Annotated in this window: 55 protein-coding genes and 1 pseudogene (2 of these 56 only partly in view); 32 read left to right on the forward strand and 24 right to left on the reverse strand. The window is 63.2% G+C overall.

What is annotated here, in order from left to right; translation table 11 throughout:
• From ACWTU8_RS27480 to ACWTU8_RS27500, 5 genes are all read right to left on the reverse strand, one after another.
• Positions 1-1,242, reverse strand: the 5' portion of a protein-coding gene (locus ACWTU8_RS27480) for a copper resistance CopC/CopD family protein (RefSeq protein ID WP_455850611.1). Its footprint begins 396 nt before the window's first position; 1,242 of the gene's 1,638 nt are visible here — the first part of the coding sequence; the start codon lies at positions 1,240-1,242; its stop codon lies off the left edge, out of view.
• 57 nt (positions 1,243-1,299) lie between these two features.
• Entirely contained in the window at positions 1,300-1,818 is a 519-nt protein-coding gene (locus ACWTU8_RS27485; RefSeq protein WP_455850612.1) for a YcnI family copper-binding membrane protein, read from the reverse strand.
• A gap of 39 nt (positions 1,819-1,857) precedes the next feature.
• The gene (locus ACWTU8_RS27490) at positions 1,858-2,397 is read right to left on the reverse strand and encodes a copper chaperone PCu(A)C (protein ID WP_455850613.1); all 540 of its coding nucleotides are present in this window, start codon (positions 2,395-2,397) and stop codon (positions 1,858-1,860) included.
• 105 nt (positions 2,398-2,502) lie between these two features.
• On the reverse strand, positions 2,503-2,856 hold the full coding sequence (locus ACWTU8_RS27495) for a DUF2946 family protein (RefSeq protein WP_455850614.1): 354 nt from the start codon (positions 2,854-2,856) through the stop codon (positions 2,503-2,505).
• Between the two features lie 127 nt (positions 2,857-2,983).
• Positions 2,984-3,877 carry a GntR family transcriptional regulator gene (locus ACWTU8_RS27500; protein WP_287092605.1) on the reverse strand — a complete coding sequence of 298 codons (894 nt, stop codon included), beginning with the start codon at positions 3,875-3,877 and terminating at the stop codon, positions 2,984-2,986.
• Positions 3,878-4,148: 271 nt separating this feature from the next.
• Here ACWTU8_RS27500 and ACWTU8_RS27505 point away from each other — a divergent pair, with 271 nt between their 5' ends.
• The 6 genes from ACWTU8_RS27505 (at position 4,149) to ACWTU8_RS27530 (ending at position 11,782) form a co-directional block, all read left to right on the forward strand.
• Positions 4,149-5,654 carry a UxaA family hydrolase gene (locus tag ACWTU8_RS27505; RefSeq protein ID WP_455840680.1) on the forward strand — a complete coding sequence of 502 codons (1,506 nt, stop codon included), beginning with the start codon at positions 4,149-4,151 and terminating at the stop codon, positions 5,652-5,654.
• Positions 5,655-5,715: 61 nt separating this feature from the next.
• Entirely contained in the window at positions 5,716-6,714 is a 999-nt protein-coding gene (locus ACWTU8_RS27510; protein ID WP_455850615.1) for an aldo/keto reductase, read from the forward strand.
• Between the two features lie 321 nt (positions 6,715-7,035).
• Entirely contained in the window at positions 7,036-8,031 is a 996-nt protein-coding gene (locus ACWTU8_RS27515) for an ABC transporter substrate-binding protein (RefSeq protein WP_065009741.1), read from the forward strand.
• 150 nt (positions 8,032-8,181) lie between these two features.
• Positions 8,182-9,735 carry a sugar ABC transporter ATP-binding protein gene (locus ACWTU8_RS27520; RefSeq protein ID WP_455840682.1) on the forward strand — a complete coding sequence of 518 codons (1,554 nt, stop codon included), beginning with the start codon at positions 8,182-8,184 and terminating at the stop codon, positions 9,733-9,735.
• Positions 9,732-10,697: an ABC transporter permease gene (locus tag ACWTU8_RS27525; protein WP_095520284.1), complete on the forward strand. Its 966-nt coding sequence runs from the start codon at positions 9,732-9,734 to the stop codon at positions 10,695-10,697. Before ACWTU8_RS27520 ends, ACWTU8_RS27525 begins: the two co-directional genes overlap by 4 nt.
• Positions 10,698-10,765: 68 nt before the next feature.
• Positions 10,766-11,782, forward strand: coding sequence for a zinc-binding alcohol dehydrogenase family protein (locus ACWTU8_RS27530; RefSeq protein WP_455850616.1), 1,017 nt, complete (start codon positions 10,766-10,768; stop codon positions 11,780-11,782).
• Positions 11,783-11,805: 23 nt separating this feature from the next.
• Here the strand turns inward: ACWTU8_RS27530 and phnF are convergent, their stop codons facing one another.
• Complete coding sequence (gene phnF / locus ACWTU8_RS27535; protein WP_455850617.1) at positions 11,806-12,555, reverse strand: phosphonate metabolism transcriptional regulator PhnF; 750 nt, start codon at positions 12,553-12,555, stop codon at positions 11,806-11,808.
• 122 nt (positions 12,556-12,677) lie between these two features.
• Between phnF and phnG the strand changes: the two genes are divergently transcribed.
• From phnG to phnE (ACWTU8_RS27590), 11 genes and pseudogenes are all read left to right on the forward strand, one after another.
• Positions 12,678-13,139, forward strand: a complete 462-nt coding sequence (gene phnG / locus ACWTU8_RS27540; RefSeq protein WP_455850656.1) for a phosphonate C-P lyase system protein PhnG — start codon at positions 12,678-12,680, stop codon at positions 13,137-13,139.
• Positions 13,139-13,750 carry a phosphonate C-P lyase system protein PhnH gene (gene phnH, locus ACWTU8_RS27545; RefSeq protein WP_455850618.1) on the forward strand — a complete coding sequence of 204 codons (612 nt, stop codon included), beginning with the start codon at positions 13,139-13,141 and terminating at the stop codon, positions 13,748-13,750. The genes phnG and phnH overlap by 1 nt, the downstream gene beginning before the upstream one ends.
• Position 13,751: 1 nt before the next feature.
• Positions 13,752-14,864, forward strand: a complete 1,113-nt coding sequence (locus tag ACWTU8_RS27550; protein WP_455850619.1) for a carbon-phosphorus lyase complex subunit PhnI — start codon at positions 13,752-13,754, stop codon at positions 14,862-14,864.
• A 268-nt stretch (positions 14,865-15,132) separates the two neighbouring features.
• On the forward strand, positions 15,133-16,014 hold the full coding sequence (locus ACWTU8_RS27555; protein ID WP_128343832.1) for an alpha-D-ribose 1-methylphosphonate 5-phosphate C-P-lyase PhnJ: 882 nt from the start codon (positions 15,133-15,135) through the stop codon (positions 16,012-16,014).
• Entirely contained in the window at positions 16,011-16,787 is a 777-nt protein-coding gene (gene phnK / locus ACWTU8_RS27560) for a phosphonate C-P lyase system protein PhnK (protein ID WP_065009749.1), read from the forward strand. Before ACWTU8_RS27555 ends, phnK begins: the two co-directional genes overlap by 4 nt.
• Before the next feature lie 2 nt (positions 16,788-16,789).
• A complete protein-coding gene (phnL, locus tag ACWTU8_RS27565; RefSeq protein WP_455850620.1) occupies positions 16,790-17,497 on the forward strand; it encodes a phosphonate C-P lyase system protein PhnL in 708 nt (235 codons plus the stop codon).
• Complete coding sequence (locus ACWTU8_RS27570; RefSeq protein ID WP_455850621.1) at positions 17,494-18,111, forward strand: DapH/DapD/GlmU-related protein; 618 nt, start codon at positions 17,494-17,496, stop codon at positions 18,109-18,111. The genes phnL and ACWTU8_RS27570 overlap by 4 nt, the downstream gene beginning before the upstream one ends.
• Positions 18,112-18,305: 194 nt before the next feature.
• Positions 18,306-19,163 carry a phosphonate ABC transporter ATP-binding protein gene (gene phnC, locus ACWTU8_RS27575; RefSeq protein ID WP_455850622.1) on the forward strand — a complete coding sequence of 286 codons (858 nt, stop codon included), beginning with the start codon at positions 18,306-18,308 and terminating at the stop codon, positions 19,161-19,163.
• Between the two features lie 146 nt (positions 19,164-19,309).
• Positions 19,310-20,218 (forward strand): phosphonate ABC transporter substrate-binding protein, encoded by a 909-nt coding sequence (phnD, locus tag ACWTU8_RS27580; protein ID WP_455850623.1) that lies wholly within the window; start codon positions 19,310-19,312, stop codon positions 20,216-20,218.
• A 73-nt stretch (positions 20,219-20,291) separates the two neighbouring features.
• Entirely contained in the window at positions 20,292-21,266 is a 975-nt protein-coding gene (gene phnE / locus ACWTU8_RS27585) for a phosphonate ABC transporter, permease protein PhnE (RefSeq protein ID WP_455850624.1), read from the forward strand.
• 4 nt (positions 21,267-21,270) lie between these two features.
• Positions 21,271-22,831: pseudogene (phnE, locus tag ACWTU8_RS27590) on the forward strand (phosphonate ABC transporter, permease protein PhnE).
• A 19-nt stretch (positions 22,832-22,850) separates the two neighbouring features.
• Here the strand turns inward: phnE (ACWTU8_RS27590) and ACWTU8_RS27595 are convergent.
• From ACWTU8_RS27595 to ACWTU8_RS27610, 4 genes are all read right to left on the reverse strand, one after another.
• On the reverse strand, positions 22,851-23,705 hold the full coding sequence (locus ACWTU8_RS27595) for a sugar phosphate isomerase/epimerase family protein (protein WP_455850625.1): 855 nt from the start codon (positions 23,703-23,705) through the stop codon (positions 22,851-22,853).
• A gap of 173 nt (positions 23,706-23,878) precedes the next feature.
• Positions 23,879-25,066, reverse strand: coding sequence for a Gfo/Idh/MocA family protein (locus ACWTU8_RS27600; RefSeq protein WP_455840694.1), 1,188 nt, complete (start codon positions 25,064-25,066; stop codon positions 23,879-23,881).
• 154 nt (positions 25,067-25,220) lie between these two features.
• Complete coding sequence (locus tag ACWTU8_RS27605; RefSeq protein ID WP_455850626.1) at positions 25,221-26,276, reverse strand: sugar phosphate isomerase/epimerase family protein; 1,056 nt, start codon at positions 26,274-26,276, stop codon at positions 25,221-25,223.
• Positions 26,277-26,404: 128 nt separating this feature from the next.
• A complete protein-coding gene (locus ACWTU8_RS27610) occupies positions 26,405-26,608 on the reverse strand; it encodes a hypothetical protein (protein WP_455850627.1) in 204 nt (67 codons plus the stop codon).
• Positions 26,609-26,674: 66 nt separating this feature from the next.
• Here ACWTU8_RS27610 and ACWTU8_RS27615 point away from each other — a divergent pair, with 66 nt between their 5' ends.
• Genes ACWTU8_RS27615 through ACWTU8_RS27630 form a run of 4 tightly spaced genes read left to right on the forward strand, consistent with a single transcriptional unit; the run spans position 26,675 to position 30,490 of the window.
• Positions 26,675-27,562, forward strand: coding sequence for a sugar phosphate isomerase/epimerase family protein (locus ACWTU8_RS27615; protein WP_065009756.1), 888 nt, complete (start codon positions 26,675-26,677; stop codon positions 27,560-27,562).
• A 57-nt stretch (positions 27,563-27,619) separates the two neighbouring features.
• Positions 27,620-28,789, forward strand: a complete 1,170-nt coding sequence (locus ACWTU8_RS27620; RefSeq protein ID WP_455850628.1) for a mandelate racemase/muconate lactonizing enzyme family protein — start codon at positions 27,620-27,622, stop codon at positions 28,787-28,789.
• 2 nt (positions 28,790-28,791) lie between these two features.
• Positions 28,792-29,508 (forward strand): FadR/GntR family transcriptional regulator, encoded by a 717-nt coding sequence (locus tag ACWTU8_RS27625; RefSeq protein ID WP_029348296.1) that lies wholly within the window; start codon positions 28,792-28,794, stop codon positions 29,506-29,508.
• A 1-nt stretch (position 29,509) separates the two neighbouring features.
• The gene (locus tag ACWTU8_RS27630; RefSeq protein ID WP_455850629.1) at positions 29,510-30,490 is read left to right on the forward strand and encodes a hydroxyacid dehydrogenase; all 981 of its coding nucleotides are present in this window, start codon (positions 29,510-29,512) and stop codon (positions 30,488-30,490) included.
• A gap of 100 nt (positions 30,491-30,590) precedes the next feature.
• Here the strand turns inward: ACWTU8_RS27630 and ACWTU8_RS27635 are convergent, their stop codons facing one another.
• Positions 30,591-31,895, reverse strand: a complete 1,305-nt coding sequence (locus ACWTU8_RS27635; RefSeq protein ID WP_455850630.1) for an amidase — start codon at positions 31,893-31,895, stop codon at positions 30,591-30,593.
• Positions 31,896-32,020: 125 nt separating this feature from the next.
• Between ACWTU8_RS27635 and ACWTU8_RS27640 the strand changes: the two genes are divergently transcribed.
• Positions 32,021-32,368 (forward strand): GFA family protein, encoded by a 348-nt coding sequence (locus ACWTU8_RS27640; protein ID WP_455850631.1) that lies wholly within the window; start codon positions 32,021-32,023, stop codon positions 32,366-32,368.
• A 7-nt stretch (positions 32,369-32,375) separates the two neighbouring features.
• On the opposite strand, the gene ACWTU8_RS27645 is transcribed toward ACWTU8_RS27640, so the two are convergent.
• Positions 32,376-33,590 (reverse strand): MFS transporter, encoded by a 1,215-nt coding sequence (locus tag ACWTU8_RS27645; protein WP_455850632.1) that lies wholly within the window; start codon positions 33,588-33,590, stop codon positions 32,376-32,378.
• 91 nt (positions 33,591-33,681) lie between these two features.
• On the opposite strand from ACWTU8_RS27645, the gene ACWTU8_RS27650 reads away from it, so the two are divergent.
• Positions 33,682-34,653, forward strand: a complete 972-nt coding sequence (locus tag ACWTU8_RS27650) for an AraC family transcriptional regulator (RefSeq protein ID WP_455850633.1) — start codon at positions 33,682-33,684, stop codon at positions 34,651-34,653.
• 52 nt (positions 34,654-34,705) lie between these two features.
• Here ACWTU8_RS27650 and ACWTU8_RS27655 read toward each other — a convergent pair whose 3' ends face one another.
• The 7 genes from ACWTU8_RS27655 to ACWTU8_RS27685 all read right to left on the reverse strand — a co-directional run bounded on the left by ACWTU8_RS27655 (position 34,706) and on the right by ACWTU8_RS27685 (position 41,399).
• Positions 34,706-35,791: an ABC transporter ATP-binding protein gene (locus tag ACWTU8_RS27655; RefSeq protein ID WP_029348302.1), complete on the reverse strand. Its 1,086-nt coding sequence runs from the start codon at positions 35,789-35,791 to the stop codon at positions 34,706-34,708.
• Positions 35,791-36,900: an ABC transporter ATP-binding protein gene (locus ACWTU8_RS27660; RefSeq protein WP_455850634.1), complete on the reverse strand. Its 1,110-nt coding sequence runs from the start codon at positions 36,898-36,900 to the stop codon at positions 35,791-35,793. Before ACWTU8_RS27660 ends, ACWTU8_RS27655 begins: the two co-directional genes overlap by 1 nt.
• A complete protein-coding gene (locus ACWTU8_RS27665) occupies positions 36,897-37,106 on the reverse strand; it encodes a hypothetical protein (RefSeq protein WP_065009763.1) in 210 nt (69 codons plus the stop codon). The genes ACWTU8_RS27660 and ACWTU8_RS27665 overlap by 4 nt, the downstream gene beginning before the upstream one ends.
• Positions 37,103-38,062, reverse strand: a complete 960-nt coding sequence (locus tag ACWTU8_RS27670; RefSeq protein WP_455850635.1) for a carbohydrate ABC transporter permease — start codon at positions 38,060-38,062, stop codon at positions 37,103-37,105. The genes ACWTU8_RS27665 and ACWTU8_RS27670 overlap by 4 nt, the downstream gene beginning before the upstream one ends.
• A 1-nt stretch (position 38,063) precedes the next feature.
• On the reverse strand, positions 38,064-38,969 hold the full coding sequence (locus ACWTU8_RS27675) for a carbohydrate ABC transporter permease (protein WP_455850636.1): 906 nt from the start codon (positions 38,967-38,969) through the stop codon (positions 38,064-38,066).
• 72 nt (positions 38,970-39,041) lie between these two features.
• The gene (locus ACWTU8_RS27680) at positions 39,042-40,358 is read right to left on the reverse strand and encodes an extracellular solute-binding protein (protein ID WP_455850637.1); all 1,317 of its coding nucleotides are present in this window, start codon (positions 40,356-40,358) and stop codon (positions 39,042-39,044) included.
• A 357-nt stretch (positions 40,359-40,715) separates the two neighbouring features.
• Positions 40,716-41,399: a TetR/AcrR family transcriptional regulator gene (locus ACWTU8_RS27685; protein ID WP_455850638.1), complete on the reverse strand. Its 684-nt coding sequence runs from the start codon at positions 41,397-41,399 to the stop codon at positions 40,716-40,718.
• Between the two features lie 110 nt (positions 41,400-41,509).
• Between ACWTU8_RS27685 and ACWTU8_RS27690 the strand changes: the two genes are divergently transcribed.
• The 3 genes from ACWTU8_RS27690 to ACWTU8_RS27700 are packed head-to-tail and all read left to right on the forward strand — an operon-like array spanning position 41,510 to position 44,005.
• Positions 41,510-42,706 carry a Tm-1-like ATP-binding domain-containing protein gene (locus ACWTU8_RS27690; protein ID WP_455850639.1) on the forward strand — a complete coding sequence of 399 codons (1,197 nt, stop codon included), beginning with the start codon at positions 41,510-41,512 and terminating at the stop codon, positions 42,704-42,706.
• A gap of 11 nt (positions 42,707-42,717) precedes the next feature.
• Positions 42,718-43,581, forward strand: a complete 864-nt coding sequence (locus ACWTU8_RS27695) for a phosphoenolpyruvate hydrolase family protein (protein ID WP_287095716.1) — start codon at positions 42,718-42,720, stop codon at positions 43,579-43,581.
• A gap of 4 nt (positions 43,582-43,585) precedes the next feature.
• Positions 43,586-44,005 (forward strand): cupin domain-containing protein, encoded by a 420-nt coding sequence (locus ACWTU8_RS27700; RefSeq protein WP_135934609.1) that lies wholly within the window; start codon positions 43,586-43,588, stop codon positions 44,003-44,005.
• On the opposite strand, the gene ACWTU8_RS27705 is transcribed toward ACWTU8_RS27700, so the two are convergent.
• The gene (locus ACWTU8_RS27705) at positions 44,002-45,192 is read right to left on the reverse strand and encodes a M24 family metallopeptidase (protein WP_455850640.1); all 1,191 of its coding nucleotides are present in this window, start codon (positions 45,190-45,192) and stop codon (positions 44,002-44,004) included. The two genes, ACWTU8_RS27700 and ACWTU8_RS27705, sit on opposite strands and share 4 nt — an antisense overlap.
• A gap of 364 nt (positions 45,193-45,556) precedes the next feature.
• Here ACWTU8_RS27705 and ACWTU8_RS27710 point away from each other — a divergent pair, with 364 nt between their 5' ends.
• The 5 genes from ACWTU8_RS27710 (at position 45,557) to ACWTU8_RS27730 (ending at position 50,818) form a co-directional block, all read left to right on the forward strand.
• Positions 45,557-47,167, forward strand: a complete 1,611-nt coding sequence (locus ACWTU8_RS27710; RefSeq protein WP_455850641.1) for an ABC transporter substrate-binding protein — start codon at positions 45,557-45,559, stop codon at positions 47,165-47,167.
• Positions 47,168-47,326: 159 nt separating this feature from the next.
• Positions 47,327-48,313 carry an ABC transporter permease gene (locus ACWTU8_RS27715; RefSeq protein ID WP_455850642.1) on the forward strand — a complete coding sequence of 329 codons (987 nt, stop codon included), beginning with the start codon at positions 47,327-47,329 and terminating at the stop codon, positions 48,311-48,313.
• Positions 48,310-49,140, forward strand: a complete 831-nt coding sequence (locus ACWTU8_RS27720; protein ID WP_455850643.1) for an ABC transporter permease — start codon at positions 48,310-48,312, stop codon at positions 49,138-49,140. Before ACWTU8_RS27715 ends, ACWTU8_RS27720 begins: the two co-directional genes overlap by 4 nt.
• Positions 49,137-50,018 carry an ABC transporter ATP-binding protein gene (locus ACWTU8_RS27725; RefSeq protein WP_455850644.1) on the forward strand — a complete coding sequence of 294 codons (882 nt, stop codon included), beginning with the start codon at positions 49,137-49,139 and terminating at the stop codon, positions 50,016-50,018. The genes ACWTU8_RS27720 and ACWTU8_RS27725 overlap by 4 nt, the downstream gene beginning before the upstream one ends.
• Positions 50,015-50,818, forward strand: coding sequence for an ABC transporter ATP-binding protein (locus tag ACWTU8_RS27730; RefSeq protein WP_455850645.1), 804 nt, complete (start codon positions 50,015-50,017; stop codon positions 50,816-50,818). Before ACWTU8_RS27725 ends, ACWTU8_RS27730 begins: the two co-directional genes overlap by 4 nt.
• Here the strand turns inward: ACWTU8_RS27730 and ggt are convergent.
• The 4 genes from ggt to ACWTU8_RS27750 form a co-directional block, all read right to left on the reverse strand.
• Positions 50,812-52,398, reverse strand: a complete 1,587-nt coding sequence (gene ggt / locus ACWTU8_RS27735; RefSeq protein WP_455850646.1) for a gamma-glutamyltransferase — start codon at positions 52,396-52,398, stop codon at positions 50,812-50,814. The genes ACWTU8_RS27730 and ggt overlap by 7 nt on opposite strands.
• Before the next feature lie 127 nt (positions 52,399-52,525).
• Complete coding sequence (locus ACWTU8_RS27740) at positions 52,526-53,380, reverse strand: TIGR01459 family HAD-type hydrolase (protein WP_127209088.1); 855 nt, start codon at positions 53,378-53,380, stop codon at positions 52,526-52,528.
• Positions 53,377-54,678: an FGGY-family carbohydrate kinase gene (locus tag ACWTU8_RS27745; protein WP_455850647.1), complete on the reverse strand. Its 1,302-nt coding sequence runs from the start codon at positions 54,676-54,678 to the stop codon at positions 53,377-53,379. Before ACWTU8_RS27745 ends, ACWTU8_RS27740 begins: the two co-directional genes overlap by 4 nt.
• A 1-nt stretch (position 54,679) precedes the next feature.
• Positions 54,680-55,723 carry a class II aldolase/adducin family protein gene (locus ACWTU8_RS27750; RefSeq protein WP_455850648.1) on the reverse strand — a complete coding sequence of 348 codons (1,044 nt, stop codon included), beginning with the start codon at positions 55,721-55,723 and terminating at the stop codon, positions 54,680-54,682.
• 199 nt (positions 55,724-55,922) lie between these two features.
• On the opposite strand from ACWTU8_RS27750, the gene ACWTU8_RS27755 reads away from it, so the two are divergent.
• Positions 55,923-56,489 carry the 5' portion of a DeoR/GlpR family DNA-binding transcription regulator gene (locus ACWTU8_RS27755; RefSeq protein ID WP_455850649.1) on the forward strand. It continues 216 nt past the right edge of the window, so only the first 567 of its 783 coding nucleotides appear in the window; it begins with the start codon at positions 55,923-55,925; the stop codon falls past the right edge of the window.

The raw sequence follows: 56,489 nt of genomic DNA on the forward strand, positions 1-56,489 counted from the left end.
CAGAACGATCAGCATTTCAATGCTAATCGAGCGGACCAGCCTCCTCTGTACTTCTGTCTCTCCCGCTTCTGCCGGACCGGTCAGCTTCCAGCGGTTGGTCGCGGCCAGCGTGAACAGAAAGAACAGCAGTGCCAGCTTGACCAGCAGCAGCCGGCCATAGGCAGTCTCGAGCAAAGCTGCGGGCGCCTGCACCTGGATGACAGCCAGCACGATGCCGGTGGCCGTAAGCACGGCCACGACGGGCAGTATCACTTGGGAAAACCGGCGCAGGAAAGGCGTGGCCTCGACCGGCTTCCGCCTGATGGCGAGACTGAGCGGCGCCAGCGCCCCGGCCCAGAAGGCAATGCCGGCACCGTGCAGAAACACCATCGGCCTTGTCAGCCATTGCGGTTCGGCGGCACTTGCATGCCCGCTGGCGGCGAGGGCGGCACCGACAGCGGCCAAGCCGGCAAGGGCAAACAGTTTTGCACCGCCGCGCGGCCCGACAAGCGACAGCAGCCCAAGCCCCAGCGCCACAAGCGCGACCAGGACCGTCCAGCCGAAGCTGGTGCCGAGCCCGGCCTGCCAGACGCCCGGCTGCGCCAGCCGGGCGAGCGGTGCACCGAGTGCGTCCCGTCCCTGGAAGACGAGCGACAAAGGCGCCGCGACAAGGCCGCATAGGATTGCGGCGATGGCGAAGCGCTGGCCGGAACGTCCGCCCTTCGCCAGCCAAGCGATGGCAAAGGCGCCGCCGACGCCGAGAAAGAGGCCGACATAGAGAAAGATCTTGCCGATCCAGATCGCCGACCTCAGACCCCGGTCGACGACTTCGGAGACGGCCGGCGCAGCACTCGGCGCGCCGATGGAAAACAGCACCGAGCCGCCGACCGGATGGCCATCGGCGGAAATCACCCGCCAGCTCAGCACATGTGTGCCGGACCCGAGCGTTTGCGGATTATCGATCTCGACCGTCTGGACACTGAGCCGAAAGGACGTCAGCGGAACCGGCGTCCCGTCAGGCCGCACCAAGGTCAGCACCAGCGGTGACACCGGTTCGCTGAAGGTCAGCGAAAATTGCGTAGGACTTTGTCCCAGCACCGCGCCATCAGCCGGCTCGGTCATGATCAGCGCCGCATGGGCAAAGACCTGAGTTGGCGCAGCAATTATGGCGAGCAGCACGATCGCAGCCAGCTGCCCGACCGCAAGCCGACCGGCGCGCTTGCTGGTTGTGCAGATCGTTCGCAGGAAGGGTGCCGCGCTCATGCCACTGCCATACAAACAGCGGCGCGCTCTTTCGGATAGAGCGCGCCGCCCTGGGGATCACTTCTTCGGCAACAGCTTGAGACCAGGCGCGGGATATTCCAGCGCATCCTCATCCTGGCCGGCCGACGGAATCTCGATCCAGCGTTCGGCAATGCCATCGCATTCCTGCACCACCGGGAAATAGAGCGTTTGGCCGGCCGGCAGATCCGCCGCCAGTGTCCCGCGGAAGACGAATTCGTCGTAGAATTCGTCCGGCAGGCTGCCGCCGCTCCAATCGACTTCCCTAGCGCCTGATGTCACCGCTTGACCATGGAGCTGGTAGGATTTCTCGTATCTGCCTTTCTTGACCTGCAGCGTCCAGTCCGGCTTCGGCATCGGCTTCACCGAAATCACCCCTTCCGGGATCTGCACGCGCACGGCCGTCGTCGCCTTGCCCTCACAGCCATGCGGCAGGCGCAGGACAGCCTTGTAGGTCGAACCGACCGCCGCCTCCTGCGTTTCGAGCGTGACGTGGGCGAAGGTCGCGCTTGTCCCCAAGACGAAAAACGCGCCGGCCAACAAAAGATACCTGTTCATGATGGTCCTCAAATTTCGACTTGTCCGGATCTGGCCGGGTCAGTTGGCGTGATTGTCCATGCCGCCCGTTTCGCCCATGCCTTCCACGACGAAGTCGACAGTGACGGTGCCGGCCTTCTCGAAGATCAGCGTGGCTGGAAACGTCTCGCCTTGCTTCGGTTGCCGTTTCAGCCCGGCGAACATCAGATGATAGCCGCCGGGTGCCAAAGCGACCTTACCGCCGGCCGGAACTTCAAGGCCACCGGTGACCGGCCGCATGGCCATGACGCCATCGCTCACGCCCATCTCATGCAGTTCGGCCTTGGCCGAAATTTCAGAGGAGATCGACAGCAGCCGGTCCGGCGAACTGCCGGTGTTGGTGACGGTGAAATAGCCGCCGGCCACTTTGGCGCCGGGCGGTGTGGCGCGCGACCAGGGATGCCCGATCTCGAGGTCACCGACCTTGAACTCATGCGCGGAAACGGCCTGGGCGCTGGCGAACAGAAGGGCGAGGAGCAACACGGTGATGCCGTGTCGCTCCTCGAAGCTGCGCAGGAAGCGGCTGTTGCGGCCGAACCGCGCGCGAAATGTGTGAGACATGATAGCTCCAAGAATTGAAAGATCGCGCCGGTGGCCAGTCGCGAACAGTTTCGATGTTGAATGAATGCGCTCGCGAAAGGTTTCCGCAAGGCGATCTGGGACGGATCAGGCCTTAGCCGGCGGCGCGCGCGGATTCGACGGAGAGCGGTCGCGGCTGAAATCGAGGTGCCGGAACGCCGGCAGCACAAACGCGACGGTTTCGACGGAAAAGTTGCCGGCCAACATGCCGGCAGCGGGCGGCGGCGCGTAAGCCGCCGAGGCCATGCCATAGCCGAGCACACAGCAAGCCGGCACGTGCTGCTGGTGCGGATCGCCGCCTGGAAGCTGGGCCGCGCCCTCCTGGGTGCAGATGACATTGCCGAAGGCGTCGAGTTGCGAAGCATCGGGGAAGCCGGAGGCGAATGCGCCAAACACCGACTGGAGCACGAGCAAATAGGCCGCGGCGAACGCGGCCGGCATGCTCCATCGTCTCCGCCGGATGTTCAAAAGCCTGCCTCTTCACGCAGCAACGGCAAATACCTAGCACGCGCTCGGCGGGCGGAAAATCGCCAAATTACTATTGCGGCAACGCAGCGCTTTAAGCCCGCTACGGTTGCTGGCCCTCGGGGATCGAGGTCAACAGGGTATTGCGCGCCGACTTCAGATGCTTGCGGCAGGCGGCGTCGACCTTGCCGAGATCGCGCGATTTGAGCGCCGCGATATAGGCCAGGTGTTCCGCGACCGCCACTTCGTTGCGCTCGCGCTCCTGCGCCTTGTTCCACTGGTAGTGGTAGTGGAAGATCATGGCGATGACGTCGTAGAAATCGACGATGAAGCGATTGTGCGACGCGCGGTGGATCAGCCGGTGAAAGCGCTCGTCGAGCTCCGAGAATTCGTTGAAGCGCGTGGCGATCTCGCGCGCCAGCCGGCGATGCTCGTCTTCCAGCCGGTCGAGGTCGGCCCAGACCGGGCTGTCGTCCGGCAGGGCTGCGAACGCGGCAGCCGAGCGCAATTCGAACATCTCGCGGATTTCGGTCAATTCCAGCGCGAAAGCGCGCGTAAAACCTTTCAGCACCCAATGGCTGTTGCGGCGTTTCTCGATCAGCCCGAAGCGGGAAAAGCGGATCAGGAACTCGCGCACGCTGGTGGTGCCGACGCCGATCTCGCGCGCCAACTCGAGTTCGTTGATCTGCATGCCGGGCTCGGCGCCGCCGGCAAGCAGCCGCCGCATGAAGGAGCGCTCGATGATCTGCGACAGCGTGTCGGTCTCTTCCTCGGGGAAAAAATCGTCCGGCCGCGGCACGCGCAAAACCGTCTTGCTGCGCTTGTTCCAGGCAATCAGCCCCGTCTCTTCCATGCGCGTAAGGATGGTGCGGATCGTCGTGCGGCTGACGCCGAGCAGCGTGCCAAGCTCGGGCTCGGACGGCAGGCTTTTCGTTTCGTCGAGCAGCCGCAAACCCCGATTGTAGGCGTCCTTGTAGACGTTGTTGCTCTTCGACATCCCCTGCCCCGTTACGCCGGCGCTTGCAGCGGCGGTTTGAAGCGCGATATGACAAATGTTCCAAACGCAAAGGCCCCAAAAAAGCGAGAATCGCTTTTCGAAAGTCAGCCCTGGTTCCAGTATCCGATCCTCTGCACATCCATAAGAACGCGCGGCGCTGTCACGAAAAAACAATTGACGCAAAACTGTTTTTTCACGATAAAAGACATTAACTGTTAACAGGCGCGTGTCAATCCGCTTGCCGATCCCAGGAACACCCAGGAAACTGCCCGTGAACGCCGCAAACAGCATTCTTCTGTCCCCCGCCGACAATGTCGCGGTCGCCAACGGCCGCATCGAGATCGGCGCGGTACTGCCGGGCGGTGCCGTCGCCACCGCGTTGATCGAACCCGGCCACAAGGTTGCGATCAAGCCGATCGCCGCCGGCGAGGCCGTGGTCAAATACGCTCAGGCGATCGGCCGCGCCACCCAGGACATCGCACCCGGCGAGCATGTCCATTCGCACAATCTGGTCTTCGAGTCCGGGCGTTTGCCGGTGGTGCCGCCGAGCGAAGCCGTGCACGCGACCGAGGCCGACCGCGCCCGCACCTTCATGGGCTACCGTCGCGCCGACGGCCGTGCCGGCACGCGCAACTTCGTCGGCATTCTCGCCAGCGTCAATTGCTCGGCCACCGTTTGCCATGCCATCGCCGACGAGGCGAACCGCACGCTCCTGCCCAGATATCCCGGCATCGACGGCTTCGTTCCGATCGTCCACGGCCAAGGCTGCGGGATGAGCGCCACCGGCGACGGCATGATGGTGCTGCACCGCACGCTGGCCGGCTACGCCCGCCATCCGAATTTCGGCGGCGTGCTGATGGTCGGGCTCGGCTGCGAGGTCAACCAGCTCACCCTCTATGGCCAGAAGGGTGTCGCTGCGGGAAAACGCCATTTCAACATCCAGGAAGCCGGCGGCTCGCGCAAATCGGTCGAGAAGGCGATGCTGGTGCTGGCCGAGATCGCCGAGGAGGTCGGCAAGCTTGAGCGTGAGCCGATCCCGGTCAGCGAGATCGTCGTCGGCCTGCAATGCGGCGGCTCGGACGGCATGTCCGGCATCACCGCCAATCCGGCGCTGGGCGCCGCCGTCGACATCCTGGCCGGCGTCGGCGGCATCGGCATCCTCTCCGAGACGACGGAAATCTACGGCGCCGAGCATCTGCTTGCCTACCGTGCGGCGACCCCGGAGATCGCAGCCAAGCTCGATGGCTATGTGAAGTGGTGGGAAGACCATGTCGCCAAGCATGGCGCCTCCATCGACAACAATCCGTCGCCCGGCAACAAGCGCGGCGGCCTGACCACCATCCTGGAGAAGTCGCTTGGCGCGGTCGCCAAGGGCGGACAGACGCCGCTCAACGGCGTCTTTGGCTATGCCGAAAAGGTCACCGGACACGGCTTGGTGTTCATGGACACGCCCGGCTACGACCCGGTTTCCGCCACCGGCCAGGTGGCAGGCGGCGCCAATGTCATCGTCTTCACCACCGGCCGCGGTTCCTGCTTCGGCTGCCGGCCGACGCCGTCGATCAAGGTCGCCAGCAACTCGACCATGTACCACACCATGGAAGAGGACATGGACGTGAATTGCGGCGTCATCGCCTCGGGCGAAAAGACCATCGCCGGCATGGGTCGCGAGATCTTCGAACTGATCGTCGAGACGGCTTCCGGCCGCAAGACAAAGAGCGAGGAGTTCGGCTACGGCGACAACGAGTTCGTGCCCTGGCACCTCGGCGCGACCCTCTAGACCATCCACTAACTGACTTAAGACATGGACGGGCCGGCAAATGGCCGGTGGGAGGCTTTGCATGAAGAAACGCTGTGTCGGCAGCACCGCGCTGGAAATAACCGAGGTCAGCTTCGGCGGCGCGGCGGTCGGCGGCCTCTATCGCGCCTGTTCGCGTGAAGCGGCGATGGAGACGCTACGGGTCGCCTGGGAAGCCGGCCTGCGCTATTTCGATACGGCGCCCTTCTACGGCTTCGGCCTCTCGGAACGCCGCTTCGGCGATTTCCTGCGCGACAAGCCGCGGGACTCCTACGTGCTGTCGACCAAGGTTGGGCGCCTGTTCCGGCCGGTGCCGGAAGACCAGATTCCGGACCATTCCTATGTCGATCCGCTGCCCTTTGCGCTCGACTACGACTATTCCTACGACGGCATCATGCGCTCGGTCGAGTTCAGCTATGCGCGGCTTGGCCTCAATCGGATCGACATCCTGTTCATCCACGACATCGGCGTCTACACACATGGGGCCGAGAAGACGAAGCTGCATTTCCGCCAGTTCATGGATGGCGGGCTGAAGGCGCTGGAAGAGCTGAAGTCGTCCAGGGTCATTTCCGCCTACGGCCTTGGCGTCAACGAGGTTCAGATCTGTCTCGATGTGCTGCGCCAGGCGCCGCTCGACTGCATCCTGCTCGCCAGCCGCTATTCGCTGCTCGACCGCACCGCCGAAGCCGAATTGCTGCCGCTTTGCCGGCAACGGCAGACCTCGCTGATCATCGGTGGCGTCTTCAATTCCGGTATCCTGGCAACGGGCCCGGTACCGGGCGCCCATTTCGATTATCGGCCGGCCACCGCGGACATTCTCGGCCGCGTCGGGGCGATGGAAAAAATCGCCGCCGAAGGCGGCTATCCGCTTGCAGCGGCGGCGTTTCAGTTCCCGCTGCACGAGCCTGTTGTCGCTTCTGTGCTGACGGGCACCGCCAAACCGACCAATCTGGCGCGAAATCTCCAACTGCTCGACATCCAGGTGCCCGAAACCGAATTCGCCAAATATGATCCTTACACGGTCGTACAGATACTCGGCTGACGCGCTGCGGCCTTCGCCCTCGGTTAAACGGGACGGCGCGATCAGGAGGCGTAACAATCGTACGCCCCAAAAAGAATGGATATTCCATCTTGACTGGTTAGTGGAATTAATATTCCATACCTTTCGGAGAGGATCTGTAGGGTTTGGCAATGAGATCGGTCTAGCCATAAGGAGACCGATGCGAAACACCGCTTGCGTCAACCCAACCTATGCACTATCAAAATGCGGTAAATGTTTTTTATTGATAAAGTTCTGTTTGGGCAGCGCCTACCCAAACCGAGCTTCCGTAACGTTCACCGGGCGACTTAGGGAGGAAGCCTTATGAAATTCGTGACCAGCATTCTCAACCGCCGCGCATTCGTGGCGCTCGCCGCCGCCTCGATGCTTGCCGGCGTGTTGCATTCGGCGCCAGCTTCGGCGGCGGACGTAACCATTCCGATCATCGTCAAGGACACCACCTCTTTCTACTGGCAGATCGTCCTGGCCGGCGCCCGCAAGGCCGGCAAGGACCTCGGCGTCAATGTGCCGGAACTCGGCGCCCAGGCAGAGACCGACGTCAACGGCCAGATCTCGATCCTTGAAAACGCCGTCGCCGGCACCCCGGCTGCCGTCGTCATCGCGCCGACCGAAGCCAAGGCGCTCGGCAAGCCGATCGATGAGGCAGCCACCAAGGTCAAGATCATCGGCATCGACTCCGGCGCCGACTCCAAGGCCTTCACCTCGTTCCTGACCACAGACAATATCCAGGGCGGCCGCGTCGCCGCCGACGGGCTGGCGGCCGCGATCGGCGAAGCCAATGGCGGCAAAATCGAGGGCGACGTCGCCCTGATCACCGCACTTCCGGGCGCTGGTTCGCTCGAACAGCGCGCCCAGGGCTTCAAGGAGCAGCTTGCCGCCAAATATCCCGGCCTGAAGCTTGTTGCCGACAAGTACGCCGACGGCCAAGCCACCACCGGCCTCAACATCGCGACCGACCTGATAACCGCCAATCCGAACCTCAAGGGCATCTTCGCCTCCAACCTGATCATGGCGCAGGGCGTCGGTCAGGCGATCGCCGAGAACAGCCTGGCCGGCAAGGTCGGACTCGTCGGCTTCGACAGCGACGAGAAGCTGATCAAGTTCCTCAACGACGGCGTCATTTCGGCTCTCGTCGTCCAGGATCCGTACCGGATGGGCTATGACGGCATCAAGACGGCGCTCGCGGCCTCGAAAGGCGAGAAGGTCGAGGCCAATGTCGACACCGGCGCCAACCTCGTCACCAAGGCCAATATGAAGGATCCGAAGATCGACGCGCTGCTCAATCCGAAGCTCGACTGAGCACCGGCATTGGCGCACCATTTCCGGGGCCTCGTTGCCCCGGAAACACCCTGAAAGTGGTTCGAAATCAGCCGGCTTCAATACCCTTGACGATGCGACCCGGCCAGCATCGCTACGTGCCAATCGTGAGGCCAATCTGGGAGGATTGTCATGACATCGACGGCGCAGGAACTGCATCCGGCCCCAACGCTGGAACCGGGCAGGACGATCCTCGAACTCAAGGGCTTGGAGAAGCGATATCCCGGCACGCACGCGCTGAAGCCGGTTAACCTCGCCTTCAAGGCCAGCGAAATCCACGCCATTGTCGGCGAGAACGGTGCCGGCAAATCCACCCTGATCAAGCTGCTGACCGGCGTCATGCCGCGCACCTCCGGCGACGTCATCTGGGAGGGCAAGCCGGCAGCGCTGGCGACGCCGCATGAGGCGATGGCGCTGGGCATCAATGCTGTGCATCAGGAGGTCGTTCTGTGCCGCCATCTCACTGTCGCAGCCAACATGTTCCTCGGCGAGGAGGATTCCCGCTTCGGCATCCTGCAGCAGCGGGCCATGGTCAGGGAAGCGCAGAAGATCATCGACGATCTCGGCTTTGATCTGCCGGCGCATGTCGTGCTGGGCGACCTGACCATAGGCCAGCAGCAGCTGATCGCCGCCGCCCGCGCCACCGTGCGCGGCACCAAGTTCCTAATCTTCGACGAGCCGACTGCCTATCTCACCCGGAAGGAAGCCGACCAGCTGTTCACGCTGATCCGCCGGCTGAAGGGCGAAGGCGTCACCATCATCTACATCAGCCACCGCATGGAAGAGGTGTTCGAGCTCGCCGACCGCGTCTCGGTGCTGCGCGACGGCACGCTTGTCGGCACCAGGAACATCGCCGAAACCAACGACGCCGAGCTGGTCAAGATGATGATCAACCGCTCGATCGAGCAAGTCTATCACAAGGAGCATTTTACCCCGGGCGCGACGCTGCTCGAAGCCAGAAATCTCTCCGGCAAGGGCTTCGAAAATGTCTCGATGACGGTCCGTGCCGGCGAAATCGTCGGGCTCTACGGCCTGATTGGTGCCGGGCGCAGCGAGTTCGTCACCACGCTTTACGGCCGTCATCGCAAGTCGGCCGGCCAGATCCTCTGGGAGGGCAAGGCGGTTCAGGTCAATTCCGAGCATGACGCTATCAGGCTCGGCATGGCGCTGGCGCCGGAAAGCCGCCGCGACCAGGGCCTCTGCCTCAACCTGCCGGTCGGCCTCAATCTCAATCTGCCGATCTACAAGCGCATCTCCAGCAATCTGCTGATCTCCGGCGCACAGGAGAAGACCGAGGCGGATCGCCAGATCGCCAATCTCAGGATCAAGACACCGACCCGCAGCGCGCTCGCCTCCAGCCTGTCCGGCGGCAACCAGCAGAAGATCGTCATCGGCAAGTGGCTGGCGCACGGCGCCAAGCTGTTCATCTTCGACGAGCCGACAGTTGGCGTCGATGTCGGCACCAAGGCCGAGATCTACCGCCTGTTCAGCGCGCTTTTGTCCAATGGCGCCGGCATCATCCTGATCTCGTCCTATCTGCCCGAGGTCTATGAACTGGCCGACACACTGCATGTGTTCCGGCGCGGCAAACTGGTGGCCACTCATGGATTCCGCACTGCCGACCATGAGGAGATCCTCACCCAAGCGCTGGCCGAGAAACAAGAAAAACCGGGAGGACAGATATGAGCACCGAGGCGATCCCGGCCGAAAGGCCGAAACGCAACTACAACGCCCTGTTCGGGCTGACACTGCTGGCGCTGCTGGTATTGTTGTGGGTCATCCTGTCGGTGGCGACGCCGAGCTTCGCCTCCGCCAACAACATCTCGAATCTGCTGCGGCAAGGTTCGATGATCGCCATCCTGGCAGTCGGCCAGACCTTTGTCATCATCACCGGAGGCATCGACCTTTCCGTCGGCGCCGTCGTCGGCTTCGCCACCGTCATCGTGGCGATGTTGATCAATGCCGGCGTGCCGATTTTCCTCGCCATCCTGATCACCTTGCTGGTCGGCGTCGCCATCGGCATGTTCCATGGCTTTGGCATCGTCAGAATGGGCCTGCCACCCTTCATCATCACGCTGGCGACGCTGACATCCTTGCGCGGCATCGGCCTCTTGATGACCAACGGCAACTCGATCTCGATCAACAACGATGCCTTCCAAATGTTTTCGCGCAGCTCGTTTCTCGGCGTCCCCAATCTGTTCTGGATGGTGATCCTCGTCGGCATCCCCGCCTACATCTTCCTGCATCACAGCCGCTGGGGCCGGTATCTGTTCTCGGTCGGCTCCAACGCCGAGGCATCGCGTCTGTCCGGTGTCAACGTCCAGCGCACCATCTACATGGCCTATACGCTGTCGGGCCTCTGTGCGGCTTTTGTCGGCGTGCTGCTTGCCTCGCGCATCGGCATCGGCAATCCGACGCAGGCCGAGGGCTGGGAGTTGCAGGCGATCGCCTCATCGGTGATCGGCGGCACCTCGCTGTTCGGCGCCGTCGGCTCGGTGCACGGACCGCTGCTCGGCGCCTTCATCCTCGCCACCATCAACAACGGCGCCAATCTCTTGAACGTCAATGCCTTCTGGCAGCGCATCATTACCGGCGTGCTGATTATCGTCATCGTCTATTTCGACGGCCTGCGCCGCCGCGGCAAGTAGACCATATTAACAACCGCCGGCCCGGCGCTAGCGGGGCCGGCGGTTTCATGAACAGACTGGATTGAAGTATGAAAGCCGTCGTCTGCCGCTCGCCCGGTGAGCTTGTTCTGGAAGACCGCCCGGCGCCAGGCACTCCGCCCTCTGGCTGGGCGCTGGTCGGGGTTAGTCATGTCGGCATCTGCGGCACCGATTATCATATCTTCGAGGGCAAGCATCCGTTCCTCGCTTATCCCCGCATCATGGGCCACGAGGTTTCCGGCACTGTGATCGAGGCCGGCGAAGGCGTCGATCTGGCCGTTGGCGAACCGGTGATCATCAATCCCTATCTCGCTTGCGGCAAATGCATCGCCTGCCGGCAAGGCAAGCCTAATTGCTGCGTCAGGATCGAGGTGCTCGGCGTCCACCGCGACGGCGCCATGTGCGAACGGATCCTGGTGCCGGCGCAGAATCTCTACCCGGCCAACGGCCTGTCGCTGGCCGAGGCCGCCGCCGTCGAATTCCTGGCGATCGGGGCGCATGCCGTTCGGCGCTCGCTGGCGCAGCCCGGCGCGCGCACGCTGGTCATCGGCGCCGGGCCGATCGGGCTCGGCACGGCGCTGTTTGCCCGCATCGCCGGTCTCGACGTGACGCTGCTCGACATGAGTGCCGAGAGGCTGGGTTTCGCCGCAAGCGAACTCGACTTTGCCACCCTCGACGGCTCGAAGGGATCGGCAACCGATCTGGCGCGGGAGGCGACTGACGGCGAAGGCTTTGACGTGGTTTTCGACGCCACTGGCAACACCCAGTCAGTCCAGTCGGCTTTTGCCCATGTCGCGCATGGTGGGACGCTGGTCCTGGTCAGCGTCGTCAAGGACGACATCGTCTTTTCCGACCCCGAATTCCACAAGCGCGAGATGACGCTGATCGGCAGCCGCAACGCGCTGCGCGCCGACTTCGACCATGTCGCCGCCTCGATCCGCGACGGCGCGGTGCCGCTGGCAAAGCTCGTCACCCATCGCACGACGCTTGGCGACACACCGCGCGACCTCGGCCGCTGGGCGCATGAGAAATCCGGCCTGATCAAGGCGGTCATTCAGGTCGGATGAGACCGGGATAGACGCGCACCTACCTACCGCGCCGACAATTTGAGCTCGACGCGCTCAGCCGGAAAGCGCGTTTCGGCGAACTGGATCGGCTGGCCGTCCGGCGTGACATTGACCGCGACCGTGACCAGCACGATGGCGCCGGACTGCAGATCGAGATCGGCGAGATCGGCGGCATCTGCGTGGCGCGCCGACAGCACTGTCGATTGCCTGAGATAGTCACTGATGCCGAAACGCTGGAGCGAGGCGGTCACCGATCCAGTTTCCGCGATAGCGGCCTCAATGCCTTCGAAGCGTTTCGCATCGAACCAGCCGGTGGCACGCGAGACCGGCTGTCCGTCGGCTTCGCCGCGCGTCTCAAGGCGTATGACATTCGAACCCTTGGCAAGCCCCAGCCCTTCGGCGACGCGCCGGCTGGCCGGCTCGACCGCCGATTCGAGCAGCACGCTGCGGCGCTCCGTCGCCTGCCCTTGCAAGCCCTCTGAAAAACGGGTGCGGGCGCCGATCGGATAGGACAGCCGCTTGCGCGAAAGCACGAAAGTGCCGCGCCCCTGTTCGGCCCTCAGCACGCCATCCTGCACCAGTGCTGCGATGGCGCTGCGCACCGTATGGCGGTTGACGGCATAACGCTCCGCCAGTGCAATCTCCGGTGGCAGCGCGGCATTCTCGGCAAAGTCGCCGATAGCGATCGAATGCAGGATCTGGTCGGCGATCTGCCGCCACAGCGAGACGCCGCTGCGCCGCTCTATGCTGCTGGCAATCTGTTGCCCGATCATCTCTTGCCCCGATCTTTTTCGCCCTGTCATCCATCCGTCATGGACACGCTTTAGAGAATAGGTATAATTTGTATAATTGTCTACATCATTATACAAATTCGGAACGAGAAGGAATGGCTGCCATGCGAGGACAGGAAGCGCGCGATCAGGCTGAGCGCAAGGCCGTCATGGCGACCCTGGCGCAATCGACCGGCGACGATATCGTCCGGCTTTGGAACGCAGCCGGCCTGCCTTCGGAAGCAGAACTCCTGCGCGGTCCCGAAACCGGCCTGGTCACCGTGCGGGGCCGCATCGGCGGCGGCGGCGCACCATTCAATGTCGGCGAGGCGACGGTCACCCGCGCCACCGTCCGGCTCGCATCCGGACAGCTCGGCCACTGCTACGCGCTCGGCCGTGACAAGCAGAAAGCAAAACTGGCGGCGATCGCCGACGCGCTCTGGCAGGATCCTGCCCTGCGCCGCGAGGTCGAGACAAAACTCATTGCGCCGCTGCAGGCCGCACTGGCCGGCGCACGTGAACGGCGGCGCGCCGAGACGGCGGCAACGAAGGTCGATTTCTTCACCATGGTACGCGGAGAAGACTGATGGACATCGCAACGCAAGCGATCGAGGGCGGCTTTGCCGATCCGGTGTTCGACGCCCAGACGGTGTTCCGCGCCGTGATGGATGCGATGGCGCGGCCGGGCACCCTGCAGCCCCTGCCGATCTTTGCCCGCCCTGCGGCGCCACTGTCGGCCACCGCGGGCGCCATCGCGCTGGCGCTGTGCGACAACGACACGCCGCTCTGGCTCGACCCCGTTTTGCAGGCCCCAGCAGCGGTGAAATCCTGGCTCGGCTTCCACACCGGCGCGCCGCTGGCCAATACGCCGGCCGACGCGCATTTCGCGCTGATCGCCACGCCGGCCGAGATGATGTCGCTCGATGGCTTTTCGCAGGGCACCCAGGACTATCCCGACCGCTCCACGACGCTGATCCTGCAGGTGAGCGATATCGTTTCAGGCGCCCCTCTGCTGCTCGAAGGTCCCGGCATCGAAATGACTGCAACCATCGCGCCGGCGCAGATGCCGCGCCATTTCGTCGAGCAATGGAAGCAGAACAACCAGCGCTTTCCGCGTGGCGTCGACATCATCATTGCCACACCCGACGGCGTTGCCTGCCTGCCGCGCACGACGCGCATCAAGACGATGGAGGCGTGATATGTATGTCGCGGTAAAAGGCGGCGAAGCGGCCATTGCCAACGCCCACTCCCTGCTCGCCGACCGCCGGCGCGGCGACCGTTCCGTGCCGGCGCTGCGCCTCGACCAGATCGTCGAGCAGTTGGCGCTCGGCGTCGACCGGGTGATGAGCGAAGGTTCGCTCTACGACCGCGAGCTGGCGGCCCTCGCCATCGTTCAGGCGCGCGGCGACATGATCGAGGCGATCTTCCTGGTTCGCGCCTATCGCACCACGCTGCCACGCTTCGGCTATACCAAGGCGATCGACACCGGCGCGATGCTGGTCGAGCGGCGCGTTTCGGCGACCTACAAGGATCTTCCTGGCGGCCAGCTGCTCGGCCCGACTTTCGACTACACTCACCGGCTGCTCGATCCCGAGCTCGCCGCGGGCGGCGATGTCGCCGAGCCGCTGCAGCGTGCCAGCGAGGCGGAAGCCATGCCGCGCGTCTCCGCGATCCTGGCCCGCGAAGGTCTGATCGAGCCTGATGGCGACATGCCGCAGGATCATGTCCCCGGCGACATCACCCGCGAGCCGCTGGAATTCCCGATGGCGCGCGACATCCGCCTGCAGGCGCTGTCCCGCGGCGACGAGGGCTTTCTGCTGGCGCTCGGCTATTCCACCCAGCGCGGCTACGCCCGCAACCATCCTTTCGTCGGCGAGGTTCGCATCGGTGAGGTCGAGCTGGAACTCGATGTGCCGGAGCTGCCCTTCGCGGTACCGCTCGGCTCCGTGCGCGTCACCGAGTGCCAGATGGTCAACCAGTTCAAGGGCTCGGCCAAGGCGCCGCCGCAATTCACCCGCGGCTACGGCCTCGTCTTCGGTCAGAGCGAGCGCAAGGCGATGGCCATGGCACTGTGCGACCGGGCGTTACGCGCTTCGGAATTCGGCGAAGACGTCGTCGCCGCTGCCCAGGACGAGGAGTTCGTCATCTCGCATTCCGACAATGTCCAGGCGACCGGCTTCGTCGAGCATCTGAAGCTGCCGCACTATGTCGATTTCCAGGCCGAGCTCGACCTCGTGCGCCGCATGCGCGCCGAGCACGACGCCCGCGAAAACGCAGGCAAAGTCGAAGCGAAGAGGCAGGCTGCGGAATGACTTCAGTTAGCTCCACCACCATGTTCTCGTGGGAATGGCCGCTACACCCCTCCGGATCCGCCGTAGCCGCTACTGCCGCCAACGGTTTCGCCATTCGCGCCTTCCTTCGGCGCAGGAAGAACCATTCTTCGAAGGACAAAGGCAACCACGCCGACAAACACCAGCAACAGGATTCCGATGTGCATCCATCCGGTTGGAGTCATCTGAGCCTGGCCCTTCTTCCGTGTCTTGGAAGTCAATTCGGTAGCACACAGCGGAAGCGATCGCCGTGACCGACATCGCCACTTACAACTTCGCCTATCTCGACGAGCAGACCAAGCGGATGATCCGCCGCGCGATCCTCAAGGGCATAGCCGTTCCCGGCTATCAGGTGCCGTTCGCCTCGCGCGAAATGCCGATGCCTTATGGCTGGGGCACCGGCGGCGTCCAGGTCACGGCTTCGATCATCGGCCCGGAAGACGTGCTCAAGGTCATCGACCAGGGCGCCGACGACACCACCAACGCGGTTTCAATCCGTGCGTTCTTCAAGAAGGTCGCCAATGTCGCCGTCACCACCGAGACGGCCAAGGCGACCATCATACAGACCCGCCACCGCATTCCGGAACATCCACTGAGCGCGGGCCAGGTGCTGGTCTATCAGGTGCCAATTCCCGAACCGTTGCGCTTCCTCGAACCGCGCGAAACGGAAACGCGCAAGATGCATGCGCTGGAGGAATACGGCCTCATGCATGTGAAGCTCTACGAGGACATCGCCAGGCACGGCCGCATTGCCACTACCTATGCCTACCCGGTCAAGGTCGAGGGGCGCTATGTGATGGATCCCTCGCCAACGCCGAAATTCGACAACCCAAAGATGCACCGTTCGCCGGCTCTGCAACTGTTCGGCGCCGGCCGCGAAAAGCGCATCTATGCGCTGCCGCCCTTCACCGATGTGGTCAGCCTCGATTTCGAGGACCATCCGTTCGAGGTGCAAACCTTCGACCAGCCCTGCGCGCTGTGTGCGGCCGAGAACGTCTATCTCGACGAGGTCATCCTCGACGACCATGGCGGCCACATGTTCGTCTGCTCCGACACCGACCATTGCGAGAAACGGCGCGAAGGAGGCCATCGCGGCCGTCTTGCGCCCGAAACGATGGAGCCGGCGCAATGACCGACGAACCACTGCTGCGCGTTTCCGCGCTATCCAAATTCTACGGCTCGCGTGTCGGCTGCGAAAACGTCACATTCGACCTTTGGCCGGGCGAGGTGCTGGCGGTGGTCGGCGAATCCGGTTCCGGCAAGACGACGCTGCTCAACTGCCTCTCGACCAGATTGCTGCCGAGTTCCGGCACCGCCAGCTACCGCATGCGCGACGGTCAGTTCCGCGAGCTCTACCGCATGAGCGAGGCCGAGCGCCGCTTCCTGATGCGCACCGACTGGGGCTTTGTCCACCAGAACCCCGCCGACGGGCTGCGCATGACGGTGTCCGCCGGCGCCAATGTCGGGGAGCGGCTGATGGCGGTCGGCGACCGCCACTATGGGAAAATCCGCGCCACTGCGGTCGACTGGCTGTCACGCGTCGAGATCGACGAGGACCGCATCGACGACGAGCCGCGCGCCTTCTCCGGCGGCATGCGCCAGCGCCTGCAGATCGCCCGCAATCTCGTCACCGGGCCGCGGCTGGTGTTCATGGACGAGCCGACCGGCGGCCTCGACGTTTCCGTGCAGGCGCGTCTGCTCGACCTGTTGCGCGGGCTGGTCACCGATCTCGGCCTTGCGGCAATCGTCGTCACCCACGACCTCGCAGTGGCACGTCTGCTGTCGCAACGCATGATGGTGATGAAGGACGGCCGCGTCGTCGAAAGCGGCCTCACCGACCGCGTGCTCGACGATCCGCGCGCGCCCTACACGCAGCTCCTTGTTTCTTCCATTCTGCAGGTGTGATCATGGCAACCCCGCTTGTCGTTTCCGATGTCGCCAAGAGCTTCACCATGCATCTGCGCGACGGCATCAAACTGCCTGTCGTTACCGGCGTGTCGTTCTCGATCAGGGCCGGCGAGTGCGCCGTGCTCGGCGGCCCTTCCGGCGCCGGCAAGAGCTCGATCCTGAAGATGCTCTACGGCAACTATGCGGTCGACGAAGGCCAGATCATCGTCCAGCACGAGGACGGGCTCATCGATCTCGCGACGGCGAGCCCGCGCACCGTGCTTGCCGTGCGCCGGCTCACGATCGGCTATGTCAGCCAGTTCCTGCGCACAGTGCCGCGCGTCTCCGCCCTCGACGCCGTCGCCGAACCGCTGGTCGAGCGCGGCGAGGACCGTGAAGTTGCGCGCGGCAAGGCGCGCGCCTTGCTGGGGCAGCTCAACCTGCCGGAAAAACTCTGGGCACTGCCGCCGGCGACCTTTTCCGGCGGCGAACAGCAGCGCGTCAACATCGCGCGCGGCTTCATCACCGAGCACCCGATCCTGCTGCTCGACGAGCCGACCGCTTCGCTCGATGCCAGGAACCGCGATGTCGTGATTACGCTGATCGCGGCCAAGAAGGCTGCCGGCGTCGCCCTGCTTGGCATCTTCCATGACCGCGACGTGCGCGAGGCGGTAGCCGACCGCGTCATCGACGTGACCGCTTTTGCCGCCGGGAAAATCGCCGCATGACCAGAAAACTGTCGGAAACGCCGCTGGTCCACGAGACAGCGGAAGTCGAGAACTCGACGCTCGGCCGCTGGACCGAGATCGCCGATCGCTGCCGAGTTTCCGAGAGCACAATCGGCGACTATTCCTACATGATGCAGGACTGCGGCGTCTGGTGCGCGACGATCGGCAAGTTCGCCAACATCGCCGCCAATGTGCGCATCAACGCCACCAACCACCCGACGTGGCGGCCGACGCTGCACCATTTCACCTATCGCGCCTCGGATTATTGGGACGACGCTGAGCACGAGAGCGAATTCTTCGCCCAGCGCCGTGCCAGGCGCGTCACCATTGGCCACGACACCTGGCTGGGCCACGGCTCGACCGTCCTGCCCGGCGTCACCGTCGGCGACGGCGCGGCGGTCGGCGCTGGGGCGGTGGTATCGAAGGACGTAGCGCCCTACACCATCGTCGGCGGCGTGCCGGCGAAGCCGATCCGCGAACGCTTCGACCGCCGCACGGCGGAACGCTATCAGGCACTTGCCTGGTGGGATTGGGACCATGCCCGCCTGCGCGCCGCGCTCGACGATTTTCGCGCCCTTTCGGCGGAAGCGTTTCTGGAAAAATACGGCGGCTGAAGGGGGTGAATGGTGAATAGAAAGGCCTTCACCAGCCTCTTCTGGCTGCCACCGTCACCATTCACCATTCACGGCGCGCCGCCCAAGCCTGTGGGCGGTAACAAAACTGACATCAATCCGACACCGCAGGTTCATGGCGTTGCGCTAGCGATGGTTAACAGACCTTCGAAACGCGACTGGACTGGAACTTGCCTATGTCAGCAACCTCAGCCACGCTCGAAATCCGCGGCGTCACCCGCCGGTTTGGCAAGAACACCGCCGTCAGCAATGTCGATATCTCGATCCCGCACGGTCAGATGGTCGGCATCATCGGCCGCTCCGGCGCCGGCAAGTCGACCCTTTTGCGCATGATCAACCGCCTCATCGATCCGAGCCAAGGGTCGATTTTCTTTGAAGGCGCCGAAGTCTCCAGCCTGCGCGGCTCGCTGCTCAGGCGCTGGCAGCGCGATTGCGCCATGATCTTTCAGCAATTCAACCTGGTGCCGCGTCTCGACGTGCTGACCAATGTGCTGCTCGGCCGGCTCAATCACCGCTCGACGATTGTCAATCTGCTCGGTGTCTTCTCTCGCGAGGAACGGGCCGAGGCGATAGCGGCGCTCGAGCGTCTCGACATTGCCCGCACGGCGCTGCAGCCGGCCGGCACCTTGTCCGGCGGCCAGCAGCAGCGCGTCGCGATCGCCCGCGCCATGATGCAGCAGCCGAAAGTTATCCTCGCCGACGAGCCGATCGCCTCGCTCGACCCGCTCAATGCCAAGGTGGTGATGGATTCGCTGCAGGACATCAATCTGCGCGAAGGCATCACCGTCGTCACCAATCTGCACACGCTGGATACTGCGCGCACCTATTGCAACCGCATCATCGGCATGGCTGCCGGCAAGGTCGTGTTCGACGGCCCACCCGAAGATCTCAACCGTGAGGCGGTGCGCATGGTCTACGGTGCCGACAGCAATGGCTGTGAAATCTCCGAGGCCATCACCTCGACCAGCGTCACCATCAAGCAAAAAATCGCCGCATCCGCAGGACCGCTCGAGCCCGCATTTCCTGGCTACTAGTTCCATGATCCCGACAAGTGGATACCGGTATCCAGAAAGGATCATGGACAAACAAAAGAGCGCCTGGATCGCCAGCCCGCGTCAAGGGCGCTGTCAAAATTCGAACGCTACCGGCGCGATGCCGGAATCAACAGGAGAGACTCGAAATGTTTAGAAAGATACTTTTCGGTGCCGTTTCCATCCTCGCCATGGCGATGGGCGCGGTCCAGGCACAGGACCTGAAGGAATTCCGCGTCGGCATTCTGGGCGGCGAGAACGAAGCCGATCGCCTGCGCAACTATCAGTGCTTTGCCGACCACATCAAGGAAGTACTGGGCGTCGAGAAAGTTTCGCTGTTCCCGGCCGCCGACTACGACGGCGTCATCCAGGGCCTGCTCGGCGGCACGCTTGACTATGCCGAACTCGGCGCTTCCGCCTATGCCAAGATCTATCTCGAAAACAAGGACGCGGTTCAACCGATCCTGACGACGATCCAGACCGACGGTTCGACCGGCTACCATTCGGTCATGGTCGCCCGTGCCGATTCCGGCATCAAGACACTCGCCGACATGAAGGGCAAGAAACTCGGTTTCGCCGATCCCGATTCGACTTCTGGTTATCTGATCCCAGTCACGTCACTGCCCAAGGACATCGGCATGGATGTGAAGAGCTACTTCGCGTCGACTGGTTTCGGTGGCGGCCATGAACAGCTTGTCCTTGAAGTCCTGAAGGGCACCTTCGATGCCGGCACCACCTGGGCCTCCGGCGTCGGCGATTTCAAGGACGGCTACAGCTCGGGCAACCTCCGCAAGATGGTCGACAAGGGCGTGCTCAAGATGGACGACCTCGTCGAATTGTGGCAGTCGCCGATGATCCCGAACGGCCCGTTGGTCTTGCGTACGTCCATGGACGCTGGCGCCAAGCAGAAGATCACCGATTTCCTGACCAAGCTTCCGGAAACCGATCCGGCCTGTTTCTCCGCGATACAAGGCGGCGACTTCAAGGGCTATTCGCCGGTCACCCCGGAATTCTATCAGGCAATCATCGACGCCCGTAAGGCGAAGATCGGCTCGTAAGTAAACTGCCACAACGCCGCCGGGGCCATGTGCCGCCGGCGGCGTTGCCGCATCAGGGGCCGGGGATCTATCGATGAGTGCGACCGATGTTTACCGCGCGCCTGCGCTTTCACCGGAGACAGCCACAGTCGAGCGGCACTGGCGCGACCTCGCCGCTCGCCGGCGCCTTTACACGATCGGTGGCCTGGCTTTCCTGTTTCTTGCACTCTCTGGCTCGCTCTGGTTCGCCAACGAAACCAACGCCGGAAAGTTCTTCGACCGCCTTCCCTACATCGCCGACTTTTTCACCGAATTGAAGCCGCGCGACTGGTTCGACCCGGTGCGCGCGCTGTTCGACCTGCCTTCCCCCTATGACGATGGCAGCCTCAAGTTCGACTACCCCGAAGGTCGGGTCTACCTGACCCAAGGCATCTACATTCCGGAGTATTTCCACCGGATGATCGAGACGCTGAACATTGCCCTGTTTTCGACGCTGGTGGGCTCCACATTCGGTTTCCTGCTCTGCTTCCTGGCTGCAGGCAACATCACGGCCAGCCGCTGGCTCCGGTTCACCACGCGCCGCTTCCTTGAAATCGTCCGCGCCTTTCCGGAAATCGTCATCGCCGGCTTCTTTCTGGCGGTCTTCTCGCTTGGACCGATTCCGGCGATCCTCGCGGTCAGCATCCACACCGTCGGCGCGCTCGGAAAAATGTTCTTCGAAGTGGTCGAAAATGCCGACATGAAGCCTGAAGAAGGCTTGCGGGCTGTTGGCGCCAACTGGATCGAACGGGTGTGGTTCGGCATCGTGCCTCAGGTCCTGCCCAATTTCATGAGCTACTTCCTGCTCCGCTTCGAGATCAATGTGCGCGCTTCGACCATTCTCGGTGCCGTCGGCGCCGGCGGCATCGGCGAATCCCTGCGTCTTTCGATCGGCCGAGGCCATGAGGCCAAGACCATTGCCATCGTCTTTCTGCTGTTCTGCACGATAGTCGCTGTCGACCAGTTTTCGGCATGGCTGAGGCATCGTCTTGTCGGCCGGCAAGCGTTCGCATACGGGCGCGGAGAGTAACACCATGACCGCCGACGCCATCGACGACATCGCCGCTCGCCACCCGGACGCCTTCCGGCGCTCCCTATGGAAGCGCTACGCCGTCCCGATCGGCATCCTTCTCTGCATTCTCTACACCTTCTATTGCGCGTGGTTCTTCTCGATCGCCACCGCGCTCGAAAAGGCGAACTGGAATCTTGCCGGCGCTTATCTCGCCGACTGGGTGTCTTACGAAATCCGGCCCGACATCGAGTTCAAAGATAGCTATCTGACGATCGACTACTCCCGCTTTTCCAAACTGGGATCCAATCCAGATCCCGACTGGGTGGTCAAGCAGATGGCCGTCATCGAGCGGCAGGTCGAGGCAGCACCGGCACCGGCGATCGCGACCAACAAGTCATCGCAGGATTCGTTTATGGCGCCCGGCGCGCTGACCGCCGAGAACCCGACCGCCCCGTTGGGCCAATCCGCTCCGGCTGCACCTGAAACGGTGCGCGAAAACGCCGTTGTGGCGGCGACTGTCACCCTTGGCAATGGCCGGATCGCCATCACGCCAAACCTCGTCACCGTGACGCGCGGCGCCGAAAGCGTCATCTTCGATATTGCCAAGGACAGCTCTGTCACGCCACGCACACCGCTGCCCGACTGGATCGAGCAACGCAGGCCAGGCTCGACAGCCTACGTCTCGTTCGACTTTCTCGGTCGCGCCGAAGTGCAAAATGACGAAGTCGTCGCTTGGAGACGTTTCTTCGGCTGGGCCAATTTCATCTTTGACACGAACTCGCCATTCTGGGGAAAGCCGTTCGGCGAGGTCGCTTCACTGATCGTCTCCGGGGCCCGCATCGATCCGTCACGGTCAAACGCAGCGCTCGCCTGGGACAACATCCTCAACAACGCCGAGTGGCAGCATGGAGACGTCTGGCTGAAACTCTTGCAAACCATCGTCATGGCTTTTGGTCGGCACGGTGCTGGCCTCGATCGTCGCCTTTCCGCTCGCCTTCCTGGCTGCACGCAACGTCACGCCGAGCCGGATCGCCAACCAGGCGACAAAACGCTTCTTCGATTTCCTGCGCTCGGTCGACATGCTGATCTGGGCGCTGTTCTTCACCCGCGGCTTCGGTCCGGGACCGCTGGCCGGCATGTCGGCCATCTTCTTCACCGACACCGGAACCCTCGGCAAACTCTACTCCGAGGCGCTGGAAAACATCGACGACAAGCAGCGCGAGGGCATCCGCTCGGTTGGCGCCACGCCGGCAATGGTGCAGCGCTACGGCGTGCTGCCCCAGGTTCTGCCGGTATTCCTTAGCCAATCGCTCTATTTCTGGGAATCGAACACCCGGTCAGCGACGATCATAGGGGCTGTCGGCGCCGGCGGCATCGGTCTGAAATTGTGGGAGGCCATGCGCACCAATACCAATTGGGCCAATGTTTTCTATATGGTTGTGCTGATCCTTGTTGTCGTCTTTATCTTCGACAACATTTCCAGTTTTCTTCGCCGCAAACTGATGGGGACAGTCGGAAACGGCAATGACGAGCGGCGCGAGCGCGCGCCCGCCGGCCTGCCGCCGGCGGCTCAGATCGCCTGAGAGGAACCTCGGCTGCGTCCTAAGCACCAGCCTTTTTCCAGCCACTCCTGATATGCTTGTAGCCGTCGCGGTAGACGACTTCCGGGCTTTCCGAAAAATCGCGCCAGACCTTGGTTGCCGCCGCCAAATCCTTCAGCGAGCGGCCGAAGGCCTCGATCGTCAGCCAGTCGTCATAGCCACTCTTGCGGATGGCCGAAAACGTTTCCTTCCACGGAATGTGGCCGCGCCCAGGTACGCCGCGATCATTCTCCGAAATATGGATATGGACGACATTTTTGTGGTTGCGCGTATAGGCGCCGGTCGGGTCGGCCTCCTCGATATTGGCGTGGAACGTGTCGTACATCGCCTTGATATGCGGCCGGTCGATAGCGTCGATATGCTCGGACAGATCGTCCATCGTGTTCAGCAGGTAGCACTCGAAGCGGTTGAGCGCCTCCAGCCCGATGGTGACGTTCCTCTTGCCGGCATGGTCGCCGATGGCGCGTTGCGAGGCAACGGAGCGCTTCTTCTCCGCCGCCGTCGGCCCACTACCGGAGAAGGCGCCCAGTGTCGAATGCAACGGGCCGCTCAGCGTTTTGGCGCCGAGCGCAGCCGAGCAGTCGATCGCCCACTTCATATAGTCGATGCCGGCCTTGCGCGTTAAACCATCGGCCGAGATCAAGCTCAGCGCCGGATCGCCCATCGCTGAAACGGCGGTGCGCTCCAGCCCGATGCGGTCGAGCAGTTCGCCAAGTTTTGTGTAGTCGTCCGGCGTGCCGGCAAAGATCGGTATCTCGACGCCATCGAAGCCGGTCGCCTTGATATCCCTAAGCAGTGGCTCGTGTTTCTTCGACACGGCCGTCGTCCACAAAAACATGCACATGCCGATTTTCATCGACGCCCCTCCCATCATTGCGCAATCCACAGGGGTGTTGAGATTCAGGTTAGGCCGAGCCGAAAATGGTAGTTTCCGAGAACCGGAGCGGAGCGTACTTTTCGTACGTGAGCACCGGAAGCGCATGAAACTGCCGTTTGCAGGCCGGCATCACCTGAAGATCAGCACCCCGATCAGAGCTTCGTCCAGGCCCCGTTCTTCCTCGACGACTTCACGCAGGCTTCGATGAAGGCCATGCCTTCGACGCCGTCCTGGATGGTCGGGAAGATAACATCCTTAGCCGGCTTGCCGCCTTTGCGGCGCGCCGCGCGGATGGCGCGGGCCGCCTCCTGGTAGATGTTGGCGAAGCCTTCGAGATAGCCTTCCGGATGGCCTGACGGAACCCGGCTGACGCGCCCGGCGACGGGAAGCGCGCCGGCGCCGTTCCGGGTGATCAACTGCTTCGGCTGGCCGAACGGCGTGTACCAGAGATAGTTCGGGTCGGCCTGCACCCATTCAAGTCCGCCCTTCGAGCCGTAGATGCGCAGCTTCAGCCCGTTCTCGTGGCCGGGCGCCACCTGGCTCGCCCAGATCATGCCCTTGGCCGGGTGCGACTTGCCGACCGGTTTGAAGCGCAGCATCACGTTGACATTGTCGTCGAGTTGCCGCCCCGGCACGAAGGCGTCGAGATCGGCGGAAAGTGAATCGAGCTCCAGCCCGCAGACGAAGCGCGCGAGATTGTAGGCATGCGTGCCGATGTCGCCCAGCGCACCGCCGGCACCCGCCTGCTTGGGGTCGGAGCGCCAGGCCGCCTGCTTCTGGCCGGTAGCGGCGAGGTCCTCGGTCAGCCAGTCCTGCGGATATTCAGACTGCACGACGCGGATGTCGCCGAGCTGCCCCTTGGCTACCATCTCGCGCGCCTGCCGTACCATCGGATAGGCGGTGTAATTATGCGTCAGCACGAACACTTTGCCGGTCTTTTCGACTAGTGCCGCCAGCTTCTTTGCCTCGGCCAGTGTCGTCGCCAGCGGCTTGTCGCAGATGACATGGATGCCGGCCTCGAGAAAAGCCTTCGCCGCCGGCACATGGACATTGTTGGGCGTGACGATGGCCACCGCCTCGATGCCGTCCGGCCGCTTGGCCTCGGCCTTGGCCATCTCGGCGAACGAGCTGTAGCTGCGCGCCGGATCGAGCCCGAGCTCCTCGGCCGATGCCTTGGCACGCGCCGGGTCGGACGACAGGGCGCCTGCGACCAACACGAACTCATTGTCCATGCGCGCCGCGATCCGGTGCACGGCACCGATGAAGGCGCCTTGCCCGCCGCCGACCATGCCGTAGCGGATCGGGCCGCCTCCCGTTTCCGATTTCGATGCGCCGACCATGATTTTCTCCCTCGTCTGAAATACCCCTCCCCCTTGAGGGGAGGGTGGCCCGAAGGGCCGGCAGGGGTCGGTTCATGCCGAGCTCTACGCCCAGCGACCCCACCCCCGACCCGCTGCGCGGACGACCCTCCCTCGAGGGGGAGGGAAAGAAGCGCTAGATTCCCATCATGGCGCGCAGCACCTTTTTGTCGGTCGCGCCGCCGGCGAAATCGTCGAATGCTTTTTCCGTCACCCTGATGATGTGATGCTGGATGAAGGGAGCGCCTTCGGCCGCGCCATCCTCGGGGTGCTTCAGGCAGCATTCCCATTCCAGCACCGCCCATGAATCGTAGTCATATTGGGCGAGTTTGGAGAAGATTCCGCCGAAATCCACCTGTCCGTCGCCGAGCGAGCGGAAACGCCCGGCCCGGTTCGTCCAGCTCTGATAACCGGAATAGACGCCTTGCCGGCCGGTCGGATTGAACTCGGCATCCTTGGCGTGGAACGCCTTGATCCGCTCGTGATAGATGTCGATGAATTCGAGATAGTCGAGCTGCTGCAGTAGGAAATGCGACGGGTCGTAATTGATGTTGCAGCGCTTGTGGCCGCCCACCGCGTCGAGGAACATCTCGAAGGTCGCACCGTCGAAGACGTCCTCGCCCGGATGGATTTCGTAACCGACGTCGACGCCATTGGCCTCATAGACGTCGAGGATCGGCTTCCAGCGTTTTCCCAGTTCGGAAAATGCTTCTTCGATCAATCCCGCCGGCCGTTGCGGCCAAGGATAAAGGTAGGGGAAGGCCAACGCTCCGCAAAACGACACCGACGCCTTAAGCCCGAGATTCTTCGAAGCCTTGGCGCCGAACTTCATCTGTTCGACCGCCCATTGCTGCCTGGCTTTAGGATTATTGTGCAACGCAGGCGGCGCGAAGCCATCGAACTGCGCGTCATAGGCCGGATGCACCGCCACCAACTGTCCCTGCAGATGCGTCGACAGCTCGGTGATCTCAACGCCCGCCTCGGTGCAGATGCCCTTCACTTCGTCGCAATAGGCCTGGGAAGACGCCGCCTTCTCGAGGTCGAACAGCCGGCTGTCCCAGGTCGGGATCTGCACGCCCTTGTAACCCAGCCCGGCCGCCCATTTGGTGATCGCCGGCAGCGAATTGAACGGTGCGGCATCGCCTGCGAACTGCGCCAGAAACAGCCCAGGACCCTTCATTGTCGACGGCATCGGCATCCTCCCTAATTATCCACGACCAAGCATAGCGCCGATTGAAAGCAGGGCCAGCCTCTTTGGTCTTTTCTCGACAGGCGCTAGTACGCACCGCCATTCTGGTATTACCAAATATGGTCAATTGGTCAAGCGGTGCCACTCGCAACCAGCGCTGCGAAAATTGCCGCGCAGCGGACTAATACGCCAGTTTTATCAATGAAATGATCATGGGCCGGCGCTGCCTTGTAGGATTTCTTGCCGTCCAGATGAAATTGCTGTAGACCTCTTTTTACGCCCAATTGGTCGAACCAGTTTACGACAAATGCTGGAGCGCCTTGGGGAGGAATCATGCAACGCACTCTGGTGGAGTGCGTCGCAGGCGAACTGTTACAGGCGAATTCTGGGAAGGACAGACCATGCATCTTTCGACGCACAACTGGATGCGGGCGGAACCATTGGAGACGACGCTCAAACGCATCAAGAAATTCGGCTATGAGTCGATCGAAATTTCCGGCGAGCCCGAGCAATACAAGACCGATGAGACGCGCGCGCTCCTGAAGGAGCACGGCATCCGCTGCTGGGGGGCGGTGACGCTGATGCTGGGCGAGCGCAATCTCGCCGCCAAGGACCAGGGCCAGCGCGAGCGCTCCGTACAGTACGTCAAGGATGTGCTGACGATGGTGAGCGAACTCGACGGCGAGATCATCACCCTGGTTCCCGCCACCGTCGGCAAGGTGGTGCCGGACGGCACCGAAGAAGAAGAATGGAAATGGGTGGTCGACGCCACCAGGGAATGCTTCACCCATGCCAAGAAGGTCGGTGTCAAGATCGCGGTCGAGCCGCTCAACCGTTTCGAGACCTATCTGTTCAACCGGGGCGCCCAGGCGCTGGCGCTGGCCGATGCAGTCAGCCCCGAATGCGGCGTCTGCCTCGACGCCTACCACATCCACATGGAAGAATTTAACGTCTATGATGCCATCCGGCAGGTCGGCAACCGCCTGTTCGACTTCCATGTCGCCGACAACAACCGCTTCGCCGCCGGTCTCGGACAGATCGACTGGCCGAAGATCGTCGGCACGCTGAAGGAGGTCGGTTACGATGGCGCGCTGACCAACGAGTTCGTCGCCCCCGTCGACCGCACGCCGGCCGCTCCGTATCCCGACATGGTCGAGCGCAATCCGGTCGACATCTCGCCGGAGCAGCTCAAATTTATTCAGGACCATGGTTCCAGCGTGCTGACGGAAAAGTTCTACACCGATCAGATGCGCATCAACGCTGAAACGTTGCTGCCGTTGATCAAGTAGTCGGTCCGTTTGAGAATGAGCCTTCCGCCCTGACCGGCGGCAAGGCCGGGGATGAACATGCGCATCAAGACGGTCCAAGCCTGGTGGGTCCGCATACCGATCGAAGCCGCGAAGCAGCACCGCAGCGACTTCGGTCAAGTGACGACGTTTGATGCCGCCATCCTGCGCATCGAGACCGACGACGGGCTGGTCGGCTGGGGCGAAGGCAAGAATGCTGCCGGCAGCACCGGCAGCTATGGCGCCCTCGTCCACATGCTGAACCACGAGGTCGGCCCGCAGCTGATCGGCTGCGATCCGGCCGACATCGGGGTGATCTGGGAGATGCTCTACAATGGCGTGCGCCACGACAGTGCCGCGCAAAACGGCCACGCCATGCCGCAACTGGCGCGGCGCGGCATCAGCGTCGCTGCGATCAGCGCCGTCGACATCGCGTTGTGGGATATTCTGGGCAAGTCGCAGGGGGTTCCAGTCTGGCGGCTGCTCGGCGGCCGCAAGCTCGACCGCATGCCCGCCTATGCTTCCGGCGGCTGGGCTCCCACCGAGGCGATCGGCGACCAGTTAAAATCCTATATCGCCAAGGGGGGTTTCAAGGCGCTGAAGATGCGGATCGGCGCGATGGACGGCGCTCCGCATCTTTCCGCCGCCCGCGTGCGCGCCGCAAGACAGGCGCTCGGCCCCGAGGTTGACCTGATGGTCGATGCGCATGGCACCTATACGGTGGCGGAAGCCAAGCGCTTCATCCATCTCGCCGGCGACCTCGATCTGGCCTGGTTCGAGGAGCCGGTCATCGCCGACGACAAGCCCGGCATGGCCGAAGTGCGGGCGTCCGGCTCCATCCCGATCGCCACCGGCGAAAGCGAAGCGACGCGCTATGCTTTCCGCGACCTCGCCACGCTCAAGGCGGCCGATATCTTCCAGCCTGACCCGGCTTTTTGCGGCGGCATCAGCGAGGCGATAAAGATCGGCACCATCGCCAGCGCGTTCAATCTGCGCTTTGCGCCGCATCTGTGGGCTGGCGCGCCTTGCTTCTTTGCCGGGCTGCATGTCTGCGCTGCTTCGCCGGCTAGCTTTACCATCGAGTATTCGCTCGGCGCCAACCCGATGATCCACGATCTGATCGAGGAGACTGTCGAAGCAAAGGACGGTATGATGGCGATCCCCGAGAAGCCCGGACTGGGATTCACCCTTTCGGAACGGTTCCTGGAGGCGCACGCGCTACGCGGCTGATCATGAAAGAAAAGAACCTTCTCGCGGAACTCGCTGCCTATCTGTTCTCCCACTCCGACAAGGCGACGGGCCGAACGCCGTCGGAGCGTGAACTGGCGGAGCATTTCGTCGTCAGCCGCGGCCAGATCCGCGAGGCGCTGGCAATCCTCGAAGCCATGCGCATCGTCGAGCGCCGGGCCAAGTCCGGCATCTACATCGACACCAAGCAGGCCAGCGTCGAGGCGATGGCGCTTTTTGCCAGGGCCGGCCTGCCGCTTGATCCGATCCAGATCTACGAGACGGTCGAGTTGCGCAAGATCCACGAGATCAAGGCCGCCGAGCTTGCCTGTTCGCGCGCTACCGAGGAAAATTTCGAGCGGCTGCGCGAAATCCTGAAGGCGTCGGAGGAGCGCATTGCGGCAGGCGAGGGCCTCGCCAAGGAGGACCGCGAATTTCACCTTGAAATCGTGCGGGCAACCAAGAACAGCGTTTTTCACAACATATGCAGCGTCTATTACATGATGGGCGAGCAACGCCTGCCGATCTATTTCAACGATCCCGAACGCAGCGTGCGCTCGCATGCCGAGCACATCCAGATCTACGAGGCGCTGCTGCGCCGCGACGGCAATCTCGCCCAGGCGCTGATGAGTGCCCATCTGCAAGGCGCGGAAAGTTACTGGAAAGGCCTGATCGAAGGCGGCGGGGCAGAACCTCACAGCCCAGCACTCGAACAGGTCTGATATGCCCAAAATCCTGTCGACGCACACGCTGCACCCGCGCGCCTCCGCCATGTTGACTGGTGCCGGCGAACTCGTTGTCGCTTCCGCCCTCGATGCGGACACTCTGGCGACTCAGGCGAGGGACGCCGATATCATCATCGTTCGCGCCCCGCTGCCATCAGCGCTGTTCGAAGGTGCTACGAAGCTCCGGGCTGCAATCCGCCATGGCGCCGGGCTCGACATGGTTCCGATGGAAGCGGCCACTGCAGCCGGCGTGCTGGTGGCAAACGTGCCGGCGGTCAATGCACGGTCGGTCGCCGAATACGTGATGTTCGCGACCCTGGCGCTGCTTCGGCGTTTCCGCATGGTGGACCGCGACTTGCGGGCGAAGGGCTGGCTGGCCGGCCGCGACCACACCATTCTCGCCAGCGAGCTCGCCGGCAAGACGATCGGCATTGTCGGCTTCGGCGCCATCGGACAGGCAGTCGGCCATATCGCAGCACATGGTTTCGACCTGAACGTGGTAGCGACGACGCGCAGCATGAGGCCGGCGCCCGATAGGGTCGGCTTCCTGTCGATCGACGCACTGATCGAGCAGAGCGACATCATCGTTCTGTGCTGCCCGCTGACACCGGAGACGCGCGGCCTGATCAACCGCGAGCGCATCGGTCGGATGAAGCCGCATGCGCTGCTGATCAATATTTCGCGCGGGCCGGTGATCGACGACGACGCGCTGATCGAAGCGCTGCAAAAGGGCGGTATCGGCGGTGCCGCGCTCGATGTTTTTGTGACGCAGCCGCTGCCTTCAGATCATCCCTATTTCGGCTTCGACAATGTCATCGTCACGCCGCACATGGCCGGCATCACCGAGCAATCGATGATGCGCATGGGCGTCGGTTCGGCTGATGAAGCCTTGCTGGTGCTGGCCAACAAATTGCCGGTCAATCTGCGCAATCCCGAAGTGGTCGAGCACTACCGGCGGCGGTTTCCGGCCGATATCTGAGCACCTCAACGGCTAATGCATGTCGCGCAAAAGTGCGCAGCGGTTTTGCGATAACGACATGCATAGAAACAAGAACCTAAAGCGCGTCGCATGAACCCGTTCAGACGCGACACGCTATAAGCAGTGCCTCGACTTCCGCCGCGATGCGCAGGAGACGGTGGTCGTGGCCGTGGCGCGCCACCAGCATCAGCCCGGCCGGGCGCGCCATTCCCGGCATCGGCAACGAGATCGCGCAGAGGTCGAACTGGTTGGCGACCTGCGTGTTGCGCAACAGAAGGTCTTCGGTGCGCTCACATAGAGCTTCGTCGCTGGTCATAGACACGATGGTCGGCGCGGTGACCGGTGTGGTCGGCAGGGCCAGCACATCGACGGACGCCAGCCGCTCGTCCATGGCGGCGACAAGCGCCGTGCGGCGGCGGATTACCCTTATATAGGCCGTAGCCGGAACGGCGGCGGCGCGCGACAACGGCTCGCCCACCCGCGGATCGACCGGCGTCGTCGCACCTGTCGCCAGCCAATCTGCATGGACCGCGGCGCCCTCCATTGCCGCGATCGAGGCCTGTTTGGTTACCCCTCGCAAATCGGCAAGGAGGTCATCGATGGACAGATCGGCGAGGTATGCACCCGCAAGCTCTACCTTGCGAACACATCGCTCGAACGCCGCCGAGACCTCTTTTTCCGTATCCTCGAAGAGCGCGCCGCGCGGAATGCCGATGCGCAGTCCGGCAAACGGAAGCGGAACCAGAGCCACAGTCTCCTCGCCCGCCATCACCGCGTCGGCTGCGGCACATTCGGCGACGGTGCGGGCAAGCGGGCCAATAGAGTCCAGCGTGGCCGACAGCGGGAGAACGCCATCGCGCGGCACCCGGCGTGCCGTCGGCTTGAACCCGACGACACCGTTCAGCGATGCCGGAATGCGCACCGAACCGCCGGTGTCAGAACCGATCGAGATCTCGCTCGTGCCTTCGGCAACGGAAACACCGGCGCCGGAGGATGAGCCACCCGCAATCCGGCTGGCGTCGGTCGCATTGCCGGGCGTGCCGTAATGCGGGTTGACGCCGATTGCGGTGAAGGCGAATTCGGTCATATTGGTTTTGCCGAAGATGACAGCGCCCGCCTGCCGCAATCGTTGCACGATGACGGCATCCCGCATCGCCGGCGCCGCGGTGCTGAGCAACAATGATCCGGCCGTGGTCGGCTCGCCGGCGACATCGAACAGGTCTTTGATCGACAGAATTGTTCCGTCGAGCGGCCCGAGCGTCACGCCGGCTCTGCGCCGACCATCGGCGGCATCGGCTGCTGCCCGTGCGGCTTCCGGATAGAGCTTTACGAATACGCTTTCATTGTCCGCGCGGACGGCGAGACGCGAAAGGACGACTTCGAGGCGGTCGCGGACGGATTGCATTTTCGGTGTCGGACTCCGGACGCCTGCAACGTCTTACAGGCCACAGCTGGTGCGTGGCCTGCAGAGACATAACCCGGCATAAGCACTTTTGCACCCCTGTCGAACCGAAGGAAGGAGGCGACCTGATGCTCTACAAAGGCAACTGCCACTGCGGCAAGATCGCCTTCGAGGTCGAGGGCGATCTAACCGGAGCCGTGCGATGCAATTGCTCGATCTGCTCGCGCAAATGCGCGCTGCTATGGGCCGTGCCGCACGGGGCATTGCGGGTGCTTGCTTGGGGCGACGATCTTGGCAGGTACACCTTCGGCAACCATGTCATCGCCCATCGGTTCTGCCGGACCTGCGGCATCCATCCCTTCGCCGAGGATGTCAGCGATGGGAGCGAACGAAGCGCGTACGTCAACATCCATTGCATAGACGATCTCGATCTGGACGCTGTGCCGATTTTCGACTTCGACGGCCGCGCGGTTTGACGGACCCTCAACTGTCGGCTGCCTTTGGGCCAAGCCGGAACGCCGCCAGGGCCGCCAGCAGCGTCGCGATCCCGCAATAGGCGAACGCACTGGCGACGCCGGCATTGTCGACCAGCAGGCCGCCGAAAACGGCGCCGAGCGCAATGGCCACCTGGAACGTGGCGACCATCAGCCCGCCAGCGCTTTCGGCCTGGTCGGGAGCGGCTCGTACCAGCCAGGTTTGCAGCCCGACCGGCACCGCACCGAAGGCAAAGCCCCAGGCGGCAACCGCCATTGCCGCCACCACGGGTGAGGCACCGAGAACGAGCAGCAGGAGCGCTGACAATGCAATCAGCAGAGGCGCCAGGCCGACGGCTGCCTTGAGATTGCGCTCGGCCATGAAGCCGCCGGCGAAATTGCCGAAGAACCCACCAATGCCGTAGGCGAGCAGCACCAGCGAGATCGTCTCGATATCCAGTGCCGGAACGTTCTCGAGAAATGGCCGGACATAGGTGAAGCCGGCAAAGTGTCCCGAGGCCACCAGCACGACCACCAGAAGTGCTGCCCTGATCGTCGACCGCTTCATCACCTCCAGCAAGGTGCGAAAACTGGCAACGCCCGCCGGCGGCAGCTTCGGAAGGGTGGCGACCTGCATCAGCAGCGCCAGGGCCCCGACAACAGCCGCGATCATGAAGGCCGTTCGCCATCCCCAGACGTCGCCGACATAGGCGCCGACCGGGGCCGCACAGACCGTCGCCACCGAAACGCCGGTGAGAATGATCGACATGGCGCGCGGCATCAGCCGCATCGGAACAAGCCGCATCGCCATCGCCGCCGACATCGACCAGAAGCCGCCGAGGCTGATCCCGAGCATGATGCGGGCGATCAGAAGAACGGGAAGCGAGGACGCAAACGCCGCCAGGAGGTTCGACAGGATCAGGAGGATCGTCAGCGCCCACATGACCAGTCTGCGATCAAGCCGTTTGGTGATGACAGCCATAGTCGGGGCGGCGATCGCGCCGACAACGGCCGTCGCTGTCACCGCTTGGCCGGCAGTGCCCTCCGTCACACCGAGGTCCTGCGCCAGCGGCGTCAGCAGGCTGGCAGGCAGGAATTCTGCGGTTACGAGCCCAAACACACCGAGCGCGAGGGATACGACCGCCCCCCACGCCGGCTCGGCTCGCTCGTCGCTTTCGGCGGGATCGAGAACGGCGTCCATGACGCCTGTCGCGGGTTCGGTCATAATGGGATCTCCGACTGGTTGCAGCGCAACATTTGGCTGCAGTGCAACATAGGGAGTGACCGTCTGGAGTTTCCATGCTAGAAACACCATCATGCTTGACCATTCGTCCAAAGTTCCGGTCACTGGCGATCCGCTGACGGACATATTGCGCGGGTTGCGTCTTGATGGCGTCGAGTATGGCCGGTGCGAAATGAAGGAGCCCTGGGGCATCCAGTTCCCGGCTCAGCCGGCGGCGCGATTTCATTTCATCGGCCGCAGAGGATGCTGGTTGCTGCAGCCGTCCGGCGAATGGGTGGAACTCAATGCAGGCGACGCGGTGCTGTTGCCGCGCGGTGCAGCACATGTCCTGGCCAGCGAACCGGGCACCGAGGCTTCGCCGATCCAGGGTTACGAGGTCGGAGAGGTCTGCAAGGGCGTTTACTGCCTGTCGAACGAAGGCTGCCGGCCGGGGACCCTGCTGTTTTTCGGCAGCATGTATTTCAATCTCGATGGTTTGCACCCTTTGCTGGGCATGATGCCGGATGTCATGCGTGCGCACGAACTGGAAGCCTATGAACCGGCCATTCCGCATCTGCTGGAGACCATGGCGCGCGAAGTGACGATGGAGCGCGTCGGCTCCGGCGGCATTCTGGCACGGCTTGCCGATGTGATGGCCGCCACCGTCATCCGGTCATGGGTCGAGCGCGGCTGCGGCGACTCGTCCGGATGGATCGCGGCGGTGAGAGACCGCGAGATCGGTCGCGTGCTGGCGGCGATCCATCTCGAACCGGACCGCGATTGGACGGTGGAAACGCTCGCCAGGATGATGGGCGCCTCGCGATCGGGTTTCGCGGAACGCTTCGCGACGATCGTCGGCGAAACCCCGGCGAGATATGTCACCCAGGTGAGAATGCACCAGGCACGGCAATGGCTGGTCCGCGACCGGCTGAAGATTTCCGTCGTCGCCGCTCGCCTCGGTTATGAATCCGACGCCTCGTTCAGTCGGGCGTTCAAGCGCGTCATCGGATCGGCTCCCAGCCATTTTCGGGCCGAGGAACAGGCTGAGACCCGCCAAGCCGGCTAAACCTGGACAGAGGCTTCAAGCCGCTTAGCATCCTCCCGCCCAACGGGTGCGCTTAGCCCGCGTGGCGGAGACTAATCCCGCTTCCCTTGTCGAACAGCACCACCTTGTCCGGATCCCAGGCAAAGCGCACCGGCTGCTCGATCTCGACATCGGTTCTGGCCGGCACCGTGGCCCGCAGCATGGCGTCGCCGACCCGCAGGGTCAGGATCTTTTCGACGCCATGGTTCTCGACATCGTGGACGCGCGCTTCCACCGGCGCCCCGCTCTCGAGATAGACATCCTCGGGACGAATACCGAAGACGAGCGGGCGACCGTCGGTCGCACCGCTCGTCTTGGCACCCCCCGTAAAAGGCAGCTCGAAATTCAACGGTGCCATCACCGCGCGGCCGTCGACGAGCTTGCCGTCGATGAGGTTCATCGGCGGCGAGCCGACGAAGCTCGCCACATAGGTGTCGCGCGGATTGTTGTAGATCTCATACGGCGTGCCGGTCTGGACGATGCGGCCATGATTGAGCACGCCAACCTTGTCGCCCATCGACATCGCCTCGATCTGATCGTGCGTGACGAACAGGAAGGTCTGACCAAGGTTCATTTGGATGTTCTTCAGCTCGGTGCGCAGCGCCTCGCGCAGCTTGGCATCAAGGGCCGACAGCGGCTCATCCATCAGGAATACGCGGGGCTTCCTGACGATGGCGCGACCAATCGAGACGCGCTGCATCTCGCCGCCAGAAAGGCGATCCGTCTTGCGGTCGAGCAGATGCTCGATGCGCAAGGTCTTGGCAACGCGGTCGACGCGCGTCTTGATCTCGTCGGGCTCGATGCGGCGGATTTTTGGCTTCAGCGGAAATTCGAGGTTTTCGCGCACCGTGTAGCGCGGATAAAGCGAGTATTGCTGCAGAACCAGCGCCACGTCGCGCTCGGCCGCACCCCAGTCGGCGACATCAGCGCCGTCGATGAATATCTGCCCCTCGTCCGGCTCTTCCAGGCCCGCGATCATGCGCAGCGTCGTCGTCTTGCCGGCACCGGTCTCGCCGAGCAGCACGAAGAACTCGCCGTCGGCAATGTCGAGATTGAGTCCGGTCAATGCGGTGTGATTGCCGAATGTCTTCGAGATGTTCTTGAGCTGGATATGGGCCATCAGAGTCTCACCCCCAGCGAATTGCCGCTTGTCGTGTCGAAGAAGTGCGCCTGCGCCGGGTCGAGCTTGGCGAAGACCTGGACCCCCGGCTTGCCGACGAAACCGGAACGGGTGCGGGCGCGCAACATCTGTGCCCCGACCTTGAGGTCGACGATATCGTAAGAGCCAAGCGGTTCGATGATGTGCGCCTCGACCGGCAGATAACCGTCCGCCGGCTCGCGCGAGACCATCACTCCTTCGGGGCGGATGCCGAGTGCAAGGCGATCCTGCTCGACGCTCGCGGCGTCGAGCTGGCCGACCAGTTCGGCCGGGAAAAGGAACCCTTCCGCGGCACCGTCGACGGTGACCCTGGCGCCGGAGCCGTTCATCGTCACCGCCGCGTTGGCGACGTTCATCACAGGCGAGCCAACGAATTGCGCGACAAACAAATTGGCCGGGTGCGTATACACTTCCGATGGGCTGCCTACCTGTTGCAGAACGCCCTCATGCATGATGACGATGCGGTCGGCAAGGCTCATCGCTTCGATCTGGTCGTGGGTGACGTAGATGGTGGTCGAGCCCTGCTTGATGTGCAGCCGCTTGATCTCCGCACGCATCTCCTCGCGCAGCTTGGCGTCGAGCGCGCCGATCGGCTCGTCCATCAGCATCGCCTTCGGCCGCCGCACCAGCGCCCGGCCGATCGCCACGCGCTGCATGTCGCCACCCGACAGCGCCGACGGTTTCTTGCCGAGCAGGTCGGTGATCTGCAGCACTTTGGCGACCGAGCGCACCTCGCCGTCGATCTCGGCCTTGCTCTTGCGCATTGCGCGCAACGGAAAAGCGATGTTCTCGTAGACGCTCATATGCGGATAGAGCGAGAACGATTGGAAGACCATGGCAATGTCGCGGTCGGCAGCCTTGAGATGCTGGACCGGCTTGCCGTCGATGAGGACATCGCCGCCGTCGATCGTCTCCAGTCCGGCGATGGCGCGAAGCGTCGTCGTCTTGCCGCAGCCCGATTGGCCGAGCAGCACGATGAACTCGTTGTCGTCGATCTTGAGATTGAGGTCTTTGATGACCTGAACGGCGCCAAAGAATTTCTGGACGCCACGAAGCTCGATCTGGGTCATGGGTGACCTTCTTTTTCCGGCGCGCCGGTCGCCTGCGGCTTCTGCCTTGGACCGACCCAGCCGGTGATCATGAACGTCAGCAGCCCGACAATGATGATTGTCAGCCCGTAGCGGTGCAGGAAGAGATTCCACGGCTGGCAGAGCGCGATGATGCCGCACACCATCACGATCTCGGCCGTGCGCTGGATTGTAGCATGGCGGATCATTTGCGGATCGCTCCGAAGGACATGCCGCGCAGGAGGTGGTTGCGCAACAGGAAGGTGAAGATGGCGACCGGCAGCAGGAACAGGAAGGTGCCGGCCGCGATGACCGTCCAGTCGGACAGGCCGGAACCGACCTGGCTTGGAATGAACGGCGGCGCCGTCTGGGCGCGTCGGTTGGTCATGATCAGCGCGAAGGCATATTCGTTCCATGCGGTGATGAAACAGAACACCGCGGTCGCGGCGATGCCGGTGGCCGCCTCCGGCAGCACGATCTTGAAGAACGCCTCCATGCGCGTATAGCCGTCGACGAGGGCCGCCTCCTCGTATTCCTTCGGAATTTCGTCCATGAACCCCTTCATCAGCCATACAGAGAAGCTGAGGTTGAAGGCGGTGTAGAGGATGATCAGGCCCCAATGCGTGTCGTTGAGGCCGACCGCCCGGTACATCAGGAACATCGGGATCGCCACCACCACTGGCGGCAGCATGCGCGTCGACAGGATGAAGAAGAGCAGGTCCTGTTCCCCCTTTATCTTGAAGCGCGAGAACCCGTAAGCCGTGAAGGTGCCCATGCCGACGGCGAGGATCGTCGAGGTGATGGCGACGATCAGCGAATTCATGAAGCGGCTCGGATAGCCGGACCACTGCACCTCGCCCCTGCCCGAGCGCACCACTTTCTCGCCGCCGTCAAACACCAGCCGCTCCCACCACGGGGCGGCGGCGTATTGTTCCGGCGTCGGCGCAGTGCGCAACTGCGAGCGCTTGGTGAAGAGCTTGACGAAAGGCGATATCTCCGGCTGGAACACCACCGTCGGTGGAATGGTGGTGGCAAGGTTGCGCGGCTTGAACGCCGTCGAGGCTATCCAGTAGATCGGCGCCAGGAAAATCATCGTGACGACCAGCACACCGACGATGGCGAGTTTGTTGAGCGAACGCTCGGTAGAGGTGGTGACAGCGGCCATTCTAGCGCTCCTTCACCTTGTTCAGGTATTTGACGTAGATATTGGTGATCGCCAGGATCATGATCAGCACGATGTAGGCGAGCGCGCAGGAGCGCCCGGTCTGCCATTCCTGGAACGCCATCTTGTAGAGCCGGATCGAGATCACCTCGGTGGTCGGCTGGCTGGTCAGGATGTAGGCAAGATCGAAGGTCTTGAACGCCTCCATGGTGCGGAAGATGATCGCGATCATCAGGATCGGCGCGACCAAGGGCAGCGTAATGCGAAAGAAGGTATAGAACGAGCCGGCGCGGTCGATCGCGGCCGCCTCGTAGAGGTGCTTCGGCACTGCCGACAGGCCGGCGAGCGACAGCAGCATCACGAAGGGCGACCACATCCAGATGTCGGTAATGGCAACCGCGTAGAGCGCCATGTCGGGGTTGGACAGCCACTCGAAGGAGCCGAGGCCGAGCGTATAGTTGATGATGCCGAAGGACGGATCGTAGAGCAGTTTCCAGAACAGGCCGACGACGGCCATCGACAGCATCATTGGCAATAGCAGCAGTGTCGTCAGCAGGCCCTTCAACGGGATATCGCGGTTGAGCAGCAGTGCCACGCCGAAGCCGACAATGACCTGGCCGACTACGGAGACGATGACATATTTGGCGGTGATGGCGAAATTCGACCAGATGAACAGGTCGTTGAGCAGCTCGCGGTAATTCTGCAGTCCGACGAAATTGGCCGCCGCGGGGCTCGACGCGCGAAAGTCGGTGAAGGAATAGCCGAGCGAATAGATCAGTGGAAAGATGTTGAAGACGATCAGGAAAACGATCGTCGGAATAATGAAGAGATTACGGATCGTGAGGTCGCTCATGCCGCGGGCGGCGGAGCGCGAGTTGGGATCCAGGGTGGTCATGACTGCAGTGGCCAAGGCCCGTTCCTTCCTTGTCCGGAAAAGAAAACGGAAGGGGCGGGCTCCGCCCCCTCCGAGCATTAGTGCCGTTTACTTCACGCGGTTGTATTTCTTGAACGTCGCGTTCCAGTCCGCGGCGAGCGAATCGAGCACTTCCTTGGCCGTGCCCTGATTGCCGGTGATGTACGGATAGACGCGTTGGTTCATCTGGATGAGCAGCTCGGCATATTCCGGCGTCGCCCAGAAGTCCTTCACCTTGAACATGGTTTCGTAGAAGGCCTTGTTGTAAGGCGTGGCGTTCTGGAATTCAGGCGACTCGAGCACCTTGGCGCTTGCGGTGTAACCGCCGAGTTCCGCCCATTTCTTCTGCGTCTCGTCTTTGATGAACCATTCCAGGAACTTCATCGCCTCTTCCTGATTCTGGGAATAGGAGATGACTGAGATGCCTTGGCCGCCGAGCGCGGCGAACTGATCGCCGTTCGGTCCTGGCGGGTTGGCGAAGAAGCCGGTGACCTTGGCATTCGGGTTCGAGGCTTCGTTGATGAGCGCCGGGAAGAAGGCGAAGTAGTTCATGCTCATCGCCGCCAGGTTTTCGGTGATCGCCTGGTTGTCCTCGATGAAGAAGCTCTTGGCCCAACCGGGAGGGGTGAAGGAGTAGAGCTCCTTGTAGGCCTCTAGCGCCTTGACGTTCTGCTCAGAGTTGATGATCCCGTCGACCTTATAAGTGGCATAGTCGCCAAGCTCGCCGCCGAAGGAGAAGATGGCGTTCTCGACGCCCATCACCAGAGCGTCATACGAGTTGTCGGTGTAGATGGCGACGCCGTAGCGCTTTTCGTCGGGACGGTGAAAGAATTCGGCGATGTCGCGCAGCTGCTTCCAGTCTTTCGGCACGCCGAGATCGTAGCCGTACTTGGCCTTGAAGGCTTCCATCTCCTTCGGGTCTTCGAACCAGTCCTTGCGATAGGACCAGCCGACTGCGTCACCCTCGGCCGGGATCGACCAGTATTTGCCGGAGTTGGACGGATATTCGGCGTAATATTTCACCGTCGCCGGCGCCATCACTTCCTTCAGATTGTGCTTGTTGAAGAAGTCGGTGAGGTCGACATAGTGGCCTGCCTCGGAGGCCGCGCCGATCCACTGGGAATCGCCGACGACCATGTCGTAGGCGCTGCCCTTGGCGTTGAACTCGGTGAACGCCTTGGTCTGGAAATCCGGCCACGGCGTCGTCTCGACCGTGATCTTCACGCCGCTCTCGGCCTCGTAAAGGTTGACGAGTTCCTGCAAATAGTTCGCCGGATCCCATTCAGCCCAGAATATGGTGAGTTCCTTATCCTGCGCGTAGACGGACGTTCCGCAGGCAAGCACTAAGCCGATACCAGCAAGCATGCTGGTCATTGTCTTGCGCATAATGATTTCCTCCCTTGTGCGCATTCTACCGTATCACGCGAGCCGGCGGCGAGGCCGACCCTGGTAGTTCCTCCCGTGGTGGCAGCGTTCCGGTTTCGAGCCTCCTCGCTCGGCCGGAATGGATCGCAGCCCTCACTTTTAATCCGCCATATTGTCCTGATCTGGTATTACCAATTTCGGACACACGTCAAGCTCTTTCTTGGACGATGGCAGCCCTTCAGACAAGCGGATTCCAGCAACATCTGTCTGTTTTTCTTAAATTTTCCTACTCCTTGATACGCAAGGGCCTTGCTCGCGTTGCGGCACGTCAACTATTGTCGGTAATCAGCATCCCAAACTGGTCGAACCAGATCGATACTATTCCGTGGCTGTCGCCGGCGCGCTTCTGCGTCCTTCGGTTACCGATTCCATCACTGCAGCCCGCACTAGGGCGCCGGCTGCCCATTGCGCTACCGACATCATCTTGCGGCTGTCCAGCCCCCATATGTCCTTCAGTATGATGAGCACTTCGACGCCGAAGATCAACGACAGGGCCTGCGCCAGGCGCTTGAATTCGCGTGGCGGCAGCCGGTGCTTGAGCGGTGCGATCGCGTCCTTGAGCAGATCGACGCGATGGCCGCGCGTGAAGGCCGGCTCGCCGCCCAGCGTGCCTGCCTGCCGCCGCGCCCACTGGTCGAGCGACAGTTTCAGCGCCGCCTTGAAGGTCGCCTCGAAGGCTTCGATGCGCGGCATGGCCGTATCGAACAGTTCAACGACGCGGCGCTCGGGATCGGCCGAGGCTGATTTCCAGGTGAGGATCGGCCCGAGTCCTTCGTCGACCACCGCCTGCACCAGGGCCGCCTGGCTTGGAAAATATCGATAGGCGGTGGCGCGGGAGACTTCTGCCGCTTCGGCGACCTCGCTGACCGAAGGCGTGGCGCCCGCCTGCATCAGCCTTGTCGCCGTCTCCAGCATCAGCCGTCTTGTGCGCGCGCGCGGTCCGCGTGCGGCTCCAGAACCGGAATCGTCGGAAACCGCCGCTTGTTGACGTGAGACATTCATGTCAATATGATACGCGCGTCTCAAAAAATTGCAATGGCCTTCGCGATGCCGAACGGCCGGCAAAGAGCGGCAGGCGGCAACGCCGAGCGCGCCTAGAACCGGGGAACGCAATGAAGCGCGTCTATGTGGTGGGCACCGCCGACACCAAGGGTGAGGAACTCGCCTTTCTGGCCGACGCGGTCGCTGCTACCGGTGCTGCTGTTGCCCGCATCGATGTTGGAACGCGCAACCCAATCGTGCCGGTCGATGTCTCGGCCGAAGAGGTCGCCGGCCACCATCCCGGCGGCAGCAGTGCCGTACTGAGCATCGACGACCGCGGCACCGCAGTGGCGGCAATGGCCATCGCTTTCACCCGGTTTGTTCAATCGCGCACCGATATAGCAGGTGTGATCGGCATTGGCGGTGGTGGCGGCACTTCGATCATCACATCAGGCATGCGCGCGCTGCCGCTCGGCCTGCCCAAGATCATGGTTTCGACGCTCGCCTCGGGCGACACCGCACCTTATGTCGATGTCTCCGACATCGTGATGATGCCGTCGGTGACCGACATGGCCGGCCTGAACCGGCTGTCTCGTGTCGTGCTGCACAACGCCGCCCGGGCGATATCAGGCATGGCGGCAAAGCCGGCGGAGCCGGCCGACGGCAGACCGTCGATCGGCCTCACCATGTTCGGCGTGACCACGCCGTGCGTGACTTCCATCGCCGAACAGCTCCGATCGATCTATGACTGCATGGTCTTCCACGCCACCGGCACCGGCGGCCGCACCATGGAGAAGCTGGCCGACAGCAGCTTGCTGTCCGGCGTCATCGACATCACGACGACAGAAGTCTGCGACCTCCTGTTCGGCGGCGTGCTGCCGGCGACCGAAGACCGCTTCGGCGCGATCGCCCGCTCCAGGCTACCCTATGTCGGTTCGGTCGGCGCGCTCGACATGGTGAATTTCTGGGCGCCGCCGACCATTCCGGAACGCTATAGCGGGCGGCTGTTTTACGAGCACAATCCTAACGTGACGCTTATGCGCACGACACCTGACGAAAGCCGCAAGATCGGCGAATGGATCGGCACCAAACTGAGCCTCTGCGATGGCCCGGTCCGGTTCCTCATTCCCGAAAAAGGCGTCTCGGTGCTCGACATCGAAGGCGGCGCTTTCTTCGACCCCGAGGCCGATGCAGCACTCTTCGAGGCCATCGAGCGCACGATCAAGCCTGGTGACACGCGAAGCGTAACGCGCCTGCCGATGCACATCAACGATCCCGAATTCGCCAAGGCTGCGGTTGCGGCTTTTCTCGACATCGCCAGACAGTGAGAGACGAAGCCATGGCCGCCATACCGCGCAAGAAGATCCTGGAAAAATTCCGCAAGATGATTGCCGGCGGCGTGCCGATCGTCGGCGGCGGCGCCGGCACCGGTCTGTCCGCCAAGGCCGAGGAGGCCGGCGGCATCGACCTGATCATCATCTACAATTCCGGCCGCTACCGCATGGCCGGGCGCGGCTCCGCCGCCGGCCTGCTCGCCTATGGCAACGCCAACGAGATCGTCAAGGAAATGGCTTATGAGGTGCTGCCGGTGGTGAAGAAGACGCCGGTGCTGGCCGGCGTCAACGGCACCGATCCCTTCGTCATCATGCCGCTGCTGCTGGCCGAGCTGAAGACAATGGGTTTTTCCGGCGTGCAGAACTTTCCGACCATCGGCCTGTTCGACGGCCAGATGCGGCAGAGTTTCGAAGAAACCGGTATGGGCTTCGGGCTCGAGGTCGACATGATCGCCGCGGCACACGAACTCGACCTGCTGACCACGCCCTATGTCTTCAATCCCGATGAGGCCCGCGCCATGACCAAGGCCGGCGCCGACATCATCGTCGCCCATATGGGGGTGACCACCGGCGGCTCGATCGGCGCGACGTCGGCCAAGTCGCTCGACGACTGCGTGACGGAGATCGACGCCATCGCTGAAGCGGCCCGTGTCGTGCGCAAGGACGTCATCCTGCTTTGCCATGGCGGGCCGATCTCGATGCCGGACGACGCCCGGTATATACTCGAACGCTGCAAGGGCCTGCACGGCTTTTACGGGGCAAGCTCGATGGAGCGGCTGCCGGCGGAAGCGGCGATCGCCAGGCAGACTGCGGATTTCAAGGCCGTCACGCTTGGCGGCACAATCGTTGCAAAGAAAAAGATGGGATAAGACGATGACCGACAAGAACAAGGTGTTTGTCTATCCGAAGGAGGTCAGCGCCTTCGGCTTCGACTGGGGCAGACTGTCGTTGACGGTGGCGCCCGAGGTGAACGGCGCGACGCGCTTTTCCGGCGGCGTCGTCGACCTGCCGTCCGGCAAGGGCCACACGCGCCACAACCACCCGGGCGCCGAGGAAATCATCTTCGTCATATCAGGCAATGGCGAGCAGATGGTTGAGGACGACAAGGGCAATCCGGTCATTGCGAAGGTCGGCCCCGGCTGCACCATCTATGTGCCGGAAAGCCGCTTCCATTCAACGCTAAATACCGGCGATGGGCCGATGCAGCTCTTCGTCGTCTATTCGCCCGCCGGACCGGAACTGGCGTTGCGCGACCTGCCGGATTTCAGGCTGCTGCCGCCGGGCGGCGGCTAAGCCACCCCACCTCTGTTCCAACCCCTGCCCCGATCGCCGAACATGACATAGCCAGTCTCGGTGACCGCCACGGTGTCTTCCAGCTTGATGAAGCCGCGCGTCGGGTGGAGCATCGTGGTCTCGACCGAGAGCACCATGTCTTTCTCCAGCGGCTTTTCGGCATAGGTGCCTTCATATGTCACCGGATGGTTGGTCATCAGGAATGGCGCTTCATGCGTGATCAACCCCATGCCGTGGGCGAAGAAATCGGTATAGGGCGCAACATTGGATTTCTTCAGCACGCCCTCCGCATAGGAAATCATATCACCGCCCAGTGTGCCGGCGCGTACCTTGGAAAAGGCCGCCTGCTGCACCGTCTCGACCTCGGCTAAAAGGTCCTCGAGTTCGGCATCCGGCTCGCCCAGAATGCCCATGCGGCAGAGGTCGCCGATATAGCCGTGATAATTGCCGCCTGAGTCGATCGACATCACCTCGCCCTTCTTCCATGCCTGTGGCGAGCCGGCGCGGTTGTGGCTGGAACCCAGCGTCAGCAGGCAATATTCGAAATGCGCTCCGCGATTGGTCTCCTCGCGCCGCAATTGCTCGATGATCTCAGTCTTGGTCGTGCCTTCGCGTGCCCACGCAATGGTCGCCAGCATGGAATCGGTGATCAGTTCGGAGGCGATGCGCAATTTCTCCAACTCGGCTTCCGTCTTGATGGCACGCATCCGCTCCAGCATATCAGTCGCGTCGATCAGCTTGGCGTCGGGCAATGCCTTGCGGATCAGCGTGTAGGCATCCGACGGCAGGAAAGCCGGCTCGATGCCGATGCGGGCATCGCCCTTGCCGATTTTCGTCAGGTGTTCGACGGCAAGGTTGGCGGCGTCGAGCGTGCCCCAGCAGGCGGCATGCAAGGTCGGCGTCCAGAACGGCTTGTTCTGGTGCTCGCCGCCCTCCATGCGGTTGCCGATATAGGCGGCGTGGCCCGGCCCGCCCTTCTCATAGACAACGATCGGCAGATAGCGGCTGTGGCCGATCGCATCCATGGCAGCGAAGAAGATGAACTTGTAGCCGCCAAGCAGATATTGCGTGTTGTGCTTGGAGGTAGCGAGCAGCACATCGATGCCGGCCTCCTCCATCAGCCGATCGAGCCTGGCATGATCGAACGGGATGGTGCTGACGGCATTCTTGCCCGGGGCGACGTTCATCTCTCTCTCCCTGAATTTCCCTGGCCGAGGCTGTTTTGGTTCTGATGCTCTGGCTGTCGGTCAAATCTGCACTATTTTGTCCAGCCTGGTCCAGCCAGAAACAGGTGGAACGGCCGTTCCGGCACCCTCGGTCGTCGTACACTGCGGTGTCCAGCCTAATTTGGTCGTACCAGAAATGGTCGGATTGAACCGCTTCTTGTAACTGGTCCAGCGGACGAAATTTTCAAAGCCACATGAGGATGCGCCAAATCCGTCTCTGGCGAAACCCTCGGCAAGGCTCATAATCGCCCTTGCAAGGAGGCCGTCTGGCGTCCGAGGGTGATGGCCCACCCGGCCGGGTGGCTGAGAGGGACGGAGTTCAATCATGTCAGATTTCACGATTTCCAGACGCACCGTGCTTACCGGTTCGGCATTGCTTCTGACCTCGACGGCGCTGCCGACCATCGGTCTGGCACAGACGCCGAAGAAAGGCGGACGGCTGGTCGTCGCCGCCGATTCGGAGCCGCGCAACCTCAACCCGGCGATCGTCGCTTCCAACGGCGTGTTCTTCATTTCGAGCAAGATCGTGGAAACGCTGGCCGAGGCGTCCTTCGAGGGCAAGGACGGGCTCGACCCGCGCCTGGCGATAGGTTGGGAGGGCGCCGCCGATGGCCTGTCGGTGACGTTCAAATTGCGCGAGGGCGTCAAATGGCATGACGGCAAACCCTTCACCTCCGCCGACGTCGCGTTCTCGGCGCTGCAGATCTGGAAGCCGCTGCAGAATCTCGGCCGCACCGTGTTCAAGGATCTGGAGGCGGTCGACACGACGGACGAACTGACGGCTGTGTTCAAATTCGCCAAGCCGACACCGTTCCAGCTGATCCGCAATGCCTTGCCGGCGCTGAGCAGCGTGGTGCCCAAGCACATCTACGAGACCGGAAAGATCGAAGAGAACCCGGCCAACAACGCGCCTGTCGGTACCGGCCCGTTCAAATTCGCCGAACACAAGTCAGGAGAATATTACCGGCTGGAGAAGAATGCCGATTATTGGGGCAAGGACCAGCCTTACCTTGACGAGATCATCTATCAGGTGCTGCCCGACCGCACCTCGGCCGCAAGCGCGCTCGAGGCGGAGGAGATCCAGCTCGCCGCCTTTTCCGCGGTGCCGCTGGCCGATCTCGACCGCATCTCCAAGGTGCCTGGTCTCAAGGTGATTACCAAGGGTTATGAGGGGCTGACCTATCAGCTTGTCGTCGAGATCAACCATCGCCGCAAGGAACTGGCCGACCTGAAGGTGCGCCAGGCGATCGCCCACGCCATCGACAAGGATTTCGTCGTCAAGACAGTGTTCCTCGGCTACGCCGCCACAGCCACCGGCCCGGTGCCGAAGAACGATCCGCAATTCTATACGGCCGATGTGCCGACCTATGACTTCGATGTGGCCAAGGCCAACGCCCTGCTCGACGAAGCCGGTTACAGCAAAGGCGACGACGGCAAGCGCTTTTCACTGAAGCTACTGCCGGCACCCTATTTCAACGAGACCAAGCAGTTCGGCGACTATTTGCGCCAGGCGCTCGCCGCCATCGGCATTGACGCGCAGCTGGTCAACAACGACTCGGCCGCGCATATCAAGGCTGTCTACACCGACCACGCTTTCGACCTCGCGGTCGGGCCGCCGGTGTTCCGCGGCGACCCTGCGATCTCGACCACCATCCTCGTGCAGAGCGGCATTCCCGACGGCGTGCCGTTCTCCAACCAGGGCGGCTACAAGAACGACGAACTCGACGCCCTGATCGCCAAGGCATCCGAGACGCTCGACCCCGCCGCGCGGACGGAACTTTACAAGGAGTTTCAGAAAAAGGTCGCAGCCGACCTGCCGCTAATCAACGTCGCCGAATGGAGCTTCATCAGCGTTATCAGAGATACGGTGGGGAATGTTGCCAACAACCCGCGCTGGGCGGTGTCGAACTGGGCGGACACCTATTTGGCGGGCTAACGTTTTCTCCAGGCTTGCACAACGCGTAATCGGGTGCTCAGCTTCGGCGATGAGAGTTCCTTCGCGCCCCCCTCTGTCCTGCCGGACATCTCCCCCACGAGGGGGGCGCCGTGGAACGCGACGCCACTGGCCGGGGTCCCTCCCCAGCGCGATTGCCGCATGACCCGCAGCCTCACCCTCCTTCGCCGTCGCCTCGTCGGCAGCGTCTTCGTACTGCTGATTGTCGTCATCGGCACTTTCCTTTTGCTGGAAGCCGCCCCCGGCGACGCGGTCGACGCCTATATCGCCTCGACCGGCGGCGATGCCGGCATGATCGAACTGCTGCGCCATCGTTGGGGTCTTGACCAGTCGGCGCTGACGCGGCTGGCCAACTATCTCTGGGCGCTGCTGCATCTCGACCTCGGCCAATCGGTGGGCTTTTCGCGGCCGATCCGCGACGTCATCCTCGAACGCCTGCCCAACACGCTGCTTTTGATGGGCAGCGCCACCGCGCTCTCCTTCGGGCTCGGCTCGGCACTCGGCATCTATGCCGGCGCCAGGCCCGGCAGCTTTCGCGACCGGTTCCTGTCGATCGGTTCGCTGGCGCTCTATGCCGTTCCCGGCTTCTGGCTCGGGCTGGTGCTGATCATCGTCTTCGCCGTCGACCTGCGCTGGTTCCCGATCGGCGGCATCGAGAGCCTCGCTTCGGCCAAGACCGGCCTCGACCGCGCGGTTGATATCGCCAGCCATCTCGTCCTGCCGGTGTCCGCACTCGGCTTCATCTATCTCGCGCTCTACCTGCGCATGATGCGCGCCGGCATGGCCGAGGTCTGGCGACAGGATTTTGTCCTCGCCGCTCGCGCTAAGGGGCTGTCCCGCCGCCGCATCGTGCTCGCCCACGTTGCCCGCAACGCGCTGTTGCCGCTGGTCACCATGCTCGGCCTGCAATCGGCGCAGATACTCGGCGGCAGCGTCGTCATCGAAAGCGTCTTTTCCGTGCCCGGCCTTGGCCGGCTGGCGCAGGAAGCAGTGGCGGCGCGAGACACGCCGCTGCTGCTCGGCATTATTCTCACCAGCGCCGTTCTGGTTGTCGTAATCAACCTTCTCGTCGACATCGCCTACGCCTTCCTCGATCCGCGCGTCGGCGCCAACGAGGCGAGCGCGTGAACCCGTTTCGCCGCTTTCTTCGGGCGCCGGAAGCGATCGCCGGCGCGGTCATCCTGGTGGCGCTGTTTGCCATGGCGTTGTCGGCGTCGCTGTTCTTCCCCGGCGATCCGCAGGCCATTGCCGGGCCGGCATTGCTGCCGCCCTTTCAGGACTGGTCGCTGCCGCTCGGCACCGACCGGCTCGGCCGTGACGTGCTGGCCGAGCTTTTCCACGGCGCCCGCACCTCGCTGGCAGTCGGGCTGGCGGCGGCAGCCGCAGCCATTGCCGTCGGCGCGATAGTCGGCACGCTGGCCGGCTTTACCGGCGGCCTCGTCGACGAAGTCCTTATGCGCATCACTGACGCCTTCCAGACCGTGCCGAGCTTCCTGCTGGCGCTGGCTTTCGTCAGCGTCGTCGGGCCATCGCTCGGCGTCGTCGTCGCGGCGATAGCGCTCGGCGCATGGACCGGTCCGGCGCGCGTAGCGCGAGCCGAAGTGCTGTCGATCCGCGAGCGCGATTTTGTCGCCGGCGCCCGCGTCATCGGCATGCATCCGCTGGAGATCGCCTTTCGCGAAGTGCTGCCCAACGCATTGCCGCCGGTGCTGGCATTGTCGTCGGTAATCGTCGCCGCGGCAATCCTTACTGAAGCGGCATTGTCCTTCCTCGGTCTCGGCGACCCGAACCGCATGACCTGGGGCGGCATGATCGCCGAAGGTCGCGCCGTGCTGCGCGCCGCGCCCTTCCTGTCGATCATTCCGGGCGTAGCGCTCGTGCTGACCGTGCTCGGCGTCTATCTCGCCGGCGAAGGCGTCGTCGAAACGACAGCGGTGAGGAGGAGCCTGTCGTGACGGCACTGCTTTCGATCCGCGATTTGACGGTGAGCTATCGCCGCGATGGCGCCGAGGTGGCGGCGCTGAAACATGTCAGCCTCGATGTCGCCGCCGGCGAGCGCCTCGCCATCATCGGCGAGAGCGGCTCGGGCAAGAGCACGCTGGCGCTGGCCATCGCCGGGCTGCTGCAGGCTTCCTCCAGGATTGACGGCTGCCTTGACTGGTTTTTGCCATCGTCGCCATCCGTTGGTGCCAAGGCACCCCCCTCTGAGGGGAGTGTGAAGGAACGCCAGCCATCCGAATTCATTACCCGGTCCACCCACACCCCCCTCGGCGGCCGCGACATTGGCTTCGTCTTCCAGGACCCCTCGGCCAGCCTCGATCCGGTGATGTCGGTCGGCGAGCAGATCGCGGAAGTTGCGCACACGCATCTCCGCCTTACTTGGCCGCAATCCTATGCTTGGGCAAAAACCCTGCTCGAACGCGTCCGCCTGTCCGACCCCGATGCCGCCTTGCGCGCCTATCCGCACCAGCTTTCCGGCGGCCAGAAGCAGCGCGTAGCGATCGCCGCCGCGATCGCGGCAGGTCCGAAACTGCTGATCGCCGATGAGGCGACCAGCGCGTTGGACACCATCGTGCAGGCCGAGATCGTCGCGCTGATCCGACAATTGGTGGCCGAGGACGGGATGACGCTGCTGTTCGTCAGCCACGACATCGCGCTGGCCACCGAGCTGGCCGAGCGCATCGCCGTGTTCCGGCACGGCGAGCTGGTCGAGCTCGGTGCGACGGCGCAGATCATTGCTAGCCCGCGCCACGCCTACACAAGAGCGCTGCTCGACGCTCATCTCGGCCTCGACGCCGAACCAATGCTGCGGCCGGCAGGAGCATCGAGGTGAGCCGTCCATTGCTGGCTGTTTCCGGCCTGACCAAACGATATCGTCGCGGCGGCAAGACAATCGCCGCCGTCGATGATGTTTCCTTCGACATCGAGCCCGGCGAGACGCTGGCACTGGCCGGGCCTTCCGGCAGCGGCAAGTCGACCATCGCGCGGCTGCTGCTGCGGCTGATCGAATCGGACGCCGGCCGCATCGAGTTCGAAGGCGGCGATTTCCTGTCCCTGAGCGGCGCTGCCTTGCGCGCCCGGCGTGCTCGTCTGCAAATGGTATTTCAGGACCCGCTCGCCGCCTTCAACCCACGCGCCACCGTCGCGCGCGTGCTCGACGATCCGCTGCGGATCCATGGCATCGCAACCCGATCAGAACGCCCGCGCCGCATCGCCGCTCTACTCGATCGCGTCGGCCTGAGCGCTGATCTCGCCGGCCGCGCCATCCACGAGATCTCGGGCGGCCAGCGCCAGCGCATCGCGATTGCTCGCGCCATCGCGACAAAGCCGTCGCTGATCGTGCTCGACGAAGCGGTGTCCGCGCTCGACGTATCGGTGCGCCGACAGATCCTGCAATTGCTGCTCGATCTGCAGCGCGAGGAACGGATCGCCTATCTGTTCATTTCGCATGATCTCGGCGTTATCAGCGCCATCGCCCATCGTGTCGTCATCCTCGACGCCGGCCGCGTCGCCGAGAGCGGCAACGCCCGTGCGGTCATCGGTGCCCCGCAATCGACGATCGGCAAGGCGCTGGTGACGGCAGCGCCAAAACTGAACAGGACCTGCACGCAAGGCGCGGCCGATCGTCAGTAACCCAGCGCGCAACCATCCTTGCGTGGATCCGACGCGCCGGTAAGCGTGCCCTTGTCCCAGTCGATCAGCACCAGTTGGCCGCCCCCATGCGGCTCGGTTGGGATGGACACGTCGTGGCCTCGCTCGCGCAAGCCGGCGATCGCCTCGGCCGGAACGCCACGCTCCGCCTCCACTGCGTCCTGGCGGTAAAACACCCTCGGCGCATCAAGCGCCTCCTGCGGGTCCATGCCGAAATCGATAATGTTGGTGAGCAGGTGGACATGGCCGAACGGCTGGTAGCCGCCGCCCATCACGCCGAACGGCATGATCGCCCGGCCCTTGGCTGTCACCATGCCCGGCATGATGGTGTGCATGGGGCGTTTTCCCGGTGCGATGCGGTTTGGGTGGTCCGCCGCCAGGCGGAAGCTGCTGCCGCGGTTCTGTAGGACGACGCCGGTGCTCGGGCCGACCACCCCGCTGCCGAACGAACCAAAGGTCGAGTTGATGAAGCTGACCGCATTACGATCGCGGTCGACCACGGAGATGTAAACGGTATCGCTCGGCTGAAGCTCAAGCCGAGGCAGATGCGTCATCGCACGCGCCGGATCGATCTCGGCGCGGAGCCGGTCCGCATGGGATCTGGACAACAACTGCTCAACCGGAACATGGACGTGATTCTGGTCGCCGATGAAATTGTCGCGGTCCTGATAGGCAAGCCGCCCAGCCTCGATCTCGAGGTGAAAGCGCTCGGCGCCGTTCGGTTCCAGCGCGCCTAGCGAGAAGCCTGACAGCACATTCAGCATGATCAGTGCCGTCAGGCCCTGGTTGTTCGGCGGCATCTGATGGATGTCGTAGCCTCGGTAGGACGTACCGACCGGCCTGACATACTCACCCTTCGTGGCCGCAAAATCCTCGAGCGCATGCAGCCCGCCAAGCGCGCGCAGACGCGAGACCATGTCGTCCGCAATCTCGCCTTCGTAAAAGCCGGCGCGGCCACGGCGCGAGACGATGCGCAAGGTGTCGGCCAGTTGCGGCTGCCGGTGCAACTCGCCTGCCTGCGGCGCCCTTCCATCCGGCAGAAATATCCGCGCGGCATGTTCGTCAGCGGCAAGCAAGGCAGCACTTTCAGCCCAGTCGAAGGCGACGCGGTCTTGGACGACGTAGCCCTGTTCTGCGTAGCGTATGGCAGGTGCGAGCGCGGCGTCGATGCCCTTTCTGCCGTGCTTCTCGAGCAGCCGGCACCAGGCGTCAACGGCGCCCGGCACGGTGACCGCGTGCGGACCGGACGCAGGCAGTTCGACATGCCCCCTGTCCAGATACCATTCAGCCGTCGCTGACGCAGGTGCGCGGCCGGAGCCGTTGAAGGCCAGAACCTCGCCTTGGCCGTTGGGACAATAGAGGACAAAACAGTCGCCGCCGATACCGGTCGATTGCGGCTCGACGACCGCCTGCACCGCCGCCGCGCACACGGCTGCATCCATCGCGTTACCGCCGGACCGCAGCATCTCGAGCGCCGCCAGTGTCGCCAGAGGGTGCGATGTCGCGGCCATCGCTTCCGTCGCACGAACCGGCGACCGACCGGGGAGTTGAAAATCACGCATGCAGGATCAATAGCCTCCGACCAACCAGATGTGAACTGGCACCGGCAGCCAAAGGGCTGCGCCACCGAGCACCACGACCGACAGTATCATTGCCGTGGCAGCGCCCAACCCTGGAAAACTGCCGGCCTCAATCAGCGAATTTAAAAACATCCGTGGTGTAATCGGGGTAGGCATCCAGACTGTCGAAAAGCTCGGCCAGGTCAGGGGTGTCAGCCAATATTCCGGACAAGACCAGCGCAGTCGCCACGCCGGCGCCAATTCCGCCGGCGACATCGTGTTCGACGCTGTCGCCGACACAGACTACGCTGCTTCGGTCCGGGTTGCCCGCCAGCGCCAGCGCGGCGTCGAAGATCGGGGTATAAGGCTTGCCGATACGGGTGACGCTGCCGCCGAGGCTCTCATAGAGATCCGCAAGCTGACCGGCGCCAAAGCGAGGCCCCACGGCGGTCAGCATGATCTTGTCGGGGTTGGTGCAGAAGCACGGCACCTGCCGCATTGCTGCCGGTGCAAAAAGTCTGCGATAGTGATCGATGTCATAGCGATCGCCCTCACTGGCGGCGATCAGCACCAGCTCGGCATCGTCGCCGTCACCGGTCAACGCGAAAGGCAGGCCTTCAATCGCCGAGCGATCGCCCTCGCGGCTGATCAGTAGGCACTTTGTGTTTGGGCGCAGCGTTCCAGATATCGCCATTTCGTGAAAGGACCGCCACGCGATCTCGCCGGAGGAGACAAATTGATCCCAGCTTCCTGGTTGGAAGCCGAGCTTCAGCAAGCGGGCTTCGTTGGGCCGCGCGCGCCTGCCCGAGTTTGAGACCAGCACAATCGTCCTGCCTGCGCGCTTCAGCGCCGACAATGCCTCCACGGCGCCCGGATAAGGGTTTGTACCATCGTGCAGCACGCCGAACTGATCGAGCAGGAACACCTGATAGCGCTCAACCAGCGCTCCGATGCCATCGACATGTTCAACTGTCTTCGTGATCACAAAAGCCCCGCTTCGATTGCGCCCATCAGCGCCAGCCGCGCCGTGCCGGCGGCCGCCTCGTCCGAAAGCGCCGGCAGAAAATCGACGCCCAGCTTGCGCTGCCGGATCGCGGTCCAGGCGGCGTTTGCCGCACCGCCGCCGACACTTCTGACCGAGTTCAGCCGAGGCGCGCCGAGCTCGGCAAGCCGGCGATAGCCGAGCGCCTCGATCTCGGCAATGCCCTCCAACATTCCTTTCAGATAGTCGGCGTCGTCCGCCGGCCGCGGCGTCAGACGCGGCGGCAGGGCAGGATCGGCTACCGGGAAGCGTTCGCCGACCGCGGGAAGTGGATAATAGTCGAGGCCCGTCTCCGTCATAGGGTCGATCGCCGCACTCAACTCGATGATGCGCGCGAGGGGAAAATGCTGCGCCAGCACCTTGCCGCCCGAATTCGACGCACCACCCGCCAGATAGGCATCTCCCAACCGGTGACTATAGATGCCGAACTGCGGCGCCGAGATCGGCCGGTCGGAGAGGATCTTGATGGTCAGCGAGGACCCCAGAGCGGTGACGCCGTCGCCAACTGCCGTAGCGCCCGTCGCCAGGAATGACGCGCAGCCATCCGTCGTCCCGGCGACCACGGCGACGTCGCGCGCCAGGCCGAACAAATCCGCGGCGCTCGCGGAGAGCGTTCCCGTGATGTCGCCCGGCTTGACGACGCGAGGCAGGAATACCATGCGCATGCCGGTCGCCGCGATCCAGTCCGGCCAGCGCCGGGCCTCGACGTCGTAACCGGTTTTCAGGGCATTGTTCTCGTCGCTGACATTGAAACGGCCGGAGAACTGTCCCGCGATCCAGTCGGCCTGATGCAGCACCGCGGCAACGCCGGGCCGTCGTTGGAACCAGAGCGCCTTGGCGAGACCGGACGTCGCCCCAAGTGCTGCGCTCGCTGCCGGCGCCTCGCGCGCGATCACGGCCAGAATAGCGTCGTCGTCGACCTTGTCATTGTACATCAACGGTTCGGCGAGCGGCCGCCCGGCGCCGTCGACCGGCAGCAGCGTGCCCGAAGTGCCGTCGACGGCAATCGACCGCACCGCGGCGCGATCGATGCCTGAAAGCAGTTCGGTCAGCGCCGCGCCGACCGCTGACCACCACACTGAGGGGTCGGGGGCGTTCTGGCCAAATCTGTCGAGTGGGACGGCGGAACGCGCGGCAATCGAAAAGTCCGGGCGCATGGCGACGGCGCGCGCACCTGATGTGCCGATGTCGATGCCGATCGAAAGGGGGCCGATCGAAAGCGGGCCCATCGAACGCGCCATGTCAGGTGCCGGCTGCATTGAGTTTCTGGCGGTACTGCTCGGCGTCCCAGTTGATCAGTTCGTCGTTCTCGGCGGCGGTCAGATAGTTCAGCTTCGCCGCGACATCGACCCGCGCCGTCACGTCGGCAAGGCAGCGTTGCATGGCGTCGGCGCCGCCACTCGCGTCGCCGCGCATCAGCACGCCAAGCCCGGGAAACAGGATTGCCACCGGTGCACTGTCGCACCGTTCGGTGACACGCTTCACGTCCTCGCCGGGTCTCGCCACGACCGAACCCTGGCCGAGAAAGATAACGTGATCGGGATAGAGGCTGCCCCCCGACGCCATGCGGCAGCTTTCCGGATCGGTCGCGGCCGCATGCGCTTCGACATCCGCCGGCAACCTGTAACCGGTGCGTCCGATGAGCGCCGTCAGTGCAGCAAGGTTGGGCTCCGCCACCTCGCGGGGCGGCCGCGCCAGCAGCCCTGTGACGCGGCGCAGCAGCGCTTCGGCGCCGGCAACGGTCTCGGCTGCGACGACCAGGCCGTGATTGGCAAGGATCAGCATATCGACTCCTGGTCGAAGGCGCTCGGCAATGCCTTGGGCGAGCGGCAGGCCCGGCCGGCGATAGGGAACATACGCCCATTCGAGACCATCGAGGCGCTTGGCGATTTGAGCCTCGCAGTCGGCCTGCACGGCAAGCGAAATAGTGTCGACGCAGTGGACATGCAGGACGACGCGCTGCGGCATCAGGGCATGAACCGTGGTCTCGATCGAGGGGCGCAGCCTGCGTGTGTTGAGCGCCTCGATGGCGAAACCCTGCGGCTTATCGGCGGCCGGGTCGCGCTGTTCGACAGCCCTGAGCAGCGGGGCGATCGCCACGGGAACCATAATGTCTTCGGCGAGCGCATTCTTCAACCAAGTACCGGAAGCCTTGATCCAGAGCGTGTCGCCAGCCTTCAGCGAAGTGTTGCCGCCCGCGGCCTGGGTCAAATGCGGGTCGCGCCCGATGCTGGCCGAAAGCGACCGCAAAGCAGTCAATTCCTGCGCATCCGCATAGTTTGCCATCGAAATTCCTTCACAAACGGCCGCGTGGCCACGGCTTTGGATATCCCGCTGCCGGGATAACGAGTGATGCTGGTATCGCAGATGCGAGTAAGTTACGTCAATAGTGATCTTATCTAGTCAAATCGAGCTTGCAATCTGATCGGTGTTGAGTAAGTTGCACCAATTGCCGTGGCAAAATGGCATTTCGGGAGGGTATCCGTTGAGCGACTCCGGCCGCCAGCGTCAGATTGTCGAGTTGTTGCGGGATCGCCCCTTCGCCTCAGTGCGCGAGCTGCAGGAGCGGCTCGGCGTGTCGGCAGCGACGGTGCGGCGCGACATCGACAAGATCGATGAGGCCGGTGAAGCACGAAAGGTCTATGGCGGCATCTCGGCGCTCGATGGCGCCTCGCAGGCGGGCGTCGCCTATGCCAGGCCCTATGACGAGAACCGCGATCTCGCAGTCGAAGCCAAGCGGCAGATCGCGGCTCTCGCCGCGACCATGGTGCGCGATGGCGACGCCGTCATCGTGCATGGCGGTTCGACCTGTTTCCATCTCGGTGCCAAGCTCGCCGACCGCAACATCCGGCTCTACACCAACTCGATGCCGCTCATCGCCTATTTGAGCGACCACGGTCATTGCAGCCTAACCATCGCCGGCGGTGAGCTTCATCGCGAGCCTGGCATCATCCATTCGCTCACCCAGGCCGTGCCGTTCTATGCGTCGAAATTCTTTCTTGGCGCGCAAGGCGTCGGCCCGGAGGGCGTGCTGGAATCGCATCCGCTGCTG

The organism is Mesorhizobium sp. BHbdii (assembly GCF_053848045.1).

Coding starts and splice junctions, on each gene's coding strand:
- ACWTU8_RS27485 (WP_455850612.1), bottom strand. CDS start 1,818: ATGAACAGGTATCTTTTGTTGGCCGGCGCGTTTTTCGTCTTGGGGACA.
- ACWTU8_RS27490 (WP_455850613.1), bottom strand. CDS start 2,397: ATGTCTCACACATTTCGCGCGCGGTTCGGCCGCAACAGCCGCTTCCTG.
- ACWTU8_RS27495 (WP_455850614.1), bottom strand. CDS start 2,856: ATGCCGGCCGCGTTCGCCGCGGCCTATTTGCTCGTGCTCCAGTCGGTG.
- ACWTU8_RS27500 (WP_287092605.1), bottom strand. CDS start 3,877: ATGTCGAAGAGCAACAACGTCTACAAGGACGCCTACAATCGGGGTTTG.
- ACWTU8_RS27510 (WP_455850615.1), top strand. CDS start 5,716: ATGAAGAAACGCTGTGTCGGCAGCACCGCGCTGGAAATAACCGAGGTC.
- ACWTU8_RS27515 (WP_065009741.1), top strand. CDS start 7,036: ATGAAATTCGTGACCAGCATTCTCAACCGCCGCGCATTCGTGGCGCTC.
- ACWTU8_RS27520 (WP_455840682.1), top strand. CDS start 8,182: ATGACATCGACGGCGCAGGAACTGCATCCGGCCCCAACGCTGGAACCG.
- ACWTU8_RS27525 (WP_095520284.1), top strand. CDS start 9,732: ATGAGCACCGAGGCGATCCCGGCCGAAAGGCCGAAACGCAACTACAAC.
- ACWTU8_RS27530 (WP_455850616.1), top strand. CDS start 10,766: ATGAAAGCCGTCGTCTGCCGCTCGCCCGGTGAGCTTGTTCTGGAAGAC.
- phnF (WP_455850617.1), bottom strand. CDS start 12,555: ATGATCGGGCAACAGATTGCCAGCAGCATAGAGCGGCGCAGCGGCGTC.
- phnG (WP_455850656.1), top strand. CDS start 12,678: ATGCGAGGACAGGAAGCGCGCGATCAGGCTGAGCGCAAGGCCGTCATG.
- phnH (WP_455850618.1), top strand. CDS start 13,139: ATGGACATCGCAACGCAAGCGATCGAGGGCGGCTTTGCCGATCCGGTG.
- ACWTU8_RS27550 (WP_455850619.1), top strand. CDS start 13,752: ATGTATGTCGCGGTAAAAGGCGGCGAAGCGGCCATTGCCAACGCCCAC.
- phnK (WP_065009749.1), top strand. CDS start 16,011: ATGACCGACGAACCACTGCTGCGCGTTTCCGCGCTATCCAAATTCTAC.
- phnL (WP_455850620.1), top strand. CDS start 16,790: ATGGCAACCCCGCTTGTCGTTTCCGATGTCGCCAAGAGCTTCACCATG.
- ACWTU8_RS27570 (WP_455850621.1), top strand. CDS start 17,494: ATGACCAGAAAACTGTCGGAAACGCCGCTGGTCCACGAGACAGCGGAA.
- phnC (WP_455850622.1), top strand. CDS start 18,306: ATGTCAGCAACCTCAGCCACGCTCGAAATCCGCGGCGTCACCCGCCGG.
- phnD (WP_455850623.1), top strand. CDS start 19,310: ATGTTTAGAAAGATACTTTTCGGTGCCGTTTCCATCCTCGCCATGGCG.
- phnE (WP_455850624.1), top strand. CDS start 20,292: ATGAGTGCGACCGATGTTTACCGCGCGCCTGCGCTTTCACCGGAGACA.
- ACWTU8_RS27595 (WP_455850625.1), bottom strand. CDS start 23,705: ATGAAAATCGGCATGTGCATGTTTTTGTGGACGACGGCCGTGTCGAAG.
- ACWTU8_RS27600 (WP_455840694.1), bottom strand. CDS start 25,066: ATGGTCGGCGCATCGAAATCGGAAACGGGAGGCGGCCCGATCCGCTAC.
- ACWTU8_RS27605 (WP_455850626.1), bottom strand. CDS start 26,276: ATGCCGTCGACAATGAAGGGTCCTGGGCTGTTTCTGGCGCAGTTCGCA.
- ACWTU8_RS27610 (WP_455850627.1), bottom strand. CDS start 26,608: ATGATTCCTCCCCAAGGCGCTCCAGCATTTGTCGTAAACTGGTTCGAC.
- ACWTU8_RS27615 (WP_065009756.1), top strand. CDS start 26,675: ATGCATCTTTCGACGCACAACTGGATGCGGGCGGAACCATTGGAGACG.
- ACWTU8_RS27620 (WP_455850628.1), top strand. CDS start 27,620: ATGCGCATCAAGACGGTCCAAGCCTGGTGGGTCCGCATACCGATCGAA.
- ACWTU8_RS27625 (WP_029348296.1), top strand. CDS start 28,792: ATGAAAGAAAAGAACCTTCTCGCGGAACTCGCTGCCTATCTGTTCTCC.
- ACWTU8_RS27630 (WP_455850629.1), top strand. CDS start 29,510: ATGCCCAAAATCCTGTCGACGCACACGCTGCACCCGCGCGCCTCCGCC.
- ACWTU8_RS27635 (WP_455850630.1), bottom strand. CDS start 31,895: ATGCAATCCGTCCGCGACCGCCTCGAAGTCGTCCTTTCGCGTCTCGCC.
- ACWTU8_RS27640 (WP_455850631.1), top strand. CDS start 32,021: ATGCTCTACAAAGGCAACTGCCACTGCGGCAAGATCGCCTTCGAGGTC.
- ACWTU8_RS27645 (WP_455850632.1), bottom strand. CDS start 33,590: ATGACCGAACCCGCGACAGGCGTCATGGACGCCGTTCTCGATCCCGCC.
- ACWTU8_RS27650 (WP_455850633.1), top strand. CDS start 33,682: ATGCTTGACCATTCGTCCAAAGTTCCGGTCACTGGCGATCCGCTGACG.
- ACWTU8_RS27655 (WP_029348302.1), bottom strand. CDS start 35,791: ATGGCCCATATCCAGCTCAAGAACATCTCGAAGACATTCGGCAATCAC.
- ACWTU8_RS27660 (WP_455850634.1), bottom strand. CDS start 36,900: ATGACCCAGATCGAGCTTCGTGGCGTCCAGAAATTCTTTGGCGCCGTT.
- ACWTU8_RS27665 (WP_065009763.1), bottom strand. CDS start 37,106: ATGATCCGCCATGCTACAATCCAGCGCACGGCCGAGATCGTGATGGTG.
- ACWTU8_RS27670 (WP_455850635.1), bottom strand. CDS start 38,062: ATGGCCGCTGTCACCACCTCTACCGAGCGTTCGCTCAACAAACTCGCC.
- ACWTU8_RS27680 (WP_455850637.1), bottom strand. CDS start 40,358: ATGCGCAAGACAATGACCAGCATGCTTGCTGGTATCGGCTTAGTGCTT.
- ACWTU8_RS27685 (WP_455850638.1), bottom strand. CDS start 41,399: ATGAATGTCTCACGTCAACAAGCGGCGGTTTCCGACGATTCCGGTTCT.
- ACWTU8_RS27690 (WP_455850639.1), top strand. CDS start 41,510: ATGAAGCGCGTCTATGTGGTGGGCACCGCCGACACCAAGGGTGAGGAA.
- ACWTU8_RS27695 (WP_287095716.1), top strand. CDS start 42,718: ATGGCCGCCATACCGCGCAAGAAGATCCTGGAAAAATTCCGCAAGATG.
- ACWTU8_RS27700 (WP_135934609.1), top strand. CDS start 43,586: ATGACCGACAAGAACAAGGTGTTTGTCTATCCGAAGGAGGTCAGCGCC.
- ACWTU8_RS27705 (WP_455850640.1), bottom strand. CDS start 45,192: ATGAACGTCGCCCCGGGCAAGAATGCCGTCAGCACCATCCCGTTCGAT.
- ACWTU8_RS27710 (WP_455850641.1), top strand. CDS start 45,557: ATGTCAGATTTCACGATTTCCAGACGCACCGTGCTTACCGGTTCGGCA.
- ACWTU8_RS27715 (WP_455850642.1), top strand. CDS start 47,327: ATGACCCGCAGCCTCACCCTCCTTCGCCGTCGCCTCGTCGGCAGCGTC.
- ggt (WP_455850646.1), bottom strand. CDS start 52,398: ATGCGTGATTTTCAACTCCCCGGTCGGTCGCCGGTTCGTGCGACGGAA.
- ACWTU8_RS27745 (WP_455850647.1), bottom strand. CDS start 54,678: ATGGCGCGTTCGATGGGCCCGCTTTCGATCGGCCCCCTTTCGATCGGC.
- ACWTU8_RS27750 (WP_455850648.1), bottom strand. CDS start 55,723: ATGGCAAACTATGCGGATGCGCAGGAATTGACTGCTTTGCGGTCGCTT.